Source organism: Elizabethkingia sp. YR214, from assembly GCF_003058195.1.
GTDB lineage: Bacteria > Bacteroidota > Bacteroidia > Flavobacteriales > Weeksellaceae > Elizabethkingia.
Genome location: NZ_QBUH01000007.1, coordinates 57672 through 115342, shown reverse-complemented (window position 1 = coordinate 115342; position 57671 = coordinate 57672). Strand labels below are relative to the sequence as shown.

The window sequence follows — 57671 nt, the reverse complement described above, 5'->3', positions numbered from 1 at the left end:
ATTTCAGGAGTAGAACCAGATGTTACTTTCATAATTGTGGTTAAAGTATTAATCTTGTCTCCAGGAACAATACGCTCAGGAGAATAACCTACAAAGAAATCTTTGTTAAATATTAAGCCTGAATTTTTCTCCAATACAGGAACACAATCTTCTTCGGTACATCCAGGATATACTGTAGATTCATAAATCACAATATCACCCTTTTTAATGACCTTTCCCAACATTTCAGATGCTTTAATTAGTGGAGTTAAATCAGGTGCATTATATCTATCGATAGGAGTTGGTACAGTCACAATATAAATTTGCGCAGTTGCTAATTCTTCTAAATCATGAGATGCGCGATACCCTTTAGTAAATCCTGATTCTTTTGCCAGAATAATACCGTTATTTAATCTTTCCAAGTCGGCTTCTAAAGTTCGATCTTTTCCAGAGTTAAGTTCATCAACGCGTTCTTTATTAATATCGAAACCTAATACCGGGAAATGTTGTGAAAATTCAATTGCTAAAGGTAATCCAACATAACCTTGCCCTATAATTGCTATTTGTTTCATTAAACTTTTTTATTTTTTCATTAGAATTTCTTTCTTAAAGTACTTAATTAAGAAAATTATATTTGAATATTTTAGGAAGTATTTTTTCTATTAGTCATGAAAATTAAATACAACTCTATAATATTTAAGCTATTAACATTATCTATATTAATTTCTTCCAAAACAAATCTTCTATCTATACTTTATCCTCAACGACAATTAATATGATATTCCTGGATTAAAATAATGGTAACATATTCTTTTTAAAATCTCTTCTATATTTATGAATAATTAAAAGTCTCAAAAAAGTATCTGGCTGACATCTAACTAAGCTTGGCAAAATTATTTAAAAATGGAATTATACTTTGTTAGAAATTGTTTAACATATTTTGAGAAGTTAATTCTCTGAATCTATAATTTCTCCATTATTGGTTTTGAAACAATTTAATTTAACATCATAAATTAAAAGAGATGCAAAACTCCAACAACCAAATTTCTAGTGCTACAATTTTATTAAAGATATTATAATCGATCTTTTATTTTTTCAATCCAGTTCTTTTCTTTGGTTCCATAACCATAACCATATTTATTTCCATATCCAAAATGATCCTTATCAACATCATTAAGAACTAATCCAACATTCTTCAGCTTATTTTCTCTTATATGATTATTAATAAACTCTATTAGACTTTTTTCTGTGTAGCCAGAACGTGTTACATATAAAGTAGCGTCTGCCATATCAGCAATAAGAAAAGTATCGGTTACTAACATTAGTGGAGCTGTATCCACCACAATATACTGATATTTTTGTCTTAGCTCTTCAAGTAACATTTCATAACGACCATTCGTTAACAATTCTGTAGGATTTGGAGGAATTGTTCCTGAAAATATTACATCCAAATAAGGATTAAAACTTGAAACATAAGTAATGTCCTCAACTTTAGTCTGATCAGAATATAAATATTCTGTCAATCCCTTCACACCTTTTCTTGCCTCATTATAACGCTGTAGTTGAGGGTTTCGTATATCGGATCCTATCAAAATTACTTTTTTCGATGGAGATGCCATCGTAAGAGAAAAATTAACTGAGGTAAACGTTTTCCCCTCTCCTTTTACCGTAGATGTAACAAAAATAACTTTACCCTCATCTTTTTTGGGCAATATAAAATTCAAATTTGTAATCAATATACGAAATGCTTCCGCCATCGGTGAAAGATCATTCATTTGAACAATATCAGGTTCACCTTTTTCTACCCTTGGTAATTCCGCTAATACAGAAACATCTGACAATTTATCCAGATCGTGTTTAGATCTGATTTTATTATTAAACAATTCAGAAATATAAATCACCAAAATCGGGATTAATATTCCTCCAATAAGTGCTCCAAGAAAAATCACAGGTTTTCTAGGAGAAACCGGTTTATTTGAAGCAAAAGCTTCATCAATTACCCTAGCTTTTGGCGCTGTAATAGCTTGAGAAACGGCAGCCTCCTCTCTCTTTTGTAATAATAAAAGATACAAATTCTCTTTAATCTGCTGCTGTCGTTCTATTCCTCGAAATATTTTCTCAATAGAAGGTAATTTTGATATTTTCCCTGCTACCTTATTTTGTTCACCCAAATATTCGTTCCGTGCTAACTCAAGTCCATTTTTGTTACGTTGCAAACTCTGAATAACCGAGGAGCGCATACTTTTAATCTGACGTGTAATATCAATTACAGTAGGGTGATCCTGGGTTGCAGACTCTAATAATCTATTACGCTGTAACACCAATTGATTATAAGTACTAATACCTGATGTTGCATCAGCACTATTTAAACCTACATTAGATGGTAGAACCTGATACTGTCCCTGAGTTGAAATATAACCAATCAGCACATTTGTCAATTCTAACTGAGCATCTATTTCTAATTGTTTAGCTCTAGCAGCTGCTGAACTTTCAAGACTAATTTTAGCTTCTGTCTCCAAATCAGTCACTTGATTATGGGATTTAAAATTTTCTTTCTGGTTTTCCACGTCTCCAAGCTCGACTGCTAATTTTTTCACACGGTCATCAATAAAGGCTAAAGTTTTAGTAGATTCAGTATTTTTATCAAAAATTGCATCTTTGTTGTAGGCTACCACTAATGCGTTAAGAACATCCTGTCCTTTCGATGTCAACGGGTAGTTAATTGATAAACCTATCACCGTAACATCCTTATTAATAAGGGCTACATTAATTTTGCTCTGAAGATCTTCTACTTCCATATCAAGCGAAGATATTTTCAGTTTTAATTCTTTACCACTTATCTCCTTAGTTAATCTAGGATTATATTTTGGATTCTTAACAATTATAATGTTAGCATAAGGAAGACTAATTGTTTTATTATATGATGTTAGAATCTCTTTATTCAACTCAGAAGAAGTGAGTTTTAGTTTATCCCCAATAAATTCGAGATGTAAAAGTTCTTTTGGAAATTTTTGATGAGGTTTTTCATTAATTACCTGCACTTCTATTGGTGATGTTTCTCCATATAACTCTCCTTCTCTAAATTTTCCTTCCGCATATATTGTTGTCTGTAGCTTTAGCCCACTTACAACATCTCGCATTAGTTTTTTAGATTTGAAAATCTCAATTTCATTATCTACACTATTGGTATTCATTCCAGAAAGTCCAGATAAATCCTGTAACAATCCCATTTCAGCACCTGCGGTTGAGGAATTACTTTTAACATCTTTGATAAGTACTGTCGATTTAACCTGATAAACAGGAGTTATATATCTTAATGTAAAGTAAGCAATAATCAATGCTAAAATAGTACATATAATAAACCATGGCCATTTTAGCAAATAAGGTTTAATTATTTCATGAATATTAAATTCTTTTTCCTGATTATATTGATTCTCTTTAAGAGTTGACATATAGTTTTATTTCAAAGATTTATATTTTATTTTTTTATGACAAGTGCCAAAATAGTTACCAAGATAGATGCAACCGAAATATAAATTGCAGTTTGAGGTCCGAATTTAGAAGCAGTTTGTCTTGTTTTATTCGGTGACACATAGATAACATCTCCCTGTTTCAATTGATAATAGGGAGAATCAATAAAATCAGAGCGTGTAAGATCAATACGAGCCTTTTCCATTTTACCATCTACAGTTCTGACTAATAAGACATCATTACGATTTCCGTAAATCGTAAGATCTCCAGCCATTCCAAGGGCGCTCATAAGCGTTGCCTTACCATCAGACATAACATATTCTCCCGGGCGGGCAACTTCTCCCATTAATGATACTTTAAAATTATTTAATTTTACACTAAGACTAGGATCTTTAATATATCGCGTAAGCTTCTGATTTAAAACTGTTTTAAATTCATCCAAAGTTATCCCTTTAGTATTAATCTTACCCAAAACAGGAAAATCAATATCACCATTCTCATCCACTATATACGTAGGACCAGAAGATGTAGGAAGAGATGTTGAAGTAGGCGGAACATTCCCAGAAATCTGACCTTGCAACATTTGTCCAGATGAATAATTTTGATTAAATGGTTTTACAACATCAATATCTGTTGCCATTACTGTTATAACAAGTTGATCTCCTGACTGAAGGGTACTTTTTTGTTTTACGAGTGCCATTTCAGTTGCTTTCTGGTCAATATCCTGCATATAATTCACATTACTTGTATTACATGAAAAAAAGAACAGACTTGGAATTAGTAGTAAAATAAATTTTTTAAACTTCATCATTGTTAAAATATCTGCAAATATATAATTATTTTTTATCTAAATTGTCCAACGACTCGAAGATAGAGTTATTACTTTTATACTCTGGTACTATAATTTTCAACTGTCGAACCACTTCTAATTTATCTCTTCTTACAGCTGCTTTTGTAACTCTATTGGCTAACAATTCAATATCCTGATACAACATATTGGGATCTTTTGATATCATAATTTTACCATTATGAGTAGGTAAGTTTTTCGTATTATCACTGAGTAGTTCTTCATATAATTTTTCACCCGGTCTTAAACCTGTATAGATAATTTTAATATCCGTCTCTGGCTCCAAACCTGATAATTTAATCATGCGTTTTGCCAAATCTAAAATTTTAACAGGCTCTCCCATATCAAATACAAAAATCTCCCCCCCTTGTCCCATAGTACCAGCTTGAAGCACTAGCTCACAAGCTTCTGGAATTGTCATAAAATAACGAACAATTTCCGGGTGAGTAATTGTAATAGGTCCGCCTTTTTCTATTTGCTTTTTAAAGTGTGGAATAACAGAACCATTAGATCCTAAAACATTTCCAAATCTTGTTGTAATAAATTTTGTAGTATTTCCTTCTGTATGTTGTAGTGCTTGTACAAAAAGTTCTGCTGTTCTTTTAGACGCTCCCATTACATTCGTAGGATTTACCGCCTTATCAGTAGAAACCATTACGAAGCGATTCACTTTATATTTGCTTGACAAACATGCTAAATTTTTAGAACCTAAAACATTGACTAATATGGCTTCATGTGGATTTTCTTCAATAAGAGGTACATGCTTATAAGCAGCTGCATGGTATACCATAGAAAATTCATATTTTTGAAACAACCTCTCTAATCTGTGCCTGTTTGAAATATCTGCTAAAACAAATCTAAACTGAACATGAGGAAACTTTTCCTTCATTTCCAATTCAATTTCATACAGCGGCGTTTCTGCTTGATCCAAGACAACAATTAAAGAAGGATTGAACTGTGCAACCTGACGTACAATTTCACTTCCGATAGACCCTGCTCCTCCAGTGACTAATACACTTTTATTAAAATGTCTCTTTTTAACCTCTTCGTTATCTAGTTTTATTGGTTTTCTGTTCAAAAGATCTTCTATCTGAAGACTTTTAATATTTGTCCCTAAATCATTATCCCTTAGTTTTTGAACTGACGGTGCTTTAAGAATTAGCAAACCTTTTTCTAAAAACAAATTGACCCACATATTCATTTCATCTCGGGTAAGATTTTCTTTAATGATCAGAACCCCTTCAACATCTAAGTCATCTATTGCTAAAGACTCTAATTTATCTTTAGTATATATTGGTTTTCCTAATATTTTAGCATTAGTTGTATCATAACGCTGTGTTAAAAATCCTTCTATATAATATGGTAAACTAGGGTTATCCAAAATAGCACCAGCCATTGCAATAGATTCTTCACCAATTCCTAGTACTAGTATTCTTTTTTTAAGAGAACTTCTTTTATATTCTCTCAGCATGTGAAAAGATTCTTTAACAACAAGTCTAAATAAAAATAGAAAAGCAAAAGATGTTGCAAAATAAAATCCTAAAAGAGGAATAAGAATAAGATGTTTTTCTGTTATTGTATAATAACTGTAATTAATAACAATTACTATCAATGTAGTACAGACACTCGCAGTAAATAACTTGAACAAATCCATAAAAGTAGAATGCCTGATAATTCCTGAATATGTTTTAAACATATACATAAAAAGGACATTCACAGAAATAACCATCAAAAATTTCTGAAAAATATTTATAGATGGATATGTTTTTACATTTAGGGCTTCAAGAATAATAAAAGAAAGTGCTAGTGAAAAAATAAGGATAAAAACATCAATAAAGAAAATTATCCACCTTGGCAGATAACGTATGTCCGTAAGGTTCACCAAACTACTCCCTGAGTAAACCTTACGTTTCGCAGAATTTATTTTGTTCATTAATTTGTTTTGTCTTTGTCTGTCTTAACGCTGAATTATCAAATATATTTTCTGATCTTTAAATTTATTTTCATTTAAACAATATTTAAGCCAAAAACATTATCATCAAGAGAATTCATGTTCTTTTCAAGTATCTAAATATTTGAATTTACCAGCTCCTAAAGATACGTATTATTTATTTTATTTTCTATTTAGCTATATTTTCCATAATTATCTCATACTCATAACCTTTTGTCACCAAAAAGCGAATTAATTTATTTTTCTTTTGATAATCATTAAGCCCTTTATAGGTAGGTATAAGTTTTTCAGCAAAAATTCTGATTTGTTTTGAATAGTCATCATCATAAATTTCATCCATGCAACTATTGATTAATTTTTCAGAAACTCCTTTCATTTTAAGCTGAGTTTTTATTTTGTTCCTTCCCCAATGCTTTATATAAAATTTTCCTCTTATATAACTTCGGGTAAATCGCTCTTCATTAAGGTAGTTTTCTTTTATCAGGTACAACAGTATTTCATCTTTAGCTTCTGAAATTAAAAGAAAGTCTTTCATCTTTTCCTCAACTTCTTTATGACATCTGTCCTGATAAACACAATAATTTATCAGTTTTTGTTTTATTTCCTGAAATGTAAAACTTTTGTGCTCGTTATACATTCTTTAATGTTTATCAATAAAAAAAATAAAAGAACAGCCTGCAAAACTATTCTTTTATTATTAGACGAATATATTAAACTTTATTAATAATTAAATAAAGCCTTTCCTTCCATTAATTTATTTACTTTCCCCTTCACTGTATCCACCACCTCATCATTTTTTATGTTATCTACTACTTCTGAAATCAATCCAGCAATAGTTTCCATATCATTTTCTTTTAAACCTCTGGTTGTGATAGCAGCTGTACCCAAACGGATTCCTGAAGTAGTAAATGGTGATTTATCATCAAAAGGAACCATGTTCTTATTACAAGTAATATCAGCTTTTACTAAAGCTTTTTCAGTTTCTTTACCATTAACATTTTTATTACGAAGATCTATTAGCATCAGATGATTATCTGTTCCACCGCTTACAATATCAAAACCATTATCTATCATAGCTTTTGCAAGAGCCTGTGCATTTGCTTTAACTTGCTTCGCATACACAGTAAACTTATCATCAAGGGCTTCACCAAAGGCAACTGCTTTACCGGCAATCACATGTTCCAATGGCCCTCCTTGAATTCCTGGGAATACTGCTCCGTCTAATACCTGACTCATCATTTTGATTTCTCCTTTTGGGGTTTTATGTCCATATGTATTTTCAAAATCTTTCCCCATCATAATCATACCACCTCTCGGGCCTCTTAGTGTTTTATGGGTAGTCGTAGTTACAACATGGCAATGCTCAAATGGATTATTCAGTAAACCTTTTGCAACTAACCCAGCTGGATGCGCTATATCAGCCCAAAGTGTTGCCCCGATTTCATCTGCAATTTCTCTGAATTTCACATAATCCAAATCCCTTGAGTAAGCTGAAAAACCAGCAATCATCATTTTAGGTCTTTCTCTAAGAGCAACTTCTCTCATCTGGTTATAATCAATGAGACCTGTTTCTTTTTCTACCCCATAAGAAACAACTTCATATTGTATTCCGGAAAAATTTACAGAAGAACCATGAGTCAAGTGCCCTCCCATTGACAAATCCATTCCCATTATTTTATCTCCGGGTTTTAGAACTGCTAAATAAATTGCAGCATTAGCCTGAGATCCTGAATGAGGCTGAACATTTACATATTCTACACCAAAAAGTTCTTTTGCTCTTTCTATTGCTAAAGTTTCGACCTCATCTACTACTTCACAACCTCCATAATATCTTTTTCCAGGATAGCCTTCAGCGTATTTATTTGTTAACACACTTCCCATCGCTTTCATTACATTATCCGAAACAAAATTCTCGGAAGCAATAAGCTCTAATCCGTGGCTTTGTCTTTCTCTTTCTTTTTCTATCAAGTCGAAAATGATATCACTCATAGTTCAATTAGGTATTTCAAGTTTAATAATTATGTTTCAAAAATACTGATTTTTATTCTTAAAATAAAGTTGGATGGGCATCTGCCATTTTTGGAATTTCTAACCCGGATCCAATTGCCTTATTCAGGTTTTCAATAAAATAGGCAGATAAAAGAGGTGAAGCCTTTTCTATATTCTGATGAACAAAGAAATACAAATCGCGTAAACCATCTTTTTTCCATTCAACTATCCTTTGTATCCATTCATCTAGACGGGTATAGTCACTATCTGCATTAGCCCCTACATAACGAACAAAGGCAGTTGGAGTAGTCAGTCTCATATGCATCATATCTCTTCGTCCTGCAGTATCAACAATAATATTCGTAATATTATGTTGTTCAAACAACTCACAAGTTTCATTAAAAATTTCCTCGCTTGTGAACCATTCTGTATTACGTAACTCTATTGCTAAAGGAACTTCCACAGGCCAGTCTAATATAAATTTTTTAAGGCGATCGAAGTCTTTAGGCTTAAAGTTATCATGCAACTGCAGAAATACCATCCCAAGCTTTTCTTCAAAATTCATAATAGCTGAAGCAAACTGCGTAACAGGCTCCGTTACATCTTTTAATCGTCTGAAATGAGATACAGTATTTGTTATTTTTGGAAAAAATTTAAATGAATCCGGAGTTTTATTTTTCCAAACTGTCACCTGATCCGGGGTAGGCATTCCATAAAAAGTAGCATTCATTTCTATAGAATTAAATTGTGTGGAATAATAGCTTAATTCATCTTTTGTCCCTTTAGGATAGAATCCTTTGAGATCTGTTTTATTCCATTTAGCACATCCTACAAAGATATCTTTAAGGCCCTCTTTATTATTTTCTAATACTAATGAGGTATTTATATGATCACGTGGAATAGTAAAATTTATTAAAGAAGGATCCTCTACTTGTCCGAATTTCATTTTTTCAATCTTAAAAATTAAAGCTTAAAGATAAGAATTTTATCAGAGACCATCGTTAATGATAAGCTATTATAATATCAAAAGGAGCAACCTTGTATGATTACTCCTTTTTTATACTATTTATATTAGATTATTTTCTAAGATCTTTTAAACCAATCGAAAACAGACTTTTTCTTTTCTTCTCCATAACCATAGCCATAGCTTCCATAACCATAACCTCCGTAACCATAACCATAACCATTTAGCTTCAGTCCATTTAATACGATTGCTAAATTTGAAAGCTTTTTCTCCTGATAAATCTTTTCAATTTCAGGAAGTTGTCTACGGTCCATTTTACCTATCCGTATAATAAATAATGTAAGATCTGCCACACGATCTATAATACTTGCATCAGCTACTATTCCTACCGGAACACCATCAATTATCACATAATCGTAGCGTTCTTTAAGCTTTGTAATTAGTTCATCTAAACGCTTACCCAATAGCAATTCAACAGGATTAGGCGCTATAGCTCCAATAGGTATAAAATCAACACCTTCAGCAACATCACTCTTATGTATTATTTCATCAATGCTAATCGATGGACTTGAAAGATAATGACTACTTCCCTTTCCATGCAAAAGATCTACACGAGAGCTCAATGTTCCTTTTCTTAAATCTAAATCTATGACTACAACCTTTTTTTCAAGGAAAGACAAAGTTGTTGCAAGATTTAGTACACTAAATGTCTTACCAACTCCAGCACTAAACGAAGTAAAAGTCAACACTTTTGGAGGTGCATCATCTTTCGTCATAAAATTAATATTGGTACGTAAAATCCTAAATGCTTCAGTCAACGGATCCCTACCAGATCCACTAACTAATATATCTCCTTTTCCTTGTCTTCTACCTCTGGCCAATGGTATTTCACCTAGAAACGGAACACTCAATACATTTTCTAAGTCCTGACGACCTCTAACTCCTGTATTTAGTACAAGCATGGATAATAATATTACAGCTGGTACCGCTGTTCCCAAAGCAACCCCTGTAAATATCTTTTTAAGACGATTAGGATAAACTGCCACATCTGGTCCTGATGCAGGATCTACAACTCGAATGTTTTCATCTGTCATAGCCTCATTCAATGCATTTTCTTCACGTTTATTCAATAGATATAAATAAAGTTCTTCTTTTACTTTATGTTGTCTCTCAACTGAAAGCATTGCTCTCTGCTTTTTTGGCATTTGCAACGTTTTTCCTATAGCTTGCTCTTCTTCACGTTGTGCATTTCTCATTTTAATAGTCAACCCCCTCAATGCATTATCTACTGCTCTATTAATATTATTACGCATAGACTTAAGTGCTTCATCTAAATCTACAACCACAGGATTTAATGTATTACCTCCTTCCGCTAAACGATTTCTTTTTAATAATGCCATATTATACTCTGCAATCTGGCTTTCTACACTTGCATCTACAAGTCCCGTATTATTTGGGATTAACTCATTCCTATTCTTATTATTGAGATATGAACGCATCATTTCTGCGAGTCTTAAATCTGTCTCAGTTTTTGTTTTCTCCGTTTTATACTGATTACTTTCTGACAAATACATACCTCCGGCAGTTTCTATATCTAAACCTTGGTTATCAATTTTTAAATTTTCAATATTAGCTTCAACTGCCCCCAACTCACTTTCTATAATAGCTAATCTATCTTTAATAAAGTTTGCGGTATTAACAGCAATTTTATTTTTATCTTGTAGATAGATTTCATTGTACATCTTAATCAGTGTTCCTAAGATATCGTCTGCACGCTCAGAGGACAGATCATCAAGAGACACTTGCAACAGTGAAGCATCTTCTTCCATTTGCTTAACTTTTAAATTGCCCATTAAGCCTAACATCATTTCCTCGCGCGGATATTTTGTTACCAGAATACTTTCTCCATAATTATCTTTATGATAATATTTACTTGGCACAATTATAATTTCTCCAAAAGGAGTTTTAGTAAGCTGATTCAATACCACTTTCACCTCTTGTCCATCAACATTCTTATTCCAATCTTTAACAATTACATTTTTAGCGTCAATTGGTATAATTGTAAATCCATATCGACTTTCTGGACTTTTATTTGAAAATACTACCTTAACTGGTGATTTTTTATAAAGTTCATAATCTCTTAATCCTCGATGTACTTTATAGCTTATATCTGCTCCTAATCTATCAATTGTCTGCCTCATAAGCTCTTTAGATCTCAATTGTAAAATTTCATCCTTAACACTTACAGAGCTACTCACATTTGTTCGTGTAATACGCGCTGTTGTTGGCGTATTAGACGAATTTTTAATCATTACAACTTCTGATCGGCTATAAACAAAAGGAGTTTTGCAGTATTGATAATAATAATATCCACCAAATACTAAAATAGACAATGCAAACCATTTCCAATTATGTAAAAGGTATTTCAGAAGATCAAGAACATTAATTGTTTGTTCTTTTCTCTCTCCAATTCTATATTCTTTTTGATTTAATGTATTCATCAACTTTCTATTTAGCTACTCTAATTAACGTTAACACAGAAATAACCGTACCCAACAATCCTGCCCCAACTCCAAAATACCGCCAAAATCTATCTTCTTTAGGTGTAATTTCAGCACTACGAGGCTCTATATAAACAATATCATTTTGTTTTAGATAATATGCTGGCGAATTAAACACCTCCTGGGTCTGAATATTCGTAACAATTTTTCGCCTTACACCATCCTCTTCACGGATAACTGCAACTTTTTCCGGAAGGGCATTAGCCGTTAATCCTCCAACTCTTGTAATTGCTTCTAATAAAGACATTCTGCCATCTGGTATCTCTAAAACTTTTTGTCCACCAACAGCACCAATCACACTAATTTTAAAATTTAAAATTTCAACTTTTACAATAGGTTCATTAATAAATTTATCATTAATTAATCTATTCTTTATTAAGTCTCTTACCTCCTCCAGGGTTAAGCCTTCAATATGAAGAGACCCTAATACCGGAAATGCTATATTTCCTTCTCTATCAATAATATACCCTTGATTACTGGCTGACTGATCTATTCCTGTCGAAATATTACCATCTTCATTTACTTTATATGAACCCGCAATGGTATTAAAAGGAGCTGCTAATTCAGGGGATTTAGCACTTACCTGAATACTCACTCTGTCATTTTTTTGTAAATGTAGCGCAGGGGCCTCTGCCACTGGATACTCCACATCTGTTTGCATATCATTTACATATACAATTTTTTTAGATGCACAGGAATTTAACAAAATAATGCTAAACAATGTCAATCCTAAGATAAATTTATTCATCACGTTATAATTTATTATTTTTAATAAGTTCTTGACTACACAAATATGCAGCATTTTGATCAGGTAAACACGATAATTGCCCTACATAAACCCTACATATTATTTTTTCCAAACTATTAAGCATCTGATCAAACAAATTCCTGTTCCAGCGAATTGCCGTACAGCTTGGCAGAACAGAAAGTAAGGCTTCTTTTCCTGATGCTTTTTTCCATTGATTTTCCGGAGCCTGACGCAAACGTACCAATCCTTCCAACAAAACACCTACATTTCTATAACAAGGCGTTTTACCACTCCATGGTGTTCCATAGATCATAACACTCTCATCTTCCATAATCCGTACAGCAGGATTATCATCATTCAATAATTTTGTATCCGGTATGTATTTCAACCATAAACGGCTATGTGTACTTTTTCCTGTACCGCTTTTCCCTAAAAAAGCATAACCCCTTCCATCTTTTTCAATTACAGATGCATGGAATAATACAGTATTATATTTCAGCATAGCCTGGCCAAAAGCAACCATTAGTAACCAACTGAGAATTGAGGTAGTATATAACTCTTCTTCTAATATATAGATTGTGGACTGGCTAAAATCTTTAGTACTAAACATCTTCCATTCTCTGCTTTTTTCTTCACTCTGAACAGAAGTTATATAATTTTCTGAGGATTCTTCAAAACGGAATCTGTCTCCCCAGACAATAGAAACATCACTTAATAGTTTAGTTTCTCCGATATCTCTTTGTCTCGAATTTAATTCTAACCGAATACTAATTTTAACAGTTTCCAAAGGATCTTCAGTAATAAAATCAATAAATGAGGGTAAACAACGATCTATCTGAATCTGCACAGGTAGAATCAGTTCCATAATATGGTCTGCTATCTGAAAATAGATAGATTTTAGATCATTGTGATATTTCATTTTATCATTCTGCATTTTTTCTCATTATATATAAATAGTCTGTTGACATTTTCCCGCCAACTTCATATCATGTGTTACAAATACTAATATTTTATTTTTTCCGGCTTCTAATAGACGTCCTATTAACTTTTCTCCTGTATCGGGGTCAAGAGCAGATGTCACTTCATCAAAAAGCCAAATATTACAGTCCCGCATTAATGCTCTTGCTACAGCAATACGTTGTGCCTGACCTTCAGAAAGTCCATAACCCGACTCTCCTACAATTGTATCTAATCCATCTGGCAAATCATATACAAATTCAGCGCAGGCCAGATACAGAACTTCTCTAAGTTTACTGCCAGAAATATCTTGTTCTCCTAACTGTAAATTTTCTTTTATACTTCCACTAAACAATTTATCGCCTTGCGGTACATATGCTATATTAACACGATGCTTATTGGATAAAGATAGATGCTCCGCACCTGTATTAATAAATATTTCTCCTTTATCTGGTTTTATTAATGCCAGCAATAACCTTATAAGTGTTGTTTTACCTTTCCCACTAGATCCTATCACAGCTGTGGGTTGCCCCGCAATGAATTTTGCATTAAGATCTTTTATGACAAGTTTATCATCATAACGGAAACTCAACTGGTTAATTTCTATATTCTGAGGCCCAGTAATATATTCCTGCTCAACTTCTTCTTCTACTTCTACTAATTGTAATTCCTGTACTCTGTCAACAGCCGTTCTGAAACGAATAAATAATGGTACAAATCCCATCATCAGTAATATTGGTGCCTGAATGCGGCCTACCAGTTGTAAAAAAGCAGTCATGGTTCCAAATGAAATTTCGGATGCATGCAAACGATATACTCCCCAACCAAACGTTAACAAGAATCCTGCATTAATCGTCAGTTTCATTATTCCCTGGGATACCGTTGAAAAATTTAATAGTCTGACTTTTAAATTATATATATCACCTTGACTTTTCTCAACTTTTTGCCAACGTGCAAACTGCACACCCAATGCCCTTATAGACATTCTGAATCGTAAATTTTCCTGTACTACATTTCCAAACTTACTTTCTGCTGTTTTTAAATCTCTATTTAATGTTCTAAGTTTTTTAAAATATATTTTTGAAAAGAGGAATAATGGGGATATTGCCACAATTAAAATAGCCAGCATAGGATCCATCAGCCATAAGAAACCAAAAGAAGCCAAAAGTCTTATTGTAGTCAATATAAATGAGACGGAAGAAAACCCTACCATTTGTACAATTTCCTGACAGTCATTATTAATTCTCACCTGTACATCTCCTGTATGCCAGTGCTTGCCAACCTTCCAGGTCGACAACATTTGTGATTTAATCAAAGTATTCTGCAGAGCAATCATCATCTTCATTCTTGTTTTTTCATTTAACCATCCCGAGTAGCTTCTCATCAGAAGAGCTATAATGACACTACAGACAGATAAGATTAAAGCTTTTTGTAAGTCGGATGTACTGCCACCCACTGCAAAATCTACAGCTTTCTTCGACCAGAATACAAACAATAATGAAAATGCAATAGCTGCTAATTCCAATATAAAATACAGCAATAGCTCTCCGCGACTATTTTTAGTAAGAAGCCATGCCCATTTTAATTGATATGATAAATTTGTATTCAATAAATTTTATTTTTTCACTAATCCTGAATAAAAATGAACTAAAGGAAAGCTTAGTGCTTCCATTGGTGCATAAGGCACATATTTTATAAAACTGCTCCATAGCCTTCTCTTGGTGCCTTCTCTTTTTCCCGAGTTTTCTTGCTGATATCTTTCGTCATGAAATCCAAAATTCCCGGATTTCCATATTTCTTCCATCATCCAATCCGCAGATTGATTCCGTTCAATTGGAAAAGGTAAATTTTCTTTAGAAAGACCTACATACTTCACCAAAACTTCATGTAATAATTCAATCCACTTTATTATTTTCAGTTTTGTATAAACTGCTTTCAGAACAGCACCATCAACCTGATTATGATATGTTTTATATAATCTTGCAGCGTCACATAATTGTCTTATTCCTATTCCAAATGACAATAGATGCTTCAGAATATGTGCATTTACCTGCAGCATCTGTAGTAAAGGAGACGGGAGAACTATCTCCTCTTTTTGTATACTAATTCTGACACTAAGATTTTTTTCCTGTTGTTGTAAATTTTGTAAATAGCCTGATAAGAATGGATTATGTATGTCAAATAACTTTTGATGATGGTCTATTTCGCAGTCTCTCCAGAGATAAAAGCTACTATAGCCGGCTGTCGCTTCTGTTACAATACCATATTTTGCAAGCAATTTATCTGCTTTATAAAACTCATCAGTTGTTCGAAAGTACCAGTCGATATCTCCACAAACTCTTCTGCCAGGATTCTCATAGCAAATAGCCAGCCCCTGTCCTTTTAACAATATTGGCTGTATGCTTTCTTTGGAAAAAAAAGCAACCTGCTCAGCAAGAATATCATTCATCCATCGATTTCTTTGTTCAATCTTCTCTACCCGTATCAGCCATTTAATATGTATTTCACGAGGTGGAAGAAGATCTGAACTCAACATTTGTATTCCGTCGAACACAATACCTTCTACTGTTTGTTGTACAGAAATACGGAATAAAGTGTCCCAATCGGCTGTAGACAACGGAAAACAATCTATAGAATCTATAGATTTATTCCAGAGTCCTGCACGCAAAAGCGTGAAGAAAGCCTTAGCAACTTTATCCTCTAACATAATTATTAATCAGTTAATAACCCTTGTTTTTCAAAATCTTGCACAAGCCTTTGCGCATCTTTTTCGGCTATTGCATAGTCCACATTATAATAGGCTAGCAATACTTCTGTCACAGTCTCAACATTGAATTCTTTTCCCTGTAATTCTTTCCATAAAAAAGCAGCTGTTTCATTCAAAGTATATACCTTAGACATATCTATCATATCCTGCTCCGGATCGATTATAACATATTCATCACCTAAATGTCGCAACATTAAATCCTCCCTTAATTTCATATTTTTATTTTATTCCAAATATTTTACTATATACAGCTCTAACTATCCGTAACTTGTACCAGATCTGCCCTAGTAATGTATTAATACTTAATTCTTTTTCTCCTCGGTATGCTTGGATTACAACTGCCAGTATATCTTTATCTGTGATTATTTCTACCTGTTGTATATTACCATCGCCCGCAAGTGTAACAGTATTTCCTTTGATTCTTACAATCCGGTGTAATACATAAGCATTGTTAAAATATGCTAATACGATTTTTCCGTTCACCAAATCATTTTTCTCAAATCTATTCAATACTACCAAATCCCCGTTTTGCAAAAATGGTTCCATACTCCTCCCCGCTACAGGAATTTTCACTTTCTGACCAGCGTTTAATCTTTCTTTTACCTGTTCAAAAAACAAATCATTAGGGATTATTCTCTTACTTAGGATCTTTTTCTCCATACCTACCATATATTAAAAACTGAATCATATTTCGATCAAATATACAATTTAATATAAATCTATAAAAGACATCACTATTCAGCAACTAAAAAACAAAACTTTCCTAAAATTAAAAAAATAATTCAATAATAATTTATATTTATTACATTTAATATAATCATTACATTTTGTAAATATTTATCAACATATAAGCACTTATTTTAATACATCTCTATAAATATCCAGGCACTTCTCTGTCATTTTTTTTCGGGTAAAATATTCTTCATAACGTTTTTTACTACCCTCTGACAATTTCTTATGAAGATTTGCATCTGCACCTATCCGTTTAATAGCCTCAGCAAGTACCACATCATTTTCTGATTCAACTACTAAACCAGAAACTTCATTCTGGTTTACCCAACCTACTCCTGAACCAGGTATATGTGCTGACACAATGGGTTTTCCACAAGACATAGCCTCAATTTGTACAATAGCAAAGGCCTCAGTCTTCCATATAGAGCTCAAACAGAATATATCGCATGCCTCAAAATAATCAGATATATCATCATCGTCTACAAAACCTAATAATGTTACTCTATTCTGTACTCCTAATTCCGCAATAAGATTTGTAAGGGATTCCATTAATGGTCCTTTCCCTCCTATTATAATCTGATAATTTTCATCTAGATACTGGGCTGCTTTAATCAGATATTCATAACCTTTATATTCTACGAGTCTACCTAATGAAAATACTATATGCTTATTTTTATATTTATGCTTTAATTTATCTACTTTCCCTTTGTCAGCTATTAAAGGCTCTACACCAATAGGTATATAATCTATTTTATGCTGAAACTTGTTCAGAAAGAGAGATTCTTTTACATATACCGGGGTTGTCCCCACAATTATATCTGCTCTTTTTATTAACCAATTTTGCAACGGTTTATATAACTTCAATAATGTTTTTTGTTTCAGTATATCACTATGCCAGTGAAGTACCACCTTTCCTTTAAAGCCAGAAAGAAACAATGCTAAACTAGCCATGGGATCAGGATGATGAATATGGATAATATCATAATCCTTTGCGATCTTGCGAAGCTTGAAAATTAAACTTGGCGCTAACATTGTTGCTGCTAACTTTATTTTTGTAGCTTCTACAATCAATTTAGCATATGGATTTATATTAATTATCCCTGCAGGATAATCCTCTGTAGAAGCGCAAAGCATATCGCAATACACCTTTTCTTCAGAAAGCCCTAACATCAGATCATACATTACCTTTTCCACACCTCCTCGAATAGGGTAAAACTTTCCAAGCTGTAATACTTTCATTTGATTATTATTTCTCATATTAAGCTTCAAATAAAAGTGTTTGAAATAATTCTTTCCATGAATGAGCTATTGGCTCTTCTATCATTTTTTCAGGTATTATATTCAATGATGAAAAATCTCCTTGTATTAACAATTTCATTTGCTTAGCCAATTCTTTGGGATCATTTGGATTAAAAAACGCTACCTGCTGACTTCCAGCCGAAGTCTCATGAGCATAAGGCAAGTTTGCCAATAACATTGGCTTGTTAAATTCTGAGAACTCTGAAATAGGCAATCCCCACGTTTCTACTTTAGAAGGAAACACTAAGCAATCACATTTTCTATAATATTGAAAAAGAGATTCTCTATTTTGAAAACCTATCCATTGCAAGGATTGTATAGTTTTACCATACTTTTTATATAACCAGTTTGTATAATTATTTTCATTTCCGGTAAGTGTTATGCTTACTTTAAAATTATGAATTCCTTCATTCTCCAAAATTTCAGTTGCCTGGCATAAACATTCAAAATTTTTATGGCTGTTACCCGAAGCGGCATACAAAAACTCATAAACAGAATCAGGATTTTTTTCAACATAGAAATCTAAATCCTTATTCTTAGGAGAATCTGGGAGTGCTACAATTATTTTATCAGAAGTCAGGTTAAATAAACTTTTAAACTCTTCCTTTAACCATTGTTGCTGGACAATAACAAAATTATTTTTATGAATATTCTTTTTATAAATAAACTTTGAGAATAATGAAAACAGTACTATTTTGGGAGCAAACATACATTCTCGCCACTTCCATTTATAAAACGGAAATGGATTATGACAATATACAGCCTGCTTTTTAGCAATAACATTAGGAGTAGTATCATGTAGTGATAACCACAGATCGACAGGAGGCAGTTTTTTCGAAATATGTTTCATACTGACATATTCATACCATAAGCGATTTATCCATCTTTTTTTAGGCCACTGATTCTCGATATATTCAATATTAGGAAAGTCTGCCAGCTCTTTTTTGTGAACAATAACAATCACTCTATAGTTCTTTTCTATAGAAAATTCTGAAAGAAAGCTTAAACAATCTCTCAGTATAGTAAGAGTTCCTCCTACATTTAAATTTACAGCTGATACTACTATCGTCTTCATTAATTTTCTTTTGTTATGTCATTAAAGAGATTAACCCACTTATTCATAATCTGATTCTCAGAGAAATTTTTCGATAAATCTCTTCCCATATTCCCCATCTCTCTTCTTAGTTCGTAATTTCCAATAAGATTTAATATTTTTTCCGTCATCATTTGAGAATCTCTTTCTGGTACCAGATAACCATTAACACCATCCTTAATAATATCTTTTGGCCCACACTTACAAGCATAAGCGACTAGAGGTAAACCACAAACTTGGGCTTCGAGCAATGTCATGGGAAGTCCTTCATAACGGGAAGTCATAACCAATATTGAACTTTTCAGATATTCTTGTGCTATATTTTTTACCGGAGAACATAATTTTACAGTTTCTGAAAGATTCAAATCATTAATTAAATTTTGTAGTTCCCCTTTTAATGGACCTTCGCCAAAAATATCTAATTTCCATTCAGTATTTTTAGCATATACATCTTTCCATAATCTTATTAATTCATCAAATCCTTTTTGGTAATCATAGCGACCTACAGCAATAGCTCTTTTATCAGTTAGGACAGACTGTTCTGAAGAAGTAAAACTATTAGCATTAGGGATAACTTCAATATTCGACAGCTCCCCCCAGTAACTTTTATCTTCTTCTGTTAAAACTACAAAACTATTATACTTTTGAACAGTTTTTAAGTCACTACTGCTTCTAAATTTATCTATAATACTCCATATTCCTTTACGTCCATATTGAATACGCTTGAATCGTGAAAAATGAATTTCAAGAATTTTCTTACTACCATCATTTATTTTAGGTATAAGAGTAGCATCATTATCAAACATAGAAATAACAATATCAGCTTTAAGATCTTGTAATACTTTTTCTAATTTTTGTTTGTGTATTTTTTGTTTTGAAATGTAAGAGTAAATTTTCTTAAATACATTTTTATTAAGATCCTCACGATAATTTATTCCAAGGTCAATATGCTTAATCTTCGAATTCATTTCAAAATAAGGCTTTCGCTCTTGTTGATCCGTGGTAATAATAGTTATATCATATCCTGCGTTAGCAAGATAGTTTGCTTTATTGGCAAGAACTCTTTCCATTCCCCCGGAATTAAATGTCCCTAGAATACTATATACTATTTTCATCAAAAAGTTCTTCTTCAGAAGGTGTAATAAATTGGTCTAAACAAAAGAATAATGCATAAATAAAGAATATATCAGTTGCTACTTTAAACCATATCGCAAATGTCAGAATAATAAAAATTAAAAACATTATTTTATACTTCGGGACATAATATGAAAAAAAGACACCCAAATAGACAAAAAGAAAAGCAAATACTGAAAAGCCTATTAAACCACAATACAATATAAAACGACAATACCCAACATCTGTTCCATATATAAAGTTATCAAAAAGACCACTTCCTATTAACCATGTTCTTTGGTCTGTGGGCCAAATCCACATTTCTCTATTAAGTTTATCCGTAGAGTCTGTTTTCCATTCTCCAATCTCTACCCAATTAAAAAAACCTTCAAATGCAAAACGCATATATCCGTGAAAAGCACCGTTTGAATTATATAGATAAACAGAAATTACTATTGCGAATAGTAATAATCCACCGAATAGAAGTCCTAACCTAACAGATCCAAGTTTTATTAGTAATCGGAAAAGTCCTGATGAAAATACAAAATATCCAATCGCAGTAACTAATCCTAATATCGTTGTACGTGAAATAGCATTTCCTATGATAGCTATAGTAAAAAAGGCAACTAATAGTAAAATAATGGTAACATTACTCTGACGCGTCTTATCATCATGGCTAAGTAAACCTGAAATCATCACTAATACTAAAGAAAAGCGAACTCCGGCTGGGTCAAGTGCTGCTCCAATACCATATAAACGATTAACCTCTAAAAGAAATTCCTGGCCTTGATTCACATAAGTATCTACTATTATACGAAATACAGGAATACTGTCCATTAGCATTGCTAAAATACATTGTGCAAAACAAACGCCCGCGAGATATAAAGTTAGTATTCTAAAATCAATTTTTCCATGTACGCTTCTTATAAAGGCACATACTGCATAGGCGCCTCCTAACCAAACTGAAAAACTTACAATATAATTGGCATAGGAATAATCATCCGTATAATTGAGATCAGTTGATATATAACAAATTAACGAGAATATTAATGCTATACACACTGCCATTAAGAGCCCTTGCTGCATAACAATTTTTTCATTTTTGACAGATTTGTACAGAAATAAAATAATACCAACAACCGAAAGCATCATTTTAGTATTGATATTATCAGGCAAAAATGTGAAACTTATAGGAAAAAAGTATAAACTTGTAACAATTCCTATAAATAAATAGGGAATAACACGTAACATATATTATTTTTATTTATAAATAATACCATAAATATAACGAATCACTATATTATAATATAGCTTTAAGAACCAATATTGTCTTTTCATTGCCATCCACTGTAAAAGACGTGTCCTAAATGACATATCTTTATTTCTCATAATAAATGGATTGGCCTCGGGAAACCACTTTAACCATATCTTGTAATTATCTTTTTTATCAGAAATAAGAAGAGGTAACTTTATATTTAATTTCAAAAAATTAATCCTCTCATCAAGTCGACCAGAATACACACTTTCTTGCAAATACCCTTCTATAGCATTTAAATTTGCCATTACTTCTTTTCTATGTCTTTCAGAATAAGTTTTCGTTAATGAACCTTCATTAGATTGGCCATAGTGATATAATGCTTTATCAATATAAGATACTTTCTTTGCATGTATAAATAATTTTATCATAGCCATCATATCTTCCCCCATATTCATACCATCTAAGAAACGAATATTATATTCTTCATATAATGAACGACGCACCATAAACAGCCAGAGATTCCAACGTATCTTACCACTAAGTATTTTTTGTATTGCGTCAATTGGAGTTTCAAATGAGGATTGGTTCATTTTACGCTCATTATGACTAAATGACAAATACCAATTACAGCCAATTATGTCTGCTTCTGTTTCGATAGCCTCTTTAACCATTATTTCTATAGCATCTCTTTCAATATAATCGTCAGCATCCACATAATAAATATAGTCCCCTGTTGCATTATTCAATCCTGTATTACGTGCTCCAGCAACTCCTTTATTATGCTCATGGGAAATTACTTTTATTATTATATCCGTTTGGTTGCTTAATCTTACAGTATATTTATCTATAACATCAAGTGTATTGTCCTGGCTGCAATCATCAATTAAAATAACTTCCAAATGCTGATAACTCTGTGAGATTATAGAGTCCAGGGCAATATATAACGTACTTTCCGCATTATATACAGGTACTATAATCGAAACTAATGGGTTTTCTTGTAACATATCTATTTAATATTTAAATATGAATTTGTCTGTTTCCTGTAATGAAAGACAAAACTTTTGGACAATATTTCTCCATAAACCTATATATAATTAATATGATACAAATACAAATAAAAGGAATTATAAAATATCCTATTAACATTCCTAAATTCGATATTGACAATGGAGATTTCAAAAGAGCTCCTTTAAGCCAACCCAATATATAAATCATATGACTTCCATAAATAAAAAATACTGTTGGGGCTAAAAGAATAAATACCTTTTTTAATTTTTCATGAGTAAGACATTTATACCCCCCGAATAATAATACTACAATCCCAAAAATTAAAAAAATACGTACCCAATATTCTTCATATTCGGATGCATTATAATAACCTACAAATCCCAAAGCTATAACTGCTAATAGCATAGATATTTTTCTGTAAGAAATCACAATACTCAGCATATTCTTTTTATATAACCCCATAAATGCTCCAAGACCAAAATAGAAAATAGCTGTAGTACCCAATCCCGGAATATTGAATTCTATAGTAGATAAATAAATTGCCAAAATAATTAGCAATCCATAAAATTTTGTATACTTAAATAAATAATAAAAAAGAGGTGCAGCAATTGTCATTACAATAAGATCTCTAACATACCACAAAGGATAATTAATAGGTAACCCCCAAAAAATATTATATAAAGACAAATTTTTTATCCCCATATAAATTTCATCAAAATTTTTATCCAGCATATAAAACACAATGTTTTTTAAATATACAAGCAATATGTATATAATATTCCAACTTATATAAGGAATCAATAGAGTTTTAATTCTTTTTTTTAATTGTGAAAAATATATTTCGGTATTTAATTTTGAAATTTTAAAAAAGAAAAAATAACCTGAAAAAAGGAAAAAACAAGGCACAGGCAAACGTCCTAAATAATGGGAAATTAGTTCTGTTATAGTATTATAAATATTTTCCCCATCTAAATTAAGATTAAGTGGTTTTTGTTCAAATGGAAGCATATGTACAAAAACTACTAATACCATCAGAGGAAAACGCAATAGCTCTATTACCTCTGATTGCAAATGATTTAATGTTTTTTTTTCATCCATAATTTAATATTCTATTTCAACTACAACCTAAGTTATTTTCGCTATAATTTGCTGCTGGTACAAGTCATTTTTAAAATCTTCTACATTAGGCTCAAAATTCACTTCATTAACATGCTTACCTGGTACTTCTACTTTGTTAGATGCACCCATTGAATACCATTCGTATTCAATATCTATATGCCCTATATCAATTGCTTGCACTCCTTCATTACTTAAGTCATAGGCTAAAACCGTCGCTGTAGGCCCTAAAGCAATAAGTACCATATCAAATTTCCTTTCTACAATCTCTTCTTTTATTTTATTTAATAGTTTTTCATAAACGGAAAATGCATTTTTAGATAATGTCAGAATACGACTAATCGATTTCGTATTATTAAACAAATCATTCCCAACACCTAATCTGCTCATATCCCCCTCTACAATCAATATATTTTTATTATTCCAAAGCTCTTTAAGTTTCAGAAAATAACCTCCTGCTTTTGTTTTATCACCATAATCCATATATGGACGTGTAATAAATGAATTATCATATATCACATCATACTTAAAGTATTTTAGATACTTTTTAAAATGAAATACAATAAACTGTTTCCAAAAAAAACGCCCATGTGTATTAAATCTCTTAACAGTATACAGTCCTTCTGGAATACAAATAAGACAGTTATTATTATTACTGATTAATACTTCTAAAAGCTTATTCGACAAATCTCTATTTATATCTTGAAATCCAAGCTTTTCTGTGTGGCTAATAAGATGAAACTCCCCATCTCCAAAACGTGCTACGGATTTACCCGATTTTATAACTCTCTCTAAAGTTTCTTCTTTTGAATACACTTTAGGGAAAGGATATATTACTTTATATAAATAATATCTAAAATCCAGGTATATTTTTCTTAAAAAGTTCATAACATAAACATTTATAAAGGGGGATTATATAAATCTATATATAATCTGTTTGTGATACTGCTCATCTTCTAAATCCGAATCTATCCTGCCCGAAGAAACTTCGTTTACATATTTATTTGGAATTGCAACTTTTTCCTTTGCATTTAATTTATACCATTCATATTCGATATCAACGTGTCCAATATCCAAAGATTGAAATCCTAATTGAGAAAGATCAAATGCCAAAACAGTTGCTGTATGACCTAAAGCAATTAAAACCAGCCTATCCTTTTCAACATAATTCTGTACAGCATTTAAGATATCATTGTACTTATCAAATGCATTAACTGCAGGACATATAATACGTTTGATATCAATAGCTGTATCAAAAAAATCATTCCCTACACCTAATCTTGAATATTCTCCTTCTACAATAGTTATTTTTTTATTTTTCCAGATTTGTTTTAATTTATTGATATACTTTGGATAGTCAGGAATATCTAATCTGTTTAAATAAAATCTTGTAAAATTAGTATCCCCAATTTCATCCGGAAAGCCAATTTTAAGTAATTCGTCCTTACGCCCTAACCATTCTCTTTCCCAAAAAAGTCTTGTCTTTAATGTGCTAACTGAAGCTTTTTTAAATTGATAAGGTAAACATATTAGAACATTTTCTTTTTTTGATTGAAATACTTCTAATAATCGTCTGGACAATTCTTCATTATATGATTGAAAAGTATCTACATCAAAATTTTCATTTTTCTTCTTTTTCAAAAAATGACTAATCATCTGCAATTCACCATCTCCAAAACGGCAAACGGATTTTTTCTGTTCTAATATATAGTTGACTGTATCCCAAGAATTCAAAATATTAATTTCATTACGGATCTTACGAGTAAGCCAGTATTTATAACGATACTCAGGCAAATGTAACACGGTCCATAACAATACTTTCAATTTTTCCATTATCATGATAGCTTCAGTCTTTTATAGGTTTTATATCGATATTTTCTAATAACCGATTAACTAACTTAATATTAGCACTACTGAATTTTCTTGCAAAAAGTAAATGAGAATTTGCTAAATATTCAAAATCTTTTTCTTCCCAATCATATAAAACACCATTTTTCCAACCAATCATTCTTTGACAACCTTCTGCTTCGTTTGTAGAATTAAAAACCTTATTTCTAAAAGGGGAATTCCAACAAAGTGTATGTAAAAAAATTTCATCACCACAAAAAGTATATTTATACCTTTTCAGAATTTTCTCATAATGTGGAAGCAAAAATTTTACAAAACGATCAGTTACACTAACCCACGATGTTCCTTTCTTATAAACTATATTTTTATCTCTTTTAAAATTAATTAGATATTGTAATCTTAGAGCTAAAGCCCTTATAGCTCTATAAAAATAATTATTATTAGTTCTAAAAAACTTAGTAAATAAATGGTAATTATTTACCTTTCGATCAATCTCATCTAAAATATTTCCTTGTGTAAACCCAATAAATTCTTTTCCTAAATGTTCATTAAAAAAATCATGAATTGTATCTTGTGATTTCAAAGGCAAATCTACTCCTGATAACATATGATAATATACATACGGCCCTTTTTCTGAAGCGGCTTCAAATAATTTAAATTCAGTTTTTATTTGCGAAACATCTCCCCATCTAACATCTACCCTTTCATCTAATATATATAGTTTAGCATATTCCATGTGCAGACTAGGTATGCAGCTCACTTTTTTATCAAAATGAATATAAATATCATTCCGTTCATCATCTAAACACAACAGCAGATTCTTTAGAATATTAAAATCATTATGGGCTATGATAAGGTAAGCATGCTTCATTTCTAACTATTATATTTCGTTCTTCGGTAAATATTCTGAGCTGCATTAATAATTCTATTGCCCACGGTAGTCTTATAAAATGTATAAAGTCTATACATTTTTTTATTTACATCCCACTCTTTTCTAATTTCACTTGGTAACTCCTCATAATAATCCCACCATATATCAAATTTTACGGTAAAGCTATTCCATGGTTTTGCTCCCGTATAATGAATAGTACCATGGTCTTGTATATTATTCCAATCTTCTTCAGAATAATATTTCATAAAATTATTTTTATATTGAGGTAAAAAGAAAGTTCTTATACTATTATAATAAGGTGGAAGCTTCACAATCTTTCCATTACATAGCTGATTGAGTACATCTTGATCGGGAAACTGTAAGCCTTCTACTTTTGCTGCATCTAAAAATTGAGCAACCATAAGATCTTTTCTCAATTTATCCAGATTCATAAGTAAAAAACCAGAATTAATATAATGCCCAGGCTTACATCCAATAGATTCCAAATACGGAATTTGAAAGTCTAAACTTGCTTCAAAAACAGCCGCCATATAGTTGTCTCCCAGGTTTGTTTCTTTATAAAGTTTTGCTAAATCATTTCTTACAATTACATCACAATCAATATAAATTACTTTATCATATTCCAACAATAAATCTGGCAATATTAGCCTATATGAAGCAGCGACTGTATAACGCTCATCTATATAAATATCCTTTAATTTTCCGGTTAGATTAATAAAGGAATAATGAACTCTATCCTTTTGAAATTCTTCCAATTTGTTTTTCATTTTGTCAGGCAAATCTTCAGTCAATAAACATATTAAATGAAAATTATTTTCTACAGGACTATGTTTTAAAATGGAATACAAGCAGGTTACTGCCGGAATAAAATAATTAGGAGTAAAGGCAACAACAATAGGGATATAATCTTGATCAGGCTTCATAAAAATTAATTTTTATTATTAAAAGTCTTTATAACTCTAGCAGGACATCCCGCAACAATAGTATTTGCTTCAACATCATGCGTAACGACACTATTAGCACCAATAATTGCCCCTTTATGTATATGAACATTCGGACAAATAGTTACTTTATCTCCAATCCATACGTTATCCTCAATAATAATCTTTCCTTTGGATACCAAATCTCTTTCTGCAGGAGCTACCTGCAATTCGGCCTCATTAAGATAACCATGAGAATGATCTATAACGGTCACCCATCTACCTATCAACACATTATTCCCTAATACAATTTCATTTATACACGATAGATTAAAAAACTCTCCTATTGAGCAATCATTACCTATTTTTATTGAGGGAGAATACTTTTTATCTGTATAGCTATCCCAAGCAGATAAATTGCTCATTCTCCTAATAACGACATTACTACCAATGGAAATATATTTAATATTCCACAATCTTAACCCCCTTTCGAGATAAGAATTATCTCCAAAAGTGGCAAAATCATCTTTTATCCAATGTGTATAAAAAATATTTCTATATCTTTTAATCTTTTCTAAACTTTTGTATGGAAAAAACTTAAGAATAGCCCTAATTATATTTTTAAAAAAAGTGCTCATAATAAGTTATCCTAGTTTTCCTTTCACCCTATCTAACAAATATCTAATCAACATTTTGGCCTTATCTTTATTAGACAATAAACTGCAATATTTAATTTTTTTCAACTGAAAAAAAGGTATCCTTTTTATAACCTGATTATAATAATCATATCTACACTTGGTATACAAAGTTTCTTTCTGTGTATTTTCATAGCAAAAAGAATCAAATCTTCCAGATGGTCTTTCATAATTAAGATTCATCAACCAAGTATACAGCATTGTTGTTGCTTCCAATTTTTCATCAAGATACTTTTCACTGCTAGATAAATGAATTGATGAAATTCTAAATTGAAAAAGCATTTCTCTTGTACTTGCAATACCATTTTCTGCCATCATAATAGTAGATGCGACATCAGAACCAAAAGCAAAAGGAAAATCAATGAATTTTTTTTCCTTTAATACTTCTGCTTTAAACATATAATTCCCTATACACGTAAAAGCTACTGCCGTAAGCCAATAATACAAAAATTGATATTTACTCGAATACTCAGGCAGTATACCATCAATACCTATAAGATTATTATTTTCATCTATTTGTTCGGCTCCTGTTCTAATAATATTTACAGATGGATATTTCTTAGTCAGAGTAATACATTGCTCTAAAAAACTTGAATAATAAATATCATCATCAGCAGCTAAAACAATATATTCTCCTTTGGCAAAAGAAATACAGTGGTTCCATTGTTCAACTAAACTTGTACCCCCTATATTTATTTCATTAGTAAAATATTTTATTCTCTCATCTTCAAAAGAACTTATTATAGAATCTATATCTTCTGGGGAAGCGTCATTAACGATAATAAGTTCAAAATGAATATAAGTCTGATTTAATATACTAATGATAGCCTCTCTTAGATATTTTATTTTATAAGCAGGTAAAACAACAGATACAAAAGTCATGATGATATAAAAGTTTTCTTTATTCTAGATATAATAAATAATTTAACATATCCTTTATCTTTACTACCCATTCCTAAATAGTAAACGGCAAGAATTATTGAAATTGTTGAAACAACAGCAACCAATATCAACCTTAATAAAGAATCATTAAAAAAATAACAGATAAATAAAGGCATTAATATAGATAGTACTAAAATTAAATTACAGCGTACAAAGACCTTCAAAAAATACTCTTTCAAAGAAAGACCAATCAATGGTGCTGCCATCAATAAACGGATTAATTGGCCAACACATTCTATAACAAACTGAATAACAAACACCACCTCTGGAGTTGCTCCATACCTGAGAGCAATATAAGCTAAAGGAACTAGTGTAAGGGAAACACTGCCTAAAATCATTTCGTAGCGTCTAATCTTACCTGTTGCTTTAACGGCAAAAACCAAAGGATTTGCCAAACAACTGATAATACTTACAAGTAAAGTAATTCGTACAAAATTAACCGCATGTTCAGGAACTATAGTCAACCATAGTTCTAACAAAAAATTAGTTTCAATTAGAATAGGAAGAGCTAAAAGTAAAAATAAATAGAAAGAATATTTTGAGCTATTATAAATCAATTGATGCATATAATCTAAGTCCCTTGAAGCATAACTTTTTGTAATTTGTGGATTAAGGGCTGTCTGGAAACTACTAATGAAGCGTATTACAAGCCCCTGTACTTGGATCGCAATACCTCTTGCAGCATTCACTGTTGTACCAAAGAAAACATTAATAAGCATATTAACACCCTGATTTTGCATCATGAAAGCAGAATCTCCAAATAAGCTCCATCCGGCAAAAGAAGTCATTTCTTTAAATAATTTCTTATCCAGAATAATTCGTCCTCTTATTTCACTAAATTCTATGTAACAATAAAGAAAATAGCCAATTTGTAAAATAAATTGGATTATTAATAACAAATAGGCATATAATTTAAGACTATCTATTTCTGTATTATATTGGAGAAATATCACAACTCCAATTTTCAAAGTAAGTTCTACCAAAGAAAGGTAGGTAAATGCAGAAAACTTTTCATGTGCTATAATCATTGCACTATAAGGGACGTTAATCACAGATATAAAAGCACTGGCAATTGAACAATAAAACACAACTTTTGCTGCATTTAGTCGTTCTACTGGGATTTGCATTTTATTATCTAAAAACCATAAACCTATAGTTCCTGTCAAAATACAAATAACAATACCAATTAGTATATGTATGATCAATGATGTACTAAAAACAGTTTGTAATTTTTTAGCATTATCTTCCCCAAGTGCAAAAGTTAAAAAACGCGTTGTAGAAGACGACATCGCCCCATTTAAAATACCAAACATTGTTACAATTCCACCGACTACATTATATATACCAAAATCATCAACCCCCATTACCTTTAGAATTATACGAGATGTATACAATGCAACCAACATGCTCAAAATCATTTGAACATACAGCAATAATGAATTTTTTACAATTCTTTTTGTATTTTCTGTTTTCATTTTTTATCTCACAAACTCTTCTTTCAGCATATTCTTTAATCCTTCTTCCATTGTATAAGGAGGTATAAATCCTGAAGACATTGCTTTAGTAGAATCATACTGAGTTACTGCACAAAATTTCTTTACTCTTACTGAGCTTATATTTAGTTTTTTTCCAGAAATCCATGCTAGCATATCAAAACCATACCCTCCTAGCATACCTAGCCAATATGGTATATGAGTTGTTGGAATACCTTTATTTAAAATATCACTCGTATGATGAACAAGATCATTTGTTGTAAAATCAGGTTTATCTACATAATTATAAACATTATAACCATTATTTTTTTCTTCAATTAAGAATTTTATAAAAGCTATAACATTTCTTATATACGACATTGATTTTTGATTATTGCCGTTCCCGATCATCATAAATTTACCCGTAGCAATCTGGTTTAGTAAGTTATAAACATTCCCTCTGTTTCCCTCTCCAAAAATTACAGTAGGACGAACAATATTAACATTCCAGTCATTATGCTCTTTATACCATTCTTGTAACACTTGTTCCGCCTCCCACTTACTTTTTCCATAATGATTAAATGGATCAGCAGGAAAAGATTCGTCTGGATTACTTTTATCTAATCCATATACAGCAACAGAGCTAGTAAAAACAATACGTTTTATCCCAATTGATTCCATAGCTTCCAACGTATTTTTCATCCCCTGTACATTAATATCATAATATAAAGAAACAGGTGTTACATCATCTCTATGTTCTGCCGCCAATAAGACAACAAGCTCTACTCCCTGCAATTGAGAGATTAATAGATCTTTATTCATAACATTCCCAATGACTGTAATTTCAGAATGCTTTTCACTTATATTTTTATCTATATTTAGCAGATCGTGACCTGTTGAAGCCAATAAATCTATCAAACGTGTTCCGACAAAACCAGAACCACCTATAATAGCAACTTTCATATTCTTAAATTTGAGTTACGTTAGTTTTTTTCTAATCTTTCTTAATATTTTAAAGGATATAATTTTATCCATCATAAATAATTCCTACAGCACATTTCAAGTTCATTAAGTTTTATTTAAATCTTTTTTGGCTAGCTATATAATATCGAAATAATAATCATCCACATTCAATTAACCAATCATTCCGCACTCAATTCTCAGTGAAATTAAAAGTTTCTAGTTGCTTTTGTTCTTTCATTTTCTTTTCAAATATCCTGTTAAAGACATAATGAAAAGCAATCCATAGTAATACATCACAGACAACAACAATATTATTACTGATAATCTCGACCATTATTATATTAAAAACACAAAAAAACAAGGCTAATCCTAAAATAGCAATCATAGCAGCACGGTGAGACATTCCTGAGCGTAAAAATTTGTGATGCAAATGATTTCTGTCCGCAGAAAATACAGATTTCCCTATTCTCCATCTGACATACATTACCCGAGCTACATCTAATATCGGCACAATTAATGTAGAAAAAGCGACTACAATAGCTCCTTCTGAAAAAGGTTTTATATAATGATTATTCATTGCAAAGCTTATAGCCAAAAAAGCAATAGAATACCCGAGCGTCATGCTTCCTGTATCCCCCATAAAAATTTGTCGACGACGGCGTACCGTACCAAATACATTATAATAGAAAAACGGAATTAATACTCCTGCTGTAATAAAGGCAAATAAAGCATGTAACCAGGCATCATAATACATGAATAATCCTCCCAAAATAATACAGCCTAAACCTACTAACCCCGAACACAATCCATCTAAACCATCCATCAAGTTTATCGCATTAATAATCAGAACTACAACAAAAACCGTTAAAGGCATTCCAATCCATGGAGACAATGAAACTATAAGCCCTACTCCATATAAATCATTTATCCACAATCCACTCAACGGGAAAAGACATGCAACAAATATTTGTGCAATAAATTTTGCCTTATAATTCACACCAATCAAGTCATCGCCAATACCAACAATAAATAATATAACCAGTCCACAAACCAGCAACATCAAACTTGGAATAATTGCCCATGCTTGTATCTGAAGATTTACAATATTAAGCTTAAATACTGCTACCATTGTGATAACCAATAAACAACATTGTATCGGAGCAAATGCAACTCCCCCTAATCTCGGCACAATACGTTTGTGCAGCTTCCGGGAATCAATCGGGTCAAACAATCGTTTCTTATATGAGATAAGAAGAATATACGGAATCATCACCCTGCTTAAGAGCACGGCAACTACAAAAGGAATAAAAACAATTAATAGTTTCATATCTATTAAAGATAAATTGCTAACAAAAAAAATACTGAACATCACTCTGTAAATTAATCCTCTTTATTTTTCAGAGCATTAAAATATTAGAATAGTTACTTAACTGAAGAAGTACCAGAAATTTATAAAATTAAAATCAATAATTAAAAAAAATAATCGTTTATTATAAAATCATCTTCAGATCTTTAACAAACTCAAAACTTGTTCCAGACTAGTATCTTTCAGAACAACTTCATTTTTTTCATCAAGTAGATAGATAGTAGGAAAAGCCTTGATATCATAAAGTTCTTTTTGTTTCAAATCACCTTTTTTATCAAAACCATTAATCCACTTTGTAGGTATATTAACCTGATAAGCTTTCCATTTATTAATATCTTCAACAGGACTCACAGCAACAACCTTTAGTTTTTCCTGATTAATAAGCGTATTAATCCTCACATCCTGACTCATCTGCTTAATAGCTTCTGCACAGTGTGAACATTCCGGATCATAAAATACAAGTAATTTTTCTGGTGCTTTAACCTGATGAAGACTTTCGTTTTTCCCTGAAGAATCTACAAATTCGAAATTAGTTGCAACTGATCCTGGCATATTCTTATTCACCAGTTTCAGCAACATTCTGTATCTTATTTTTTCAGTATCGTTAAGATGCTTCGTATTGACCAGATATTCTAAAACAGGCAGGAAATATACATCATTATGCAACGGAGAATTAGGATCATAAAGATATTTTTCATATCTATCTTTGAAAAAGCTGAATACTTCTTTATTTACAGAAGCTTTTTCAAACATTCCATTGACAGACTGAGAAATCTGCTTTTGATTGGCATCCGGAAATAAGGCAATAAAATCTACGAGAGCCTGTTCTGCCTGAGCAGGATCTTTAATAGCATTTGTATCCGTAAAATTGTAATGATCCCAGTAATTGGCAACTGAACGACCTACTTTATCAGTAGCTGATCCAGTATCGTCTCCTATAACCTCCTGTTGCTGTGTTATTTTTTGTTCTTCCTTCTTCGTACATGAAAAGAGAAGTACACAGGAGCAATAAAAAACTGAAAAACTATTAAGTTTTAATTTCATTATTTTTTTTCATATTTTCTTTCATCATATTTTTGTTTGGTGCAAAACTACATATTATTTCCCTGATTAGAAAAAATATTATCAATTTTCAACCTTTTCCCTTCTGTTATTTACCATTTATTCGGGGCGCACTCCCAATTAACAATAAATGGAGTAATCGGAAACTCCAAATTACCCCATTTATGATATATATATTGTGAAGTGATTGTAAATAAATTATTAACTTCTTACACAACGGACACTCATTCCTTTACCTGCTACAAACTCATTAGGTGTAGAATACCCTGTATCTAAAGCAACAGTAGCCAGCAATGTTGTCAAACTTCTGTAAAATTTCACTCCGTTTCCTCCGGTGCTTGAAGACCAGTAATTGGATGTAACTGATGCAGTAACACCAGGAAGAAGACTACTTGGCGTATCCATAATACTACCAGATGACGAACGATAGCCATACATAGGCATAAACAATCGTTGGGAATGTACTGGAAAAGCTGTATCAACCGTTGCAGGGATCGGCCATTGACCAGCAAAAAGGGCATTAGCTATTACTAGCCCCCCAATATCAACATACCTACCAGCAGCCCCTGAATTAACTCCTAAAGAGCTGAATTCTGCCTGTGTAGGAGTCCGCCATTTGCCTGTCGGATATACCAAAGCACATGGATCTCCACTCCCAATTGTACCTGCAGGTGTTGAAGCATTAAAATTCCAGTATAAATTTGTAATCTTATTAGTAATTGTATTTCCAGCTAACCCTAACTGTACCAGATCAAGAATATTTAACAATGCATTTATTGCAATATCATTAGTCGGAAGGAAACGATATTTATCAACTGCATATTCAGCGTATTGCAAATTAGTACGTGCCCAGACAGCTGTACCTTGTGCAATACCAGATTCTATCATACGCGCATTCAATAAATACTGAGACCCAATTACAGGTGTTATCGCAGCATTAGTATAAACAACAGATGCTCCTGAAAAAGTTCTGAGAGTATTATTATCCATATTTACGCCTAATGTACCAAGCCTCACACTAAGATTAGCAGGTATTGCATTATTACTAGCATCTACTGTGTAAAAAGAAGCCGTTTTTGTAGCTCCCACATCTCCCTGCGCTCCTGCAGTATTCACCATACTATTACCCGGTATCAACGCTGGAACTGTCTGTACATTGGTATAAGCACCTGTAAATATATTCAAGTCTCCAGACTTAACAACACTGGCAAATGAACCACCTGTTCCTGTACCAAGCTCTACCGTTGTAGTATTATCTATTTTACCAAAAAGACCTCTAGCATCTACATTCACATCTACCCGAACTGTATTACGACGGAAAGAAACTGCCAAATCATTTTGCCCACTCTGAACAGTCACAGGAGCTGCACTTTTAGCATACAGTACATCTTTATTAGCAATTGTTGAACTACTTATAACTCCATTATTAATAACAGGCGCTGTAGCATCATTAGTAGAAAAAACATACCAGTCATACGACTGTCCCGTAGGCACTGTAATCAAAGGATCCGTACCAGCCGTAGCCACCTGATCAACAACAGGATTGGTAACTGTTCCAGCAACATAAACCTGAATAAGATATTTGACACCTGCGTTCATTGGCTGAGTCGCTGCAAGAGCCCCACTCATTCCAGCTGATGAAGCTACTTTCCCTAAACCGTTGGTTTCAACTTTTTCTATACTTGTCAGCACATCAAAATCCTTAAGAGAAACTGTACTCTCTTTCGCAATAACAGAAGAACCTGCCAAGACACTTCCTTGTTTATTAACAGAAGCACTTGCAGACACACCTCCAGCATTTTCAATGCCTACGATATTGAAATTCAGTTTAGCTTTAACACTATTATTCAGCTCTTCGGATTTATCATCTCTGGAAGAACATGAGTTAACACTTATAAAAACAACACTTCCCAGTGCTATTCCTTTTATTATTTTTGTAAAATTTTCAGATATAGATTTCATTTTAATTCATTTTTAATTGATAAAATTTAGCTTCTAAAACTTTACAAATCAGAATCCCCACTTCCCCATGTACCTCCGTTATTCCAGTCATCTATCTGAGGTGTATCTTCAGACCCCGCAGCTCCGATTCTTAGCGTAGCAGAACCTGCTGCAATTCCTTGTTCAATTTCTATGAGAATACAATTTAACTCGGGAGCAACATATTCTCTTTTAGTAGTATTATTATTCATTTCTTTCATTTATTTATTTGTAAAAAGGTGTTGATAATTATTATATGCAATAAATAAAATACTAATACAAGATGCCATTCATTATCTTCCACTCACATCCATCAATCAGTAATAACATTCATGTAACAATCTTTTTTTTAAGCATTTAACAAAACAGCATAGGATAAACCTCTAAAAAATCGATCTGATAAATATTCAGCTCCGAGACAATAAAAAACATACCACGGAAGTACAATCATCAGCGTAAAAAATCAAATCAGAAACAAAACATGCACGAAACGCACGTTATCTTTTTTCTTAACTCTATAAATTTGACAGAAATCATATGAAATTGCCAAACAGTTTTCAGAAATCTTAAAATATAGTATCCCCCATAAGCAATCTAAATTACGACGTTTCTATAATGAAACATTATTAAACATATATTTTTATTCATAAATATTTATAACTAATAAAGTACTTACAATGAATTCTCAATAAAATTAATAAAAAAAACAATACGCAAAATATTTATTTTGAATATTTAATAAATAATTATAGATATATTTATAAATAACAATATATATAAACAAATATCGTTAAATTATAAACAATCATAAAACCCCTAAAATAGGCACATTTCAAGATGAAAACAAATAAATAAAGGAACTTAAAAAAAGCATATTAATTATTTAAACAAAATAATTAATTTATAAATAATATCATTATTAATTATAGATACAAGCAAAATTAAAACTAAACTGAATACAAAAAATCAAATAGAAAATCCATTAACCAAATCGTAAAATTGAATTATGAAATCAATAAATAATTAAAACTATTTACACACCATTATATAGACCATATTTTCAAACATTTTTCATTTATTTGTTTTCATAATCATTAAGTTTTTTTTAAGAAAAAGTTAAATTATCATTTACACAATGTTAATTTTCAGTTTCCTGATTCTTTAATACAGCCATTTATTTTTGCGCTAGAATTTGAACTATTCGATATGAAGAAAAGAATTATTTGCGCTATCGCCGTTTTATCTTTTGGCTTAGCATTTTCACAGGAAACAACTTCCAAAATTCTTGGAAGATTAAAAGGCTCCAGTTCGGAAGCAACAGTAAGAGTAACGCACTTACCTACTAACAGTACTTTCGAAACAAAAAGCAACAACAAAGGAATATACAGCCTGGACAACCTTCAACCCGGTGGACCGTATAAAATTGAGATCACTGAAGGTTCTAATCTTATCTACTCCAACAGTAATCTTCAGCTCTCATTAGGAAACAACGATTTACCTATAGTAGAAGTAAATTCTTCTAAAGAAAAAACAATTGACGAAGTAAAGCTGACTGCTAGCAAAAAAACAGCAGTAAAATACGGAGTAGGAATTAGCCAGTCTCAAATATCCGGACTTCCAAACATCAATAGAGGCATACAGGATGTTACAAAATTAATTCCTCAGAGTGCAAACAACTCTTTTAATGGAACCAATTTCCGTTACAATAACGTTACCATAGATGGATCTATAAACAATGATGCTATCGGCTTCAGTCCATCATTAGGAGGACAAACAGGAACTTCCGGAATGCCTGGAAGCAGTACACGTTCCAACTCTATCAGCTTGGACGCAATTCAGGATGTACAGGTATATATCGCACCTTACGATGTAAAACTAGGAAACTTCCTAGGTGGTAGTATAAATGCTGTAACCCGAAGCGGGAGTAACAACGTTGACGGATCTATTTACTTCTACGGAAGAAATGCAGCTATTACTGGTAAAAACAGAGTAGGTGATAATTCTAAAATGCCAAGTTCATTTGAAGATTATATTGCCGGTGGAAGAATTGGACTTCCTGTTGTAAAAGACAAAGTATTCTTATTTACCAATTTTGAATACACCAAGAGAACGGATCCTGTTTTTTATAACGCAGGTGATCCCGGATCTTTAGTCGACAATGCTACAGCAGCAAAGATAGCCAGAGACGTACAGAACCGCTACGGATTCGACATAGGAAGCTACAATCAGTACAATAACTTTTCTGAGAGTGGAAAGCTTTTCACAAAATTGGATTGGAAATTAAATGACAAACATTCCCTTTCCATCAAAAACAATACTGTATTCTCTCAAGCATCAAATCTTGAAAGAGACGGTGCAAACTTCCGTTTTTCAAGCATAGATTTCACACAAAGAAATACAGCTTCCACAACAACATTAGAACTAAAAAGCCGTTTCAACAGCAAATGGAGCAACAACTTAATCGTGGGATATTCATCAATCCACGATTACAGAGACCCTTCTTCTCAGAACAAAATTTTTCCTCAGGTTGAAGTATCTTACAATGGCGGAACAATATTATTCGGAAACGACAGAGAAGCAACTGTATTCAACATGAAACAGAAAACCTTCGAAATCACGAATAACTTAACATACAAAACAGGCATCCATAATTTCTTATTAGGAACCCATAACGAATTATACAATATCGAGTATGGGTTTGTAAACGCATTAAACGGAAGAATATCTTATAAAAACCTAGACGATTTCTTCGCATCAAAGCCTGCCAGAATAAGAGGAACATATCCTTTTAATGGAGATAGCAGGGAAACCCTATTCAATAATCCTTATGCACATTACAAGGTTAATATGCTCTCTCTATACCTTCAGGATGAAATCAATTTAGGAAGATTGAGATTATCGCCTGGTATCAGAGTTGACTATACAGATCTTCCAAATAAACCACAATTAAGCCCTCAGGTAAATGCTTCTCCGAACGACCCTAATTTCGGAAACACTTATACCTATACACCGCTTAACCAACTTACTAACAAATATCTTAGCAAGCCAACTTTATCTCCAAGACTTGGTTTCAATTTAGATATTACAGAAAACAAATCTGTTGTACTAAGAGGAGGCTCTGGTATTTTCGTAGGAAGAATTCCATTTGCATGGCTTGGGTACGCATATTACAATGATGGTGTAGGATTCGGAAGCTACGATTACAACTCACCTACTCCAGCTCAATTAACAACAAACGGAGATCCTTTGGTAAGTGGAAACTTTGCTAAATGGCAAAACTCATCTAAAGTTCAGGTAGACTTAATTGACAATAATTTCAAAATGCCACGTGTATGGAGAAGTTCACTTGCTCTAGATTATACACTTGCAGGTTATAAATTAACATTAGAAGGTATCTACACTAAAGTAATATACGACCTAATGTTCCAGCAGGTAAACAAAACAGACAAGGTTACTTACTACAGCTACGACACCAATCATGAGATGCCAGTTTACACAACCAACATCAACAGTAACTTCTCTAACGCATACATGCTTTCTAATACCAAAGAAGGATATCGTTACAACCTGACAGTACAGTTGGCTAAATCATATAACTTTGGTTTGAATTTCTTCGCAGCCTATACTTATGGTGATGCTAAAGATATTACCAACGGTATCAGAAACTCCATGGAGAGTAACTGGCAGATGAACCAATCTTTAACACCTAACAACCCTGCATTGGCAACATCTAACTTTGCTATCAAAAACAGAATTGTTGCCAACCTAGGATATGGCATCAATTTATCCGAAACCAACAGGCTTTCTGCTAATGTTTACTTCAATGCACAGTCTGGTAATCCATTCTCTTGGGGATTTGTTAACAGTACCATTGCTAATACAGGACAAGCAGCTGGTTTAGCTTATATCTTCAAAGATGCTGCGGAAGCTACTAAATACTTTGTTTCTTACAAAGACGGAGCAGGTAATACGGTAAGTGTTCAACAACAGGTATCTGATTATGAAAACTTCATCAACAACAACAAATACCTAAGCAGCAGAAGAGGTAAATTTACTGAGCGTAATGGTGATTTCACACCTTGGAACGTTCAGGCTGACTTTAGAATAATGGACGAGATAAAACTGAGCAATAAGAATAAGAACACGATTCAGATCTCATTCAGCATTATGAACATTACAAATCTACTGAACAAAGATTGGGGTAAAGTTTACTTCGTTCCAAATACATTCAACTCTACAGCAAGTGTAGGTTTAACTAAAGTAGGTAATGTTACCGGTAATGTTCCGGAAGCCGGAGACCCAACTTACAATTTCAAAACTCCTGGAACTCCATATACGATAGATCAATTCGCGTCCAGATTCCAGGGACAATTAGGAATCAGATACAACTTCTAGGTATCAGAATAATTTTTCATTTTATTTTACAGAAAAATCCCTGCAACAATGTGTTGCAGGGATTTTTAGTTATAAAATACTAAAGGCTCCCAATGGGAGCCTTTAGTACAGCAATCCTGTGACAGACGCTTTAACTTGATATGAAAAACTAATTAACACTGCAAATTTATCTAAAGCTGATCTAACTAAAAATGTGATTATTATCACTTCCTAAAAATTGCAAATCAATTAATTAATTCTTCCAATACAATATAATGAAAATAATATATTTTTCAACCCATTAATTTAACAATACAACAACACAATAATTAAAAAATACAAATAATTAATAAAAATAACTTTTTAAAATAAAAATAAAGCAACACCTTACCAACAAGCATTTTAAACACAAGTATGCAGTTTTTCAATATTGGACATGATATAATTCATTATACCAAATCATAGTTTTATAAGTCATTTTAAAAGGATAAAACCAGAAAATTCACAAATCTGCTTCTGCATCAAATAAAAAAGCACAGAAATAATTTCCGTGCTTTATATAGTATAATTAAACTAAACGCTTATTTACGCTTCACATGAAGAACAAGAAACAAAGTTTACCATTAATTCTTTAGAAACTGAAGAGCTTCTCTGGTAGTATAATGTTTTCACACCTTTCTTCCATGCCTCTATATAAAGATAATTAACATCCTTTACAGGCATTGTAGATGGTATTTGCAAATTAAGTGACTGCGCCTGATCAATATATTGCTGTCTTTGTGCAGCCTGAGAGATAATCTCCATTGGAGAAATTTCCTTAAAGGTCTTAAATACTGCTTTTTCGTCTTCTGTAAGTTCTGTAAGATGCTGAACAGAACCATGGTTTAGCATAATTGTTCTCCATGTTTCTTCATTATCAATACCTTTTTCTTCCAGTAACTTTGCCAAATATTTGTTCTTACGCATAAAGTTACCTTTTGCAAGACCTGCTTTATAATAGTTAGAAGCAAATGGCTCAATTCCCGGAGATGTTTGGCCTAAAATTGCTGAACTGGAAGTTGTCGGAGCAATAGCCATAGTGGTTGTATTTCTTACACCATAACCTTTTAGTAATTCAGGCTCACCATAAATATTCGCCAGCTCTCTCGAAGCTTGTTCTGCTTGCTCTTTAATATGTCTAAATGCTCTTGCATTGAACTGAGTAGCCTCAAAGCTTTCGAATGGAATCATATTCTTTTGCAGGTAAGAGTGGTACCCTAATACGCCTAAACCTAAAGCTCTGTGACGCATTGCAAAATTTCTTGCACCCTGTAGATAGTAGTTACCTTCAGTTTTATCAATAAACTCAGATAAAACAGCGTCCAGGAAGTAAATCGCAAGTTTTACAGCATCTGTATCTTTCCATTCATCATATAGCTCAAGATTCATAGAAGACAAACAACAGATAAATGACTCTTCCATAGAGGAAGGCAGCATAATTTCAGAGCAAAGGTTACTCGCATTTACCGTTAATCCCAGATCTTTATATACCTGAGGTTTGTTTCTGTTTACGTTATCGCTGAAGAAAATATATGGTAATCCTTTCTGTTGGCGGCTCTCCAATACTCTCGCCCAGATTTTACGCTTTTCAATATCACCATCAATCATATCCTGCATCCAGTAATCTGGCACACAAACACCGGTAAACAAGTTCTGAATTGGGCTTCCTATATCTTTAATAGAAAGGAACTCTTCAATATCACCATGGTCAATATCCAGATATGCAGCGAAAGCGCCACGACGAACTCCTCCCTGAGAGACTACATCCATGGCAGTATCGAAAAGCTTCATAAAAGAAACAGCCCCGGAAGACTTTCCATTATCAGTTACGGCAGTACCACGGTGACGAAGTTCTCCAAAATATCCTGAAGTACCTCCGCCAATCTTCGTCTGCATAATAACCTCTCCCATTTTGTGAGTGATACCTTCTATGCTGTCAGGAATATGAACATTAAAACAAGAAATAGGCAAACCTCTCTGCGTTCCCATATTAGCCCATACCGGAGAAGAAAAGCTTATCCAGCCTTTTGTAATCATTTCTTCAAAAGCCGGTTGCAATTCTGGCTTATACAGTCTTTTTGCCGCAGCAGTTGTAATTCTTTCGATGGCACCTTTTACAGTTTCCCCTTTTAGCAAATAACCTCTGTTCAGCATTTGCTCGGACTCTTCATTCAGCCACCATATGTTTTGTTCTTCCATAATATTTTTATTTTTACGAATTCCGGTTAATCGCAACCCTGCCGAAATTCTGTTTTTGTTATATTGATTGTAAAAAATTAACCTGAAGTGAGCCGTTTAATCCGCTCTCATCTCTCAGCCTTTGAAACGCTTTAAAGGAAGGAACATTCAGCACTTCGCACTGCATTTCTTCGTTTTCATAATTGGAATAATGTAAAAATGTTATTCCGTCTTCCTTTAAATAAACCTTGTATTCAAATTTAGACTGATCAAGTTGTTTAAAATCCTCCAGAAACTTTTTAATGTTGGTTTTATTTTCTTCAACATATTCAGGCTTTACCATATAGCTAACCAACACATTAATCATAGCTTCTCGAATTAATTAAAACAAATCGTTTGCGGTGATACTCTTATCGTGTTTAGTATAATCCACCGGTCTCTTCGCAAAGAAGTCATCCATAGAGTTAGCAAAAACTTCTTCTTCAAACCACATCATTGGACGATACTGCTCCGGAGAAACATTGTAACGTGTTGCCATGTTGATCTTTTTCAAGCTGTCATCTACACGGTATTTCATAAAGTTTAGCAAATCTTCTTTAGAGAAGTTACTTAGCTCACCGAGTTCGAATATCCAGTCAAGGATCTCAGCTTCCAGTTCTACAGACTGGTCTACTAATGTATAAATATCTTCGATATCAGAATCTGTAAGTAGCTCAGGTTGCTCTTCTCTGATTTTGTTAATTAAATAGATCCCGGCATTAGCATGTATTTGCTCATCCACAGATGTCCATGCAATAATGTTGGATACATTTTTCATGTAACCTTTAAATCTCGTAAACGAAAGAATAATGGCAAACTGAGAGAATAATGAAACGTTTTCAATTAAAATACTAAACAACAATAGAGAAGAAACATATTCTTTAGGTGTTGCAGAATTTGCATGCTTCAGTACATTAGACAGGAAATCGATTCTTTTCTTTACCGCAGGGATTTCCACTACGTTCATAAACTCATCATTATAGCCTAATACCTCCAATAAACGTGAATAAGCTTCTGAATGACGGAATTCACACTCTGCAAAAGTAGCTCCTAAACCATTTAGTTCAGGCTTCGGCAAGTGGTTATATAAATTCCCCCAAAAAGTCTTTACCGATACTTCAATTTGCGCAATTGCCAACAATGCATTTTTTACCGCATGTTTCTCATGAGGCTCCAATTGTGAGTGGAAATCCTGCACGTCTGCTGTAAAATCTACCTCGGAATGTACCCAAAATGATTTGTTAATCGCTTCTATAAATTGTAAGACCTCTGGGTACTCAAAAGGCTTGTAACTGATTCGTTTATCGAAAATTCCCATAATGATTTGTGTATTTTAACTGAGTTCAACCAAAAACTTTTCCTTAACTGTAAAGTTAGATTACAAATTTATCAAAAGGTCGTTACAATAAAAAGTGGAAAAAGCCGTCATCCCCGTGAAAGCCTTATTTCTCGTAAAAAAGTTATCCACATTTATACCTAAGTACCTATGTTTACGCTACTTAAGACATGGACATTGTTAGAAAATGGCTAATTACGTACTATATATTAAACACTTATTTTTTTTTGCCTGAGTTAAAGCACTTATCGGTTAAACAATTTAAAATTATTCGCAAAAATATTTTTCGTGTAACAATCTGGCTTTCTATACTACCAATTAGTAAAACTCGTGAAATGATTACAATTGAGAATCTTGAAAAATCTTATGACACCGGAAAAAGCAAACTTCATGTTCTGAAAGGGATCAACCTGAATATTAAAGAGGGTGAGTTTGTATCTATTATGGGGTCATCCGGCTCAGGAAAATCTACTTTACTTAATATTATAGGAATATTAGATGAGGCTGATTCAGGAGTTTATGAATTGGCAGGAGTTCCCATTAAAAATCTTAACGAGGTAAAAGCAGCAGACTACAGAAGTAAATTCTTAGGTTTTATTTTTCAGTCATTCAACCTGATCTCTTATAAAACAGCATTGGAAAACGTAGCACTGCCTCTCTATTATCAAAATGTTTCCAGAAAGGAAAGAAATAAAAAAGCACTGGAATATCTGGAGAAAGTAGGTCTTGCTCAGTGGGCAGATCACCTACCCAGCGAACTTTCCGGAGGACAAAAACAGAGGGTAGCTATTGCAAGAGCCCTTATTACTAATCCAAAAGTAATTCTGGCGGATGAACCTACAGGTGCATTGGATTCCAAAACAACATACGATATTATGAAGCTACTGCAGGAGATTAATAACGAAGGAAAAACAATTGTAGTTGTAACCCATGAACCTGATGTTGCCGCACAGACCAAACGTAATGTTGTCCTGAAAGATGGCGTTATTGAAAGTGACGAATTTATTAGACAATTAGTGTTAGAATAATGAATATATAAATATAAATGTGGATAAGTGAATCTGACAATAAGATGATTGTCCCTCACTTCCAACTAATAAGCTTTATTCACTATTAACATACAAAATATAACAAAATATGTTCGATATAGACCGCTGGCACGAAATATTCAGTTCTATCCGAAGTAATATACTCCGGACGATTTTGTCGGGAGTAACTGTCGCTTTAGGACTCTTTATTTTTATTGTTCTTTTTGGTATTGGTAACGGATTACAAAATTCATTTCAAAATGAATTTAACGGAGATGCTGCAAACCTTATTACGATATTCAGCACACAGACATCCAAACCTTATGCAGGGATGCAGTCCAATCGTAAAATTATCATGCGGAACAGCGATTATAAAGAAATTACCGATAAAAATAAAACTCAGATTGAATCTGCTGCCCCACGCTATAGTGCCAATATGATGGTAAAATACGGAAAAGAAAGTGGCAATTATCAGATTTCCGGTACCAATAACGACGAAATAAAAATAGAAAACAGACTTGTTACAGATGGCAGGTATATTAATGCATCGGACGTAACACATCAGCAAAATGTTGCTGTAATTGGTCGATTAGTTCAGAAAGACCTCATCAAAAATGGAAGTCCTATAGGTAAAAGAATCAATATTAACGGTACTAGCTTTACTGTAGTCGGAGTATTCTCTGATAACGGTGGCGACTGGGACGAACGTATGATTACTGTTCCGGTAAGTACTTTACAGATGATGAAAAAAAGTTCGGATACGCTGAACACTATTTTCGTTACCTACGACAAAAAGATGTCTACCCAACAAGCTATTGATCTGGGAAATGACATAAAAAAAGACATGAAAAGTAAGCACCGTATAGACCCAGCGGATGACAATGGTATTATTGTAAGGAATAATGCTGAAAACATGAAAGATACCTTACAGTTTATGCTTGTTCTAACTGTTATTGTAGGGGTTATTGGTGGCGGAACACTAATCGCGGGAATCATCGGGATTAGTAATATTATGGTGTACATTATCAAAGAGCGAACAAAGGAAATAGGTGTAAGGAAGGCTATTGGTGCCAGACCAAACAGTATTGTGGCTCTTATATTACAGGAAAGTGTGGTGATCACAGTAATTTCCGGGCTTGTTGGTGTATTATTCGGTCTATTAACACTTAATATGTTAGGAAATAGCCTGGAACCATACTTTATAAAAGAGCCAAAAGTAGGCACAGGAATGGTAATTTTCGCCTTCTTATGCCTTGTAATTGCAGGTGCTATTGCGGGATTTGTTCCGGCTTACCGTGCCTCCAAGATAAAACCAATTGAAGCATTACGAACAGAATAAAACCCTGACAAAGTGAAATTATTATTTAGTTTAGATACATGGCAGGAGATTTATTACTCCCTGCGCAATAACAAACTCAGGACTTTCCTTACCATGATTGGTGTTGGATGGGGTATGTTCCTGTATGTAAGTCTTCTGGGAGCCGCTAAGGGTGTAGAAAACGGATTTAATAAGGCTTTTAATGGCTTTGCTACCAATTCCATTTTTATGTGGGCACAAAGCACTTCTATTCCCTATGGGGGATTTCCAAAAGGAAAATTAATGAAGCTGCATACCAACGACATAGAAATGTTGAAAAATAAAGTTCCGGGCATTAAGTACATTTCACCACAAAACAGTCGTGGAGCACGTTTTGGAAAACCCGAACCATTAGTACGCAACGGAAAAAAAGGCAATTACGGAATCACCGGGGATTATCCTATCGGAGATGCCATCAGTAAAAAGAAGCTAACATTCGGGCGATATATCAACGATGCCGATATATCCGGCAACAAGAATGTTGTAGTTATCGGAAATGAGGTATATGAATCTTTTTTCGATGCTAAAAAAAGAGAAAATCCAGTTGGTAAAACAGTAACAATAAAAGGAATATATTTTACGGTTATTGGAGTTTTTAAAGTGGCTACAAATGGTCCGAGAATGGAAAGCAATGATATGGTGTTTATTCCTTTTACAACATACAACAAGATGTTTAATAATGGAGATGTTGCCGAAATGTTTGCTGTTGTAGGAAAAGACAATGCAGATCTTGCTCAGATAGAAGATAATGCAAAAAGAGTATTAAAAGAAAAATACCATGTCTCTCCTGAAGATGAAAATGCCTATGGAAGCTTTAATCTGGGGAAAGAATTCAAGAAGCTAACAGGCTTTCTTACTGGAATGCAGTTTCTTACCATTATTGTAGGAACACTTACTATTATCGCGGGGGTTATTGCTATTTCCAATATCCTTCTGATTACGGTGAAAGAACGTACAAAAGAGATTGGTATTCGCCGGGCATTGGGGGCCAAACCTTCGGAAGTTCGTAACCAGATCCTATTGGAGAGTGTCGTTATTACCCTTAGCTCGGGTCTTATTGGTTTCTTCCTGGGTATATTCCTACTTATGGGAATTAATGCCATCACGGAAAACAATGATTCATTCCCGTTTTATAATCCGAGTGTTAATTATTCCAATGTATTCTCTGCCATGTTTGTGATGGTATTTCTAGGACTGATTATTGGACTCATTCCGGCACAAAGAGCAGTAAGAATAAAACCTATTGAAGCATTAAGAACAGAATAAATAAAAAACAATATATAATTTATAACCTACCACAATGAAAAAGCTCAACTTCAAAAAAATCATTTATATCATCTTAGGAATTATCCTATTGCTGGTTCTTTTTAAAGGTATCAGTTATATGATCTCGTCCAATTCTGCAAAGGAAGAAGCCTTCTTAACGCGCAAACCTACAATACAAACACTGGAGGATAAAGTGCTTGCAACGGGTACAATTGTGCCGCGCAGAGAGGTTGAGATAAAACCAAATATTCCTGGGATTATAAAATCTATCCACGTAAAACAAGGAGATAAAGTAACAGCAGGACAATTAATCGCCACAATTAATGTTGTACCTAGTATTTCTGAAATGAATGCTGCACAACAGTCTATAAAGGATGCTGAATTGCAGATTGGTAATGCTAAAATTACTTTAAACAACCAGCAAAAACAGTACGATATGCAAAAAAGGCTTTTTGCACAAGGTGTAATTTCTAAACAAGAATATTACAACGCTGAACAACAATATAAAGGAGCAGCACAATCTGTATCGATTGCAGAACAACAGTTAAGAACTGCCGAAAAACGCCTTCAGATTGCCAGAACCGGATCTACACCAGAATTACAAAGCCTGGCAACAACTCAGGTTCGTTCCAAGCTTAATGGTACTATTCTGGAAATTCCTGTAAAAGAAGGAAGCCAGGTTATTGAAGCAAATAATTTCAACGCCGGAACAACGATTTGTACTGTCGCTGACCTTAATTCTCTTATTTTTAAAGGTACCATCGATGAAGCACAGGCCGGAAGATTAAAAGAAGGAATGGATATGAACATCATCATTGGAGCTCTGCAAAATAAAACTTTCCCTGGAAAGCTAACATTAATTGCTCCTAAAGGAAAAGATGAAACAGGAAGTATTAAGTTCCCTCTGGAAGCAGATGTATTCAACCCTAATAACGAGTATATCCGTGCAGGGTTCTCTGCCAATGGTGAGATCATTATGAATAGTCAGAAAAATGCTCTTCTTTTGGATGAATCACTTATCCAGTATGAAAAACAAAATAACAAAGACAAAGCTTTCGTAGAGGTAAAACAAAAAGACGGTAAGTTTAAAAAAATATATATAACTCTTGGTGCTAGTGATGGTATCAACGTACAGGTTCTTTCTGGTATCACTAAAGATTCTGAAATCAAAGTATGGAATCCTTCTGAAAAGGATAAGGAAGAATTAAAGCAGAAAAACGCTAAATAAGTTTAAATTAGATATTGTTAAAAGAAGCGCCGCAGACTTTGTCTGCGGCGCTTCTGAATTATATAATCAGATAATTACTTAGTTATCGTTCTTTGTATCTTCTGACTAAATAGCCATTTTAATAAATCGGGCTCTGCAAATGCCGAATCCCAGCTGTTATGATTTGCTTCGGGATATAAAGTATACTTTACCTTTACTCCGTTCGATTTCATTGCTTTTACCATAGTATCTGAAAATTCTGAAGGCACTATATCATCTTTTCCACCATGAAAAACCCACCAGTTTGTAGCTTTCAGATTAGAAGCTGTGGATGGCTCTGCCCCACCACATATTGCGATAGCCCCAGCAAATACTCCGGGCTTGCGGTTCACCAGTTCAAAAGTCCCCATACCACCCATACTAAGCCCCATAATATAAATTTGATCCTGCTTTATATTATACTGCTTTTGCAGGTTTTCAAAAAGGCCGGATAATAATGACATCGCATTTGTTGGAGCATCATTATTGGTGAAATAAAATGTTCTTTTTCCAACATCATCGGATACGATTTGTACATTGCTCCAAAAAGAATCCTCAGGACATTGTGGAAAAACTACAATTGCCGGGAAATTTTTCCGATTATTATCATTCAGAAATAACTTTGCCCCATGGGTCAACTGCTTCTCATTATCATTCCCACTTTCTCCTCTCCCATGTAAAAAAATAACCAACGGATATTTTTTCCCTGGATCGAAGTTTTCAGGTAATAATACTCTATAAGGCAAAGTCTGCTCTCCTTGTGAAAATCTGAATTTCTTGAACAATGAAAAATCCTGAGCAAAAAGAAAATTTACCCATATTAATGCTAAAACGAAACCTATCTTTTTTATCATATCTCAAAAATATAAAAAAGCAGCTTTTCAGCTGCTTTTTTTATTATTTATTCCAGTTTATTTTCGCATGTTTCACATCATGAGAATTTGTTCCTATCATAATATCGAATTCTCCAGCCTCCCAATCATACTTCAGTTCCGAGTTATAAAATTTCAGATCTTCTGGTGTAATCGTAAAGCTTACTTTTTTAAATTCACCAGCCTTTAAAAACACTTTTTGGAAACCTTTCAGCTCTTTTACCGGACGTGTCACCGAGCCTACCATATCACGAATATATAGTTGCACCACTTCATTTCCGTCGTATTTACCATTATTTGTTAATGTTATACTTGCTGTTAACTGATCGTTACCACTTAGCTGCGTTTTACTCAGCTGTACATCGGAATATCCAAATGAAGTATAACTCAAGCCATAACCAAATGGGAAAAGCGGTGTATTACATTCATCTATATAGTTAGATCTGAATTTCTCGAATTCACATTTATCCGATTTGTCATCGCTTAGTGGACGACCTGTATTTTTAGCATTGTAATAGATTGGCACTTGTCCTACACTCCTTGGGAATGTCATTGGTAATTTTCCTGATGGATTTACTTTTCCATACAATATATCTGCAATTGCATAACCAGCCTCGCTTCCTGCAAACCAAGCATTAACAATAGCATCAGCCTGCTTATTCTCATCATTTAACACCAACGGACGTCCTGTAAAGAGCACCATCACAATTGGTTTTCCTGTCTTTTTAAGCTCTGCCAATAAATCTTTCTGAGCCTGAGGAATCTCTATATTCGCTCTGGAACTCGATTCTCCACTTAGTTCAGCGGTTTCACCAATAGCCAATACTACAACATCTGCTTTTTTAGCGGTTTCAATAGCTTCTTTCAACAGTGCTTCTTTAGATCGGCTATCTCTGTTGGATACTTTACCAAACATCGTCGCTTTCTCTTCCATTTTAGCATCATAGAAAACGTTACTTCCTTTTGCATAAATGAAATTGACACCTTTTACAGTTTCTTTAAGACCTGTCATTATAGAAACAGCATCTTTTGTACGGGAAGCTACACTCCAGGTTCCGGTCATGTTCTCATTATTATTGGCTAAAGGTCCAATAACGGCAACTGTTCCAGACGCTTTCAGAGGCAGAATTTGCTTATCGTTTTTAAGCAAAACCATGGATTGAGCTGCTATATTTCTGGCTTCTTCACGATTGGCTTTATTGAAAACTTCAGTCTTAGCTCTCTTTTCATCGGTATATCGATAAGGATCATCAAAAAGTCCCAGATCATACTTAGCCTCCAGAATTCTTCTGGCTGCAGTAGTAATTTGCTGCTCAGTTACCTTTCCTTCATTCATAGATTTTTTAAGTGTCGTTAAGAAACCTTCACCTACCATATCCATATCAATACCTGCATTCATTGCTAAAGCCGATACCTGTTGCAGATCTCCCATTCCATGCTGAATCATTTCATTGATTCCGGTGTAATCCGTTACAATAAAGCCATTAAAGCCCCATTGCTTGCGCAGCACATCATCCATCAACCACTTATTACCTGTAGCCGGGATACCATCTACTTCATTAAACGAAGCCATTACAGAACCTACTCCGGCATCTACAGCAGCTTTATATGGCGGAAAATACTCGTTGAACATTCTTATATGGCTCATGTCAACTGTATTGTAGTCACGTCCTCCTTCCGGCGCTCCATACAGTGCAAAATGTTTTACACATGCCAGTATCGTATTTTTAAGAGACAAGTCTTTTCCCTGATAGCCATAAACCATGGCTTTTGCAATCTGACTTCCAAGGTACGGGTCTTCTCCCGATCCTTCAGAAACCCTTCCCCACCTTGGCTCTCTGGAAACATCTACCATTGGTGAGAATGTCCAGTTAATACCATCTGCAGAAGCTTCCTGTGCTGCAATCTGTGCAGATCTTTGGATAAGATCCATATCCCATGAAGCAGAAAGTCCTAACGGAATCGGGAATGTAGTTTCGTAACCATGAATAACGTCCATTCCGAAAATCATTGGAATTTTTAGACGGCTTTTTTCTACAGCTACTTTCTGTACATCTCTTATTTTGCCAACCCCTTTTATGTTGAATAAACCTCCTACTAGTCCTTGTTCAATTTTTTTACCTATATCTGAACTTTGAGCCTGTCCTGTTGTAAAATCACCGGATGACGGCAGGTTAAGCTGACCGATTTTCTCATCCAGTGTCATTTTCGCAACCAGCTGATCAATAAAAGCTTTCTTTTTAGCATTATAAGCTGTTGTCTGAAAGCTCTGCACCGGCTGATGAACTAGCTGTTGTGCAGGAAACAACGGTGCTAAAATGAACCCGGCTATAATCGTTAATTTCTTCATATTACTTTATTTTTTCATTATGTTCTATTGTCTCAAAATAGAACATTAAAAACTCAGACCAATTTACAAATTTTTATTTTACTGCTTTTCTTCCTTTCAAAGGGTATTTTGAAGTAGTAAATCCTAATTTTTTCAAACCCTGTTGAATCTCCGGAGCGTTCATAAAAAGCTTCCAGATTAATCCGGAACGATAGTTCTCCAACATCACAACTTCCGGTCCCTGATCTATCGCCAGATACCATTTGGCAGTCCAGTTGTACTGAGGACTTAGTGCATCATAGAACCCCGCTAATCCCCAGGAATCAGGATAGTTTTCATACAGGTTACGTATGAAAGCTATAGACTCTTTGGGTGTATATACAATGGAACTAATAGCTGCAGTAGGAGAAACAACACCCACATCATTTCCCGGCATATGCGCATTATAACCTGTACTTCCGTCCTCATTTCTGGAATAAGATGCTGTTAATCCCCAGAAATTCTTCCCATAAGCCTTATATGCCTTAGGGTTTTCTACAGCATAGGAATAATTGATCATAGAATGATCGTAATTCAGTTTCTGATAGTCCGCATACTGATCTTTTAATCCGTTCGGATCCAAACCAAGGTAGGAATAATGAGCCCAGAATAGTGGTCCTCCCATTTTTTCGGCACCATTATGCTTCAATACCAATGGAAAATTATAAGCTACATTATCGGAAATAATTTTACCACTACGTGCCCAGCCCTTATCATATACCTCTTTACTTATGGTATGGGTAGGAGATGAAGCGGCCATTACATAAGTAATTAAACATTCATTATAACCTTCCAATTTGAAGTTCATATCCCATGCATAACTTGGGGACCAGTGCCAGTAAAGAGCATCTTCACCACCCTTTGTGTACCAATTCCATTCTATACCTTTCCACAATCTATCATACTTACCAGCCAAAGCTTTTTCTTCAGCTGTACCATTTTTAAAATACTCTCGTACAACAAGAAAGCCCTGTGCCAAAAACGAAGTCTCTACAAGGTCTCCACCGTTATCTTTAGTTCCGAATGGTTTTACTTTTCCTGTTTCACCATCTATCCAATGAGACCAGGCCCCATGAAATCGGTCTGCTTTTGTCAGAAAACCTGCTATTTTATTTAGACGTTCTACAGCTTCTTTTCTCTTAATATAACCTCTGTTTGTTGCAGAAATAATAGACATTAGTCCAAATCCAGAACCTCCGGTAGTAACAATATTTGCATCACGATCCGGATAATTACCATCAGGATGGTAACGCTCCCTTGCCATGCCTGAATGTGGCTCGGCAAAATCCCAGAAATACCGGAAAGTCTGTCGCTGAACTTTATCCAGTAACTGATCATCCGTTAGCTTTTTAGCATCTGGTTTCTTATTAACAGGACTTTGGCTACTGCAGGTAATCCCTGCAATAGCCAAAGTGAATATTAATATGTTTTTAAACATCATTAGTAACCTGGGTTTTGAGTCAGAACATTCTGACTTTGTGTGATCGCATTAAACGGTATTGGAAACAATTCATTTTTACCTGCTTTAAATCCATAAGAAGCTAAAACAGTTGCCGCCTGACCTGTTCTCACAAGATCTACAAAACGGTCTCCTTCCATTGCTAGTTCAACTCTGCGCTCATGCCAAATTGCAGTCCTTAATCCTGCCTGAGATGAAGCCGTTGTATCTCCTAATTTTGCTCTGTTTCTCACTTTATTCAGAGAAGCCTGGGCTGCACCTGTATTCCCTAATTCATTTGCAGCTTCAGCATTGATCAGAAGAATTTCAGCAAATCGTAATACTCTGATATTCTGTACAGATCCCTGACCGCATGTTGCATTTTGATCTGCTTTAGGAACATAAGCTTTATAGCTGTATGTATCTACAGAAAGCGGATCTCCTTTCTTAATCAGATCTCCTTCCGGAGTTGTCTGCCCTTCTCTAAGTATTGTAAATTGTTTTCTGATATCTCCTGGCTCAAAGGCATCTTCTAAAGCCTGTGATGGAGTAAAGAACCCCCATCCGAACTGATTTCTTACACCTTGTACTTCTGCATACTGACTCCCTCCATATTGTGCACTACATGAGCAATCAACTTCGAATACTGATTCTGGTCCAAATTCTCCTTTTACACGGAACAAGTGATTAAAATCAGGATCTAGAGAATATCCCATTGCCATTACCTGATTTGAAGTATCATAAGCTTTCTGCCAGTCTTTTTTATACAAATAAACTTTTGATAATAAACCTAAAGCTGCTCCTTTTGTCGCTCTTCCTAAATCAGAAGCACCATATTTATCAGGGAGTGCCTGTGAAGCACTTAAAAGATCCGATATAATAAAATTATACACCTCATCCTGAGTATTTCTTGGTTTATTATAATTCTCCTGAAGGCCATCGAAAATAGGAACTCCACCATAAATTCTCACCAAGTTAAAATAGAAATAAGCTCTAAGGAATTTAGCTTCAGCAATCAATCTGCCTTTCATGGTAGCATCCATATTAATTTCAGGTACCCTTGTAATAACCTGATTAGAACGTGAAACAGCCTGCCATTGTCCTGTCCAGTATCCTTCTACACCACCATCACTAGCTGTATAGGTAAATTGGTCGTATGCATTAATAAATGAAGCATCTCCGGGATTAGAACCTTTGATTACATCATCTGCCGGCACACCAAATATGAACTGATAAGGAAATGCTGAGTTTTCCCAACCTCTTAAAAAGCTATAGATAGCATTGGTTGCCTTCAATGCGTCATCCTGTGTCTTGAAGAAGGCAGATTCTTCAGTCTGACCTTCAACTGGTATATCTAAAAAGCTGTCGTTCTTACATCCTGCGAGAAACGAAACAACCGCTATTGACAAAAATATTTTTTTCATGATCTTTAATTAAAAGGTTAGGTTCATACCAAAAGTATAAATCGCCGAAATCGGATAGATATTATTATCAATACCCATCTGTACTCTGTCACTGTTCATAATCTCCGGAGAGAATCCATTGTATTTGAAGCTTGTCCACGGGTTTTGTGCACTGAAATACAATCTTAGTTTCTGAACAGATAGCTGCTTTGTAAACTCTTTAGGCAGTGTATAACCTAATTGAATATTTCTGATTCTGAAGAAACTTCCATCTTCAACATAGAAACTACTTGGCAATATAATTGCCTGATTATTTGTTGTCATTGGATAAGAATTGGAAGTTCCTGCCCCCTGCCATCTGTTTTTGTAGAAATCTAAATCCCAGTTTTCGTTTCCGTAACGCTGTTCTCTGTTGTAATTATAAATCTTATTACCCTGAACCCCCTGGAAATCCATTGAGAAATCGAAATCATATACGCTAAGATTAAACCCAAAACCATAAGTATATTTTGGAATCGGACTTCCTAAGAACGTTTTATCTCTGGCATCAATAACACCGTTTCCATCTAAGTCTGCAAACCTGAATCCTCCGACTGCAGCATTTGTCTGCTGTGGAGCCCCATTGATATCAGATTGATTCTGGAAAACTCCTGCAACCTGATACCCATAGTAAGATCCTACCGGCTGCCCGGCTTGCAATCTTATAATAGTACTGCCAAATAAGTGTGCTCCCGGCTCATTAAAAGAATCTAAATAAACACTTGTTATTTTATTTTTAATGGTTGTAATATTTGCATAAACACCTAATCTGATATTTTCACTGATTTTAGTATCATAATTTACAGAAGCTTCAAAACCTCTGTTGTTGAATGAGTAAGCATTGGTTACAAAATCATTCCAGTTACTTGCGCCTGAAATTGAGGGTTGATTGATAGCATATACTACATTTTTGGAATCCTTATCAAAATATGTTGCTTCAATTTTTAATTTATTATTTAACAATGCCATTTCTACCCCAACATCACGACCTGTTGTTGTTTCCCAGTCAATATTAGGATCAACAATCCTAGTTACAGTTTCAGCAGGATTCCCTATACCTCCGAAGTAAGCTCCGGAGTTAATGATGGTTGTTAACTTATCATAATCTCTTCGAACATCAGGGTTACCCAATTTACCCCAACTGGCTCTTAACTTCAAAAGATTGAAAAGGTTCTGATTACTCATAAAGCCTTCTTTGCTAATTACCCATCCAACACTAACAGCAGGGAAAGTTTTAAATCTGTTATTAGAGGAGAAACCTGTAGCACCATCTCTACGGATAGAAGCATTTACTAAATATTTACCCGCATAATCGTAGTTTAATCTTCCAAATAAAGATTCGATACGGTTTTTATATGGTACCATATCTACATCTTTATTGGATGTAAAGGTTACTAGATCTACTCCATTAGAAAGAACAAGATCTCTGTCATGGCCAGTATAAGGTATATCAAATACCTTACTATAAACACCATGATAATAATTTTGGGTACGCGAGAAACCTCCCAAGACTTCTAAATGATGTTGGTTAAAGTTCTTTTTCCATGACAAAATATTATCCCACACATAGCCCTCTGTTCTTGTATCTCTTGTAATTAAGTTGGATCTTGTTGGAGTTTGATTAGGATTATAGTTATTAATTGCATTATACTCATACTTATATGAATTTGTATGATCTATAGTATAACTTACTTTAAAACTAAAATCTTTTAAGAACTTAACCTCTGCCCAAATATTATTTAAAATACGATCCTGCTTTTCTTTTGATCTGAGTAAATCTAGTGTTGCTCTAGGATTAGCTAATGAAATTAAAGAAAAAGGATCGTAATTACCTGTAGATGGATTTACAGGGTAATATACGGGTGGTGCTCCATATGCGGCTAACAAAGGATTACTCGCAATATTAGTATTTATATGCGACCATGTAAAGTTATTTCCAACGGAAATATTATTATTAATTTTATAGGTAAGATTAGCTCTTGTATTTAGTCTTTGGAAGTTATTTCCAGAATTAACTCCTCTCCCTGCGGCAAGTGTTCCCCCATCATCCAGATAGCCAATACTCGCAAAGTAATTCAGTTTTTTAGCCAAAGTTCCAGATGCTGAGAAATCATTCGAAGTAATAAATCCGGTTTTCAGCACTTCATCAAACCAATTAGTGTTGGCAGGATAATTTGCTCTTGAAATAAATTTGGTAGGATCAGTAACGCCTTCATTTCTTAGCTTTTCATTATAAAGCTCTACATACTGATCAGAATTAGTCATTTTAGGAACATTCGTTACCGTTTTAACGCCTATATAAGAGCTAAAATTGAATACCGTTTTATTTTTTCCCGATTTTGTTTTGATAATAACCGCACCATTACTAGCTCTGGCACCAAAAATCGCTAAACTGGATGGATCTTTCAGGATACTCATTGATTCTACATCCTGTGGATTAAGGAAAGAGATATCGTCCGTAATCATTCCGTCAACAATAAATACTGTCTTTCCGGAAAGGGAACTAATTCCCCGAATATCTACTCTGGGTGATCCTCCGGGAGCTCCAGAATTCTGAATCTGAACCCCGGCAACTTTTCCCTGAATGGAACTAATTGGATTGGGGTTAGGTTTATCCGCAAGATCTTTGGCACTAATTACACCAATACTTCCGGTAACATTTTCTTTCTTCTGACTACCATAACCAATCATAACT

General features: G+C 33.6%; 45 protein-coding genes (2 of these 45 cut by a window edge). 5 read left to right on the top strand and 40 right to left on the bottom strand.

Going from position 1 to position 57671, the window contains the following annotated elements:
* The 32 genes from C8J95_RS14780 to C8J95_RS14625 form a co-directional block, all read right to left on the bottom strand.
* Positions 1–551 carry the 5' end (the start) of a nucleotide sugar dehydrogenase gene (locus tag C8J95_RS14780; protein WP_107809521.1) on the bottom strand. 736 nt of this gene lie to the left of the window's left edge, so the window shows 551 of its 1287 coding nt (coding positions 1–551); its start codon is at positions 549–551; the stop codon falls past the left edge of the window.
* A gap of 501 nt (positions 552–1052) precedes the next feature.
* Positions 1053–3431: a polysaccharide biosynthesis tyrosine autokinase gene (locus tag C8J95_RS14775; RefSeq protein WP_107809520.1), complete on the bottom strand. Its 2379-nt coding sequence runs from the start codon at positions 3429–3431 to the stop codon at positions 1053–1055.
* A gap of 26 nt (positions 3432–3457) precedes the next feature.
* Positions 3458–4258 (bottom strand): polysaccharide biosynthesis/export family protein, encoded by an 801-nt coding sequence (locus C8J95_RS14770; protein WP_107809576.1) that lies wholly within the window; start codon positions 4256–4258, stop codon positions 3458–3460.
* Positions 4259–4286: 28 nt separating this feature from the next.
* Entirely contained in the window at positions 4287–6230 is a 1944-nt protein-coding gene (locus C8J95_RS14765; RefSeq protein ID WP_107809519.1) for a nucleoside-diphosphate sugar epimerase/dehydratase, read from the bottom strand.
* Positions 6231–6417: 187 nt separating this feature from the next.
* Complete coding sequence (locus tag C8J95_RS14760) at positions 6418–6885, bottom strand: regulatory protein RecX (RefSeq protein WP_107809518.1); 468 nt, start codon at positions 6883–6885, stop codon at positions 6418–6420.
* Positions 6886–6968: 83 nt separating this feature from the next.
* The gene (gene glyA / locus C8J95_RS14755) at positions 6969–8237 is read right to left on the bottom strand and encodes a serine hydroxymethyltransferase (RefSeq protein WP_107809517.1); all 1269 of its coding nucleotides are present in this window, start codon (positions 8235–8237) and stop codon (positions 6969–6971) included.
* A 58-nt stretch (positions 8238–8295) separates the two neighbouring features.
* The gene (locus C8J95_RS14750) at positions 8296–9183 is read right to left on the bottom strand and encodes a DUF72 domain-containing protein (protein ID WP_107809516.1); all 888 of its coding nucleotides are present in this window, start codon (positions 9181–9183) and stop codon (positions 8296–8298) included.
* Positions 9184–9320: 137 nt separating this feature from the next.
* Positions 9321–11702, bottom strand: a complete 2382-nt coding sequence (locus tag C8J95_RS14745) for a GumC family protein (protein ID WP_107809515.1) — start codon at positions 11700–11702, stop codon at positions 9321–9323.
* Between the two features lie 7 nt (positions 11703–11709).
* A complete protein-coding gene (locus C8J95_RS14740) occupies positions 11710–12510 on the bottom strand; it encodes a polysaccharide biosynthesis/export family protein (RefSeq protein WP_255412827.1) in 801 nt (266 codons plus the stop codon).
* Positions 12511–12514: 4 nt separating this feature from the next.
* On the bottom strand, positions 12515–13444 hold the full coding sequence (locus C8J95_RS14735) for a hypothetical protein (RefSeq protein WP_107809514.1): 930 nt from the start codon (positions 13442–13444) through the stop codon (positions 12515–12517).
* Positions 13445–13453: 9 nt separating this feature from the next.
* A complete protein-coding gene (locus tag C8J95_RS14730; protein ID WP_107809513.1) occupies positions 13454–15076 on the bottom strand; it encodes an ABC transporter ATP-binding protein in 1623 nt (540 codons plus the stop codon).
* Between the two features lie 6 nt (positions 15077–15082).
* Positions 15083–16174 carry a nucleotidyltransferase family protein gene (locus C8J95_RS14725; protein ID WP_185124621.1) on the bottom strand — a complete coding sequence of 364 codons (1092 nt, stop codon included), beginning with the start codon at positions 16172–16174 and terminating at the stop codon, positions 15083–15085.
* 5 nt (positions 16175–16179) lie between these two features.
* On the bottom strand, positions 16180–16449 hold the full coding sequence (locus tag C8J95_RS14720) for a PqqD family protein (RefSeq protein ID WP_034869273.1): 270 nt from the start codon (positions 16447–16449) through the stop codon (positions 16180–16182).
* Positions 16450–16453: 4 nt separating this feature from the next.
* Positions 16454–16894, bottom strand: a complete 441-nt coding sequence (locus C8J95_RS14715) for a S24/S26 family peptidase (protein ID WP_107809574.1) — start codon at positions 16892–16894, stop codon at positions 16454–16456.
* A 195-nt stretch (positions 16895–17089) separates the two neighbouring features.
* A complete protein-coding gene (locus C8J95_RS14710) occupies positions 17090–18205 on the bottom strand; it encodes a glycosyltransferase (RefSeq protein WP_107809573.1) in 1116 nt (371 codons plus the stop codon).
* A gap of 19 nt (positions 18206–18224) precedes the next feature.
* The gene (locus tag C8J95_RS14705) at positions 18225–19340 is read right to left on the bottom strand and encodes a glycosyltransferase family 1 protein (protein ID WP_107809511.1); all 1116 of its coding nucleotides are present in this window, start codon (positions 19338–19340) and stop codon (positions 18225–18227) included.
* Positions 19340–20428 carry a glycosyltransferase family 4 protein gene (locus C8J95_RS14700; RefSeq protein ID WP_255412826.1) on the bottom strand — a complete coding sequence of 363 codons (1089 nt, stop codon included), beginning with the start codon at positions 20426–20428 and terminating at the stop codon, positions 19340–19342. Before C8J95_RS14700 ends, C8J95_RS14705 begins: the two co-directional genes overlap by 1 nt.
* Before the next feature lie 28 nt (positions 20429–20456).
* Entirely contained in the window at positions 20457–21722 is a 1266-nt protein-coding gene (locus C8J95_RS14695; RefSeq protein WP_107809509.1) for a hypothetical protein, read from the bottom strand.
* A gap of 9 nt (positions 21723–21731) precedes the next feature.
* Entirely contained in the window at positions 21732–22733 is a 1002-nt protein-coding gene (locus tag C8J95_RS14690) for a glycosyltransferase family 2 protein (protein ID WP_107809508.1), read from the bottom strand.
* 13 nt (positions 22734–22746) lie between these two features.
* Positions 22747–23835, bottom strand: coding sequence for an acyltransferase (locus C8J95_RS14685; protein ID WP_107809507.1), 1089 nt, complete (start codon positions 23833–23835; stop codon positions 22747–22749).
* Positions 23836–23862: 27 nt separating this feature from the next.
* Positions 23863–24741: an SP_1767 family glycosyltransferase gene (locus C8J95_RS14680; protein WP_107809506.1), complete on the bottom strand. Its 879-nt coding sequence runs from the start codon at positions 24739–24741 to the stop codon at positions 23863–23865.
* A gap of 24 nt (positions 24742–24765) precedes the next feature.
* Positions 24766–25686, bottom strand: a complete 921-nt coding sequence (locus tag C8J95_RS14675) for a GT-D fold domain-containing glycosyltransferase (RefSeq protein WP_158267955.1) — start codon at positions 25684–25686, stop codon at positions 24766–24768.
* Between the two features lie 13 nt (positions 25687–25699).
* On the bottom strand, positions 25700–26572 hold the full coding sequence (locus C8J95_RS14670; protein ID WP_107809504.1) for a beta-1,6-N-acetylglucosaminyltransferase: 873 nt from the start codon (positions 26570–26572) through the stop codon (positions 25700–25702).
* Between the two features lie 2 nt (positions 26573–26574).
* A complete protein-coding gene (locus C8J95_RS14665) occupies positions 26575–27516 on the bottom strand; it encodes a glycosyltransferase family 8 protein (RefSeq protein WP_107809503.1) in 942 nt (313 codons plus the stop codon).
* A gap of 5 nt (positions 27517–27521) precedes the next feature.
* The gene (locus C8J95_RS14660) at positions 27522–27938 is read right to left on the bottom strand and encodes an acyltransferase (RefSeq protein WP_158267954.1); all 417 of its coding nucleotides are present in this window, start codon (positions 27936–27938) and stop codon (positions 27522–27524) included.
* A gap of 219 nt (positions 27939–28157) precedes the next feature.
* On the bottom strand, positions 28158–29090 hold the full coding sequence (locus tag C8J95_RS14655; protein ID WP_107809501.1) for a glycosyltransferase family 2 protein: 933 nt from the start codon (positions 29088–29090) through the stop codon (positions 28158–28160).
* Positions 29087–30625 (bottom strand): hypothetical protein, encoded by a 1539-nt coding sequence (locus C8J95_RS14650; protein ID WP_107809500.1) that lies wholly within the window; start codon positions 30623–30625, stop codon positions 29087–29089. The genes C8J95_RS14655 and C8J95_RS14650 overlap by 4 nt, the downstream gene beginning before the upstream one ends.
* 3 nt (positions 30626–30628) lie before the next feature.
* Positions 30629–31585 (bottom strand): NAD-dependent epimerase/dehydratase family protein, encoded by a 957-nt coding sequence (locus tag C8J95_RS14645; RefSeq protein ID WP_107809499.1) that lies wholly within the window; start codon positions 31583–31585, stop codon positions 30629–30631.
* A 190-nt stretch (positions 31586–31775) separates the two neighbouring features.
* Positions 31776–32912, bottom strand: a complete 1137-nt coding sequence (locus C8J95_RS14640; protein ID WP_107809498.1) for an MraY family glycosyltransferase — start codon at positions 32910–32912, stop codon at positions 31776–31778.
* A gap of 177 nt (positions 32913–33089) precedes the next feature.
* On the bottom strand, positions 33090–33995 hold the full coding sequence (locus C8J95_RS14635; protein WP_107809497.1) for a DUF5106 domain-containing protein: 906 nt from the start codon (positions 33993–33995) through the stop codon (positions 33090–33092).
* Between the two features lie 219 nt (positions 33996–34214).
* Positions 34215–35975 carry a hypothetical protein gene (locus tag C8J95_RS14630; protein WP_107809496.1) on the bottom strand — a complete coding sequence of 587 codons (1761 nt, stop codon included), beginning with the start codon at positions 35973–35975 and terminating at the stop codon, positions 34215–34217.
* 41 nt (positions 35976–36016) lie between these two features.
* Positions 36017–36214 carry a hypothetical protein gene (locus C8J95_RS14625; RefSeq protein WP_107809495.1) on the bottom strand — a complete coding sequence of 66 codons (198 nt, stop codon included), beginning with the start codon at positions 36212–36214 and terminating at the stop codon, positions 36017–36019.
* Positions 36215–37199: 985 nt separating this feature from the next.
* Here C8J95_RS14625 and C8J95_RS14620 point away from each other — a divergent pair.
* Positions 37200–40388 carry a TonB-dependent receptor gene (locus C8J95_RS14620; protein WP_107809494.1) on the top strand — a complete coding sequence of 1063 codons (3189 nt, stop codon included), beginning with the start codon at positions 37200–37202 and terminating at the stop codon, positions 40386–40388.
* A 564-nt stretch (positions 40389–40952) separates the two neighbouring features.
* Here C8J95_RS14620 and C8J95_RS14615 read toward each other — a convergent pair.
* The 3 genes from C8J95_RS14615 to C8J95_RS14605 are packed head-to-tail and all read right to left on the bottom strand — an operon-like array spanning position 40953 to position 43941.
* Positions 40953–42608 carry a ribonucleoside-diphosphate reductase subunit alpha gene (locus tag C8J95_RS14615; RefSeq protein WP_107809572.1) on the bottom strand — a complete coding sequence of 552 codons (1656 nt, stop codon included), beginning with the start codon at positions 42606–42608 and terminating at the stop codon, positions 40953–40955.
* Between the two features lie 55 nt (positions 42609–42663).
* Positions 42664–42951 (bottom strand): hypothetical protein, encoded by a 288-nt coding sequence (locus C8J95_RS14610; RefSeq protein WP_107809493.1) that lies wholly within the window; start codon positions 42949–42951, stop codon positions 42664–42666.
* Between the two features lie 15 nt (positions 42952–42966).
* Complete coding sequence (locus tag C8J95_RS14605; RefSeq protein WP_034866536.1) at positions 42967–43941, bottom strand: ribonucleotide-diphosphate reductase subunit beta; 975 nt, start codon at positions 43939–43941, stop codon at positions 42967–42969.
* A gap of 353 nt (positions 43942–44294) precedes the next feature.
* On the opposite strand from C8J95_RS14605, the gene C8J95_RS14600 reads away from it, so the two are divergent.
* From C8J95_RS14600 to C8J95_RS14585, 4 genes are all read left to right on the top strand, one after another.
* Positions 44295–44987, top strand: coding sequence for an ABC transporter ATP-binding protein (locus C8J95_RS14600; protein ID WP_107809492.1), 693 nt, complete (start codon positions 44295–44297; stop codon positions 44985–44987).
* Between the two features lie 109 nt (positions 44988–45096).
* Positions 45097–46326 (top strand): ABC transporter permease, encoded by a 1230-nt coding sequence (locus C8J95_RS14595; protein WP_107809491.1) that lies wholly within the window; start codon positions 45097–45099, stop codon positions 46324–46326.
* A 93-nt stretch (positions 46327–46419) separates the two neighbouring features.
* Complete coding sequence (locus C8J95_RS14590; protein ID WP_107809490.1) at positions 46420–47610, top strand: ABC transporter permease; 1191 nt, start codon at positions 46420–46422, stop codon at positions 47608–47610.
* 34 nt (positions 47611–47644) lie between these two features.
* Positions 47645–48838 carry an efflux RND transporter periplasmic adaptor subunit gene (locus C8J95_RS14585; RefSeq protein WP_107809489.1) on the top strand — a complete coding sequence of 398 codons (1194 nt, stop codon included), beginning with the start codon at positions 47645–47647 and terminating at the stop codon, positions 48836–48838.
* Between the two features lie 74 nt (positions 48839–48912).
* On the opposite strand, the gene C8J95_RS14580 is transcribed toward C8J95_RS14585, so the two are convergent.
* The 5 genes from C8J95_RS14580 to C8J95_RS14560 form a co-directional block, all read right to left on the bottom strand.
* Positions 48913–49710: an alpha/beta hydrolase-fold protein gene (locus C8J95_RS14580; protein WP_107809488.1), complete on the bottom strand. Its 798-nt coding sequence runs from the start codon at positions 49708–49710 to the stop codon at positions 48913–48915.
* Between the two features lie 43 nt (positions 49711–49753).
* Complete coding sequence (gene bglX / locus C8J95_RS14575) at positions 49754–52078, bottom strand: beta-glucosidase BglX (protein WP_107809487.1); 2325 nt, start codon at positions 52076–52078, stop codon at positions 49754–49756.
* 73 nt (positions 52079–52151) lie between these two features.
* Entirely contained in the window at positions 52152–53537 is a 1386-nt protein-coding gene (locus tag C8J95_RS14570; protein WP_107809486.1) for a glucoamylase family protein, read from the bottom strand.
* Positions 53537–54958 (bottom strand): RagB/SusD family nutrient uptake outer membrane protein, encoded by a 1422-nt coding sequence (locus C8J95_RS14565; protein WP_045183559.1) that lies wholly within the window; start codon positions 54956–54958, stop codon positions 53537–53539. The genes C8J95_RS14570 and C8J95_RS14565 overlap by 1 nt, the downstream gene beginning before the upstream one ends.
* A gap of 9 nt (positions 54959–54967) precedes the next feature.
* A protein-coding gene (locus C8J95_RS14560; protein WP_107809485.1) for a SusC/RagA family TonB-linked outer membrane protein crosses the window boundary here: on the bottom strand, positions 54968–57671 show its 3' portion. 119 nt of this gene lie beyond the right edge of the window; the window shows 2704 of its 2823 coding nt (coding positions 120–2823); the start codon falls outside the window, past its right edge — the gene reads right to left on this strand; the stop codon is at positions 54968–54970.

Excerpts from the sequence above, each read along its gene's own strand:
- C8J95_RS14725 (WP_185124621.1), bottom strand. The coding sequence starts at position 16,174 with ATGTTAGAGGATAAAGTTGCTAAGGCTTTCTTCACGCTTTTGCGTGCA.
- C8J95_RS14670 (WP_107809504.1), bottom strand. The coding sequence starts at position 26,572 with ATGAAGCATGCTTACCTTATCATAGCCCATAATGATTTTAATATTCTA.
- glyA (WP_107809517.1), bottom strand. The coding sequence starts at position 8,237 with ATGAGTGATATCATTTTCGACTTGATAGAAAAAGAAAGAGAAAGACAA.
- C8J95_RS14605 (WP_034866536.1), bottom strand. The coding sequence starts at position 43,941 with ATGGGAATTTTCGATAAACGAATCAGTTACAAGCCTTTTGAGTACCCA.
- C8J95_RS14745 (WP_107809515.1), bottom strand. The coding sequence starts at position 11,702 with ATGAATACATTAAATCAAAAAGAATATAGAATTGGAGAGAGAAAAGAA.
- C8J95_RS14590 (WP_107809490.1), top strand. The coding sequence starts at position 46,420 with ATGATTGGTGTTGGATGGGGTATGTTCCTGTATGTAAGTCTTCTGGGA.
- C8J95_RS14740 (WP_255412827.1), bottom strand. The coding sequence starts at position 12,510 with ATGAATAAATTTATCTTAGGATTGACATTGTTTAGCATTATTTTGTTA.
- C8J95_RS14770 (WP_107809576.1), bottom strand. The coding sequence starts at position 4,258 with ATGAAGTTTAAAAAATTTATTTTACTACTAATTCCAAGTCTGTTCTTT.
- C8J95_RS14675 (WP_158267955.1), bottom strand. The coding sequence starts at position 25,686 with ATGGAAAAATTGAAAGTATTGTTATGGACCGTGTTACATTTGCCTGAG.
- C8J95_RS14610 (WP_107809493.1), bottom strand. The coding sequence starts at position 42,951 with ATGATTAATGTGTTGGTTAGCTATATGGTAAAGCCTGAATATGTTGAA.
- C8J95_RS14660 (WP_158267954.1), bottom strand. The coding sequence starts at position 27,938 with ATGAGCAATTTATCTGCTTGGGATAGCTATACAGATAAAAAGTATTCT.
- C8J95_RS14565 (WP_045183559.1), bottom strand. The coding sequence starts at position 54,958 with ATGAAAAAAATATTTTTGTCAATAGCGGTTGTTTCGTTTCTCGCAGGA.
- C8J95_RS14765 (WP_107809519.1), bottom strand. The coding sequence starts at position 6,230 with ATGAACAAAATAAATTCTGCGAAACGTAAGGTTTACTCAGGGAGTAGT.
- C8J95_RS14775 (WP_107809520.1), bottom strand. The coding sequence starts at position 3,431 with ATGTCAACTCTTAAAGAGAATCAATATAATCAGGAAAAAGAATTTAAT.
- C8J95_RS14620 (WP_107809494.1), top strand. The coding sequence starts at position 37,200 with ATGAAGAAAAGAATTATTTGCGCTATCGCCGTTTTATCTTTTGGCTTA.
- C8J95_RS14685 (WP_107809507.1), bottom strand. The coding sequence starts at position 23,835 with ATGGATGAAAAAAAAACATTAAATCATTTGCAATCAGAGGTAATAGAG.
- C8J95_RS14715 (WP_107809574.1), bottom strand. The coding sequence starts at position 16,894 with ATGGAGAAAAAGATCCTAAGTAAGAGAATAATCCCTAATGATTTGTTT.
- C8J95_RS14720 (WP_034869273.1), bottom strand. The coding sequence starts at position 16,449 with ATGAAATTAAGGGAGGATTTAATGTTGCGACATTTAGGTGATGAATAT.
- C8J95_RS14630 (WP_107809496.1), bottom strand. The coding sequence starts at position 35,975 with ATGAAATCTATATCTGAAAATTTTACAAAAATAATAAAAGGAATAGCA.
- C8J95_RS14760 (WP_107809518.1), bottom strand. The coding sequence starts at position 6,885 with ATGTATAACGAGCACAAAAGTTTTACATTTCAGGAAATAAAACAAAAA.
- C8J95_RS14690 (WP_107809508.1), bottom strand. The coding sequence starts at position 22,733 with ATGTTACAAGAAAACCCATTAGTTTCGATTATAGTACCTGTATATAAT.
- C8J95_RS14600 (WP_107809492.1), top strand. The coding sequence starts at position 44,295 with ATGATTACAATTGAGAATCTTGAAAAATCTTATGACACCGGAAAAAGC.
- bglX (WP_107809487.1), bottom strand. The coding sequence starts at position 52,078 with ATGAAGAAATTAACGATTATAGCCGGGTTCATTTTAGCACCGTTGTTT.
- C8J95_RS14640 (WP_107809498.1), bottom strand. The coding sequence starts at position 32,912 with ATGAAACTATTAATTGTTTTTATTCCTTTTGTAGTTGCCGTGCTCTTA.
- C8J95_RS14650 (WP_107809500.1), bottom strand. The coding sequence starts at position 30,625 with ATGAAAACAGAAAATACAAAAAGAATTGTAAAAAATTCATTATTGCTG.
- C8J95_RS14665 (WP_107809503.1), bottom strand. The coding sequence starts at position 27,516 with ATGAAGCCTGATCAAGATTATATCCCTATTGTTGTTGCCTTTACTCCT.
- C8J95_RS14735 (WP_107809514.1), bottom strand. The coding sequence starts at position 13,444 with ATGCAGAATGATAAAATGAAATATCACAATGATCTAAAATCTATCTAT.
- C8J95_RS14700 (WP_255412826.1), bottom strand. The coding sequence starts at position 20,428 with ATGGAAAGAGTTCTTGCCAATAAAGCAAACTATCTTGCTAACGCAGGA.
- C8J95_RS14710 (WP_107809573.1), bottom strand. The coding sequence starts at position 18,205 with ATGAAAGTATTACAGCTTGGAAAGTTTTACCCTATTCGAGGAGGTGTG.
- C8J95_RS14645 (WP_107809499.1), bottom strand. The coding sequence starts at position 31,585 with ATGAAAGTTGCTATTATAGGTGGTTCTGGTTTTGTCGGAACACGTTTG.
- C8J95_RS14655 (WP_107809501.1), bottom strand. The coding sequence starts at position 29,090 with ATGACTTTTGTATCTGTTGTTTTACCTGCTTATAAAATAAAATATCTA.
- C8J95_RS14625 (WP_107809495.1), bottom strand. The coding sequence starts at position 36,214 with ATGAAAGAAATGAATAATAATACTACTAAAAGAGAATATGTTGCTCCC.
- C8J95_RS14705 (WP_107809511.1), bottom strand. The coding sequence starts at position 19,340 with ATGAAGACGATAGTAGTATCAGCTGTAAATTTAAATGTAGGAGGAACT.
- C8J95_RS14680 (WP_107809506.1), bottom strand. The coding sequence starts at position 24,741 with ATGAACTTTTTAAGAAAAATATACCTGGATTTTAGATATTATTTATAT.
- C8J95_RS14570 (WP_107809486.1), bottom strand. The coding sequence starts at position 53,537 with ATGATGTTTAAAAACATATTAATATTCACTTTGGCTATTGCAGGGATT.
- C8J95_RS14595 (WP_107809491.1), top strand. The coding sequence starts at position 45,097 with ATGTTCGATATAGACCGCTGGCACGAAATATTCAGTTCTATCCGAAGT.
- C8J95_RS14580 (WP_107809488.1), bottom strand. The coding sequence starts at position 49,710 with ATGATAAAAAAGATAGGTTTCGTTTTAGCATTAATATGGGTAAATTTT.
- C8J95_RS14695 (WP_107809509.1), bottom strand. The coding sequence starts at position 21,722 with ATGTTACGTGTTATTCCCTATTTATTTATAGGAATTGTTACAAGTTTA.
- C8J95_RS14750 (WP_107809516.1), bottom strand. The coding sequence starts at position 9,183 with ATGAAATTCGGACAAGTAGAGGATCCTTCTTTAATAAATTTTACTATT.
- C8J95_RS14635 (WP_107809497.1), bottom strand. The coding sequence starts at position 33,995 with ATGAAATTAAAACTTAATAGTTTTTCAGTTTTTTATTGCTCCTGTGTA.
- C8J95_RS14585 (WP_107809489.1), top strand. The coding sequence starts at position 47,645 with ATGAAAAAGCTCAACTTCAAAAAAATCATTTATATCATCTTAGGAATT.